At 68.3% G+C, this 56016-nt stretch carries 50 protein-coding genes (1 of these 50 only partly in view); 21 read left to right on the top strand and 29 right to left on the bottom strand.

The window, feature by feature from the left end; genetic code table 11:
* Positions 1-192: 192 nt before the first annotated feature.
* Both MXC99_RS06655 and MXC99_RS06660 read right to left on the bottom strand, forming a co-directional pair.
* Positions 193-438 carry a helix-turn-helix transcriptional regulator gene (locus tag MXC99_RS06655; protein WP_004083497.1) on the bottom strand — a complete coding sequence of 82 codons (246 nt, stop codon included), beginning with the start codon at positions 436-438 and terminating at the stop codon, positions 193-195.
* A 233-nt stretch (positions 439-671) separates the two neighbouring features.
* On the bottom strand, positions 672-1904 hold the full coding sequence (locus MXC99_RS06660) for a tyrosine-type recombinase/integrase (protein ID WP_247724707.1): 1233 nt from the start codon (positions 1902-1904) through the stop codon (positions 672-674).
* 410 nt (positions 1905-2314) lie between these two features.
* Here MXC99_RS06660 and MXC99_RS06665 point away from each other — a divergent pair, with 410 nt between their 5' ends.
* The gene (locus tag MXC99_RS06665) at positions 2315-2974 is read left to right on the top strand and encodes a pseudouridine synthase (protein ID WP_247724708.1); all 660 of its coding nucleotides are present in this window, start codon (positions 2315-2317) and stop codon (positions 2972-2974) included.
* On the opposite strand, the gene MXC99_RS06670 is transcribed toward MXC99_RS06665, so the two are convergent.
* Both MXC99_RS06670 and MXC99_RS06675 read right to left on the bottom strand, forming a co-directional pair.
* A complete protein-coding gene (locus MXC99_RS06670; RefSeq protein ID WP_247724709.1) occupies positions 2923-4575 on the bottom strand; it encodes an indolepyruvate oxidoreductase subunit beta family protein in 1653 nt (550 codons plus the stop codon). The genes MXC99_RS06665 and MXC99_RS06670 overlap by 52 nt on opposite strands.
* A gap of 4 nt (positions 4576-4579) precedes the next feature.
* On the bottom strand, positions 4580-6751 hold the full coding sequence (locus MXC99_RS06675; RefSeq protein ID WP_247724710.1) for an indolepyruvate ferredoxin oxidoreductase subunit alpha: 2172 nt from the start codon (positions 6749-6751) through the stop codon (positions 4580-4582).
* 119 nt (positions 6752-6870) lie between these two features.
* On the opposite strand from MXC99_RS06675, the gene MXC99_RS06680 reads away from it, so the two are divergent.
* A complete protein-coding gene (locus MXC99_RS06680; RefSeq protein WP_247724711.1) occupies positions 6871-7782 on the top strand; it encodes a LysR family transcriptional regulator in 912 nt (303 codons plus the stop codon).
* A 26-nt stretch (positions 7783-7808) separates the two neighbouring features.
* Here MXC99_RS06680 and MXC99_RS06685 read toward each other — a convergent pair whose 3' ends face one another.
* From MXC99_RS06685 to MXC99_RS06695, 3 genes are all read right to left on the bottom strand, one after another.
* Positions 7809-9110, bottom strand: coding sequence for a TRAP transporter large permease (locus MXC99_RS06685; RefSeq protein ID WP_247724712.1), 1302 nt, complete (start codon positions 9108-9110; stop codon positions 7809-7811).
* On the bottom strand, positions 9100-9588 hold the full coding sequence (locus tag MXC99_RS06690) for a TRAP transporter small permease (RefSeq protein WP_247724713.1): 489 nt from the start codon (positions 9586-9588) through the stop codon (positions 9100-9102). Before MXC99_RS06690 ends, MXC99_RS06685 begins: the two co-directional genes overlap by 11 nt.
* Positions 9589-9721: 133 nt before the next feature.
* Complete coding sequence (locus tag MXC99_RS06695; RefSeq protein ID WP_247724714.1) at positions 9722-10804, bottom strand: TRAP transporter substrate-binding protein; 1083 nt, start codon at positions 10802-10804, stop codon at positions 9722-9724.
* A gap of 126 nt (positions 10805-10930) precedes the next feature.
* Between MXC99_RS06695 and MXC99_RS06700 the strand changes: the two genes are divergently transcribed.
* Positions 10931-11830: a LysR family transcriptional regulator gene (locus tag MXC99_RS06700; RefSeq protein ID WP_247724715.1), complete on the top strand. Its 900-nt coding sequence runs from the start codon at positions 10931-10933 to the stop codon at positions 11828-11830.
* A 133-nt stretch (positions 11831-11963) separates the two neighbouring features.
* Complete coding sequence (locus tag MXC99_RS06705; RefSeq protein ID WP_247724716.1) at positions 11964-12266, top strand: MTH1187 family thiamine-binding protein; 303 nt, start codon at positions 11964-11966, stop codon at positions 12264-12266.
* Positions 12267-12329: 63 nt separating this feature from the next.
* Here MXC99_RS06705 and MXC99_RS06710 read toward each other — a convergent pair whose 3' ends face one another.
* Positions 12330-13766 (bottom strand): class I adenylate-forming enzyme family protein, encoded by a 1437-nt coding sequence (locus MXC99_RS06710; protein ID WP_247724717.1) that lies wholly within the window; start codon positions 13764-13766, stop codon positions 12330-12332.
* Positions 13767-13974: 208 nt separating this feature from the next.
* Between MXC99_RS06710 and MXC99_RS06715 the strand changes: the two genes are divergently transcribed.
* Entirely contained in the window at positions 13975-14946 is a 972-nt protein-coding gene (locus tag MXC99_RS06715) for a LysR family transcriptional regulator (RefSeq protein WP_247724718.1), read from the top strand.
* Positions 14947-14982: 36 nt separating this feature from the next.
* Here MXC99_RS06715 and paaY read toward each other — a convergent pair whose 3' ends face one another.
* Together paaY and paaN are read right to left on the bottom strand one after the other, a co-directional pair.
* The gene (gene paaY, locus MXC99_RS06720; protein ID WP_247724719.1) at positions 14983-15591 is read right to left on the bottom strand and encodes a phenylacetic acid degradation protein PaaY; all 609 of its coding nucleotides are present in this window, start codon (positions 15589-15591) and stop codon (positions 14983-14985) included.
* Positions 15592-15626: 35 nt separating this feature from the next.
* Positions 15627-17291, bottom strand: a complete 1665-nt coding sequence (paaN, locus tag MXC99_RS06725) for a phenylacetic acid degradation protein PaaN (RefSeq protein ID WP_247724720.1) — start codon at positions 17289-17291, stop codon at positions 15627-15629.
* Between the two features lie 214 nt (positions 17292-17505).
* Here paaN and paaG point away from each other — a divergent pair, with 214 nt between their 5' ends.
* The 10 genes from paaG (at position 17506) to pcaF (ending at position 26122) form a co-directional block, all read left to right on the top strand.
* A complete protein-coding gene (gene paaG, locus MXC99_RS06730) occupies positions 17506-18306 on the top strand; it encodes a 2-(1,2-epoxy-1,2-dihydrophenyl)acetyl-CoA isomerase PaaG (protein WP_425597196.1) in 801 nt (266 codons plus the stop codon).
* 105 nt (positions 18307-18411) lie between these two features.
* Positions 18412-18903 (top strand): hydroxyphenylacetyl-CoA thioesterase PaaI, encoded by a 492-nt coding sequence (paaI, locus tag MXC99_RS06735; RefSeq protein ID WP_247724721.1) that lies wholly within the window; start codon positions 18412-18414, stop codon positions 18901-18903.
* Positions 18904-18926: 23 nt separating this feature from the next.
* A complete protein-coding gene (gene paaK, locus MXC99_RS06740; protein ID WP_247724760.1) occupies positions 18927-20249 on the top strand; it encodes a phenylacetate--CoA ligase PaaK in 1323 nt (440 codons plus the stop codon).
* A 69-nt stretch (positions 20250-20318) separates the two neighbouring features.
* Entirely contained in the window at positions 20319-21311 is a 993-nt protein-coding gene (paaA, locus tag MXC99_RS06745; protein WP_247724722.1) for a 1,2-phenylacetyl-CoA epoxidase subunit PaaA, read from the top strand.
* A 69-nt stretch (positions 21312-21380) separates the two neighbouring features.
* On the top strand, positions 21381-21668 hold the full coding sequence (gene paaB / locus MXC99_RS06750) for a 1,2-phenylacetyl-CoA epoxidase subunit PaaB (protein WP_075148366.1): 288 nt from the start codon (positions 21381-21383) through the stop codon (positions 21666-21668).
* Between the two features lie 78 nt (positions 21669-21746).
* Positions 21747-22499: a 1,2-phenylacetyl-CoA epoxidase subunit PaaC gene (gene paaC, locus MXC99_RS06755; RefSeq protein ID WP_247724723.1), complete on the top strand. Its 753-nt coding sequence runs from the start codon at positions 21747-21749 to the stop codon at positions 22497-22499.
* A 39-nt stretch (positions 22500-22538) separates the two neighbouring features.
* Positions 22539-23030, top strand: coding sequence for a 1,2-phenylacetyl-CoA epoxidase subunit PaaD (gene paaD / locus MXC99_RS06760; protein WP_247724724.1), 492 nt, complete (start codon positions 22539-22541; stop codon positions 23028-23030).
* Between the two features lie 36 nt (positions 23031-23066).
* Entirely contained in the window at positions 23067-24134 is a 1068-nt protein-coding gene (gene paaE, locus MXC99_RS06765) for a 1,2-phenylacetyl-CoA epoxidase subunit PaaE (protein ID WP_247724725.1), read from the top strand.
* A gap of 89 nt (positions 24135-24223) precedes the next feature.
* Positions 24224-24862: a TetR/AcrR family transcriptional regulator gene (locus tag MXC99_RS06770; protein WP_247724726.1), complete on the top strand. Its 639-nt coding sequence runs from the start codon at positions 24224-24226 to the stop codon at positions 24860-24862.
* A gap of 57 nt (positions 24863-24919) precedes the next feature.
* A complete protein-coding gene (gene pcaF / locus MXC99_RS06775) occupies positions 24920-26122 on the top strand; it encodes a 3-oxoadipyl-CoA thiolase (RefSeq protein WP_247724727.1) in 1203 nt (400 codons plus the stop codon).
* A 181-nt stretch (positions 26123-26303) separates the two neighbouring features.
* On the opposite strand, the gene MXC99_RS06780 is transcribed toward pcaF, so the two are convergent.
* Positions 26304-26477, bottom strand: coding sequence for a hypothetical protein (locus tag MXC99_RS06780; RefSeq protein WP_247724728.1), 174 nt, complete (start codon positions 26475-26477; stop codon positions 26304-26306).
* On the opposite strand from MXC99_RS06780, the gene MXC99_RS06785 reads away from it, so the two are divergent.
* Positions 26464-26946: a MerR family transcriptional regulator gene (locus tag MXC99_RS06785; protein WP_282100137.1), complete on the top strand. Its 483-nt coding sequence runs from the start codon at positions 26464-26466 to the stop codon at positions 26944-26946. The two genes, MXC99_RS06780 and MXC99_RS06785, sit on opposite strands and share 14 nt — an antisense overlap.
* A 42-nt stretch (positions 26947-26988) precedes the next feature.
* Here the strand turns inward: MXC99_RS06785 and MXC99_RS06790 are convergent, their stop codons facing one another.
* The 7 genes from MXC99_RS06790 to rsxA are packed head-to-tail and all read right to left on the bottom strand — an operon-like array spanning position 26989 to position 32354.
* A complete protein-coding gene (locus MXC99_RS06790) occupies positions 26989-27291 on the bottom strand; it encodes an RnfH family protein (RefSeq protein ID WP_247724729.1) in 303 nt (100 codons plus the stop codon).
* 26 nt (positions 27292-27317) lie between these two features.
* Positions 27318-27998 (bottom strand): electron transport complex subunit E, encoded by a 681-nt coding sequence (locus tag MXC99_RS06795; RefSeq protein ID WP_247724730.1) that lies wholly within the window; start codon positions 27996-27998, stop codon positions 27318-27320.
* Positions 27991-28677, bottom strand: a complete 687-nt coding sequence (gene rsxG / locus MXC99_RS06800; protein WP_247724731.1) for an electron transport complex subunit RsxG — start codon at positions 28675-28677, stop codon at positions 27991-27993. Before rsxG ends, MXC99_RS06795 begins: the two co-directional genes overlap by 8 nt.
* Entirely contained in the window at positions 28677-29756 is a 1080-nt protein-coding gene (locus tag MXC99_RS06805; protein ID WP_247724732.1) for an RnfABCDGE type electron transport complex subunit D, read from the bottom strand. The genes rsxG and MXC99_RS06805 overlap by 1 nt, the downstream gene beginning before the upstream one ends.
* Positions 29753-31189 carry an electron transport complex subunit RsxC gene (gene rsxC, locus MXC99_RS06810; RefSeq protein ID WP_247724733.1) on the bottom strand — a complete coding sequence of 479 codons (1437 nt, stop codon included), beginning with the start codon at positions 31187-31189 and terminating at the stop codon, positions 29753-29755. The genes MXC99_RS06805 and rsxC overlap by 4 nt, the downstream gene beginning before the upstream one ends.
* A gap of 11 nt (positions 31190-31200) precedes the next feature.
* The gene (locus MXC99_RS06815) at positions 31201-31734 is read right to left on the bottom strand and encodes an RnfABCDGE type electron transport complex subunit B (protein ID WP_247724734.1); all 534 of its coding nucleotides are present in this window, start codon (positions 31732-31734) and stop codon (positions 31201-31203) included.
* A 38-nt stretch (positions 31735-31772) separates the two neighbouring features.
* Positions 31773-32354 carry an electron transport complex subunit RsxA gene (rsxA, locus tag MXC99_RS06820; protein WP_247724735.1) on the bottom strand — a complete coding sequence of 194 codons (582 nt, stop codon included), beginning with the start codon at positions 32352-32354 and terminating at the stop codon, positions 31773-31775.
* Between the two features lie 209 nt (positions 32355-32563).
* Here rsxA and MXC99_RS06825 point away from each other — a divergent pair, with 209 nt between their 5' ends.
* Positions 32564-33166 (top strand): NifU family protein, encoded by a 603-nt coding sequence (locus MXC99_RS06825; RefSeq protein WP_247724736.1) that lies wholly within the window; start codon positions 32564-32566, stop codon positions 33164-33166.
* Positions 33167-33483: 317 nt separating this feature from the next.
* Here MXC99_RS06825 and MXC99_RS06830 read toward each other — a convergent pair whose 3' ends face one another.
* The 5 genes from MXC99_RS06830 to torR all read right to left on the bottom strand — a co-directional run bounded on the left by MXC99_RS06830 (position 33484) and on the right by torR (position 44311).
* Positions 33484-34527, bottom strand: a complete 1044-nt coding sequence (locus MXC99_RS06830; protein WP_247724737.1) for a U32 family peptidase — start codon at positions 34525-34527, stop codon at positions 33484-33486.
* Complete coding sequence (locus MXC99_RS06835; RefSeq protein ID WP_247724738.1) at positions 34524-35546, bottom strand: hypothetical protein; 1023 nt, start codon at positions 35544-35546, stop codon at positions 34524-34526. The genes MXC99_RS06830 and MXC99_RS06835 overlap by 4 nt, the downstream gene beginning before the upstream one ends.
* Position 35547: 1 nt before the next feature.
* On the bottom strand, positions 35548-36984 hold the full coding sequence (locus tag MXC99_RS06840; protein WP_247724739.1) for an aldehyde dehydrogenase family protein: 1437 nt from the start codon (positions 36982-36984) through the stop codon (positions 35548-35550).
* 194 nt (positions 36985-37178) lie between these two features.
* The gene (locus MXC99_RS06845) at positions 37179-43562 is read right to left on the bottom strand and encodes an AAA family ATPase (RefSeq protein ID WP_247724740.1); all 6384 of its coding nucleotides are present in this window, start codon (positions 43560-43562) and stop codon (positions 37179-37181) included.
* A gap of 20 nt (positions 43563-43582) precedes the next feature.
* The gene (torR, locus tag MXC99_RS06850; protein ID WP_247724741.1) at positions 43583-44311 is read right to left on the bottom strand and encodes a two-component system response regulator TorR; all 729 of its coding nucleotides are present in this window, start codon (positions 44309-44311) and stop codon (positions 43583-43585) included.
* Positions 44312-44593: 282 nt separating this feature from the next.
* On the opposite strand from torR, the gene peaA reads away from it, so the two are divergent.
* Genes peaA through peaD form a run of 4 tightly spaced genes read left to right on the top strand, consistent with a single transcriptional unit; the run spans position 44594 to position 49119 of the window.
* Positions 44594-46186: a quinohemoprotein amine dehydrogenase subunit alpha gene (gene peaA / locus MXC99_RS06855; RefSeq protein WP_247724742.1), complete on the top strand. Its 1593-nt coding sequence runs from the start codon at positions 44594-44596 to the stop codon at positions 46184-46186.
* 19 nt (positions 46187-46205) lie between these two features.
* The gene (gene peaB / locus MXC99_RS06860) at positions 46206-47648 is read left to right on the top strand and encodes a quinohemoprotein amine dehydrogenase maturation protein (protein WP_247724743.1); all 1443 of its coding nucleotides are present in this window, start codon (positions 46206-46208) and stop codon (positions 47646-47648) included.
* Positions 47645-47968 carry a quinohemoprotein amine dehydrogenase subunit gamma gene (qhpC, locus tag MXC99_RS06865; RefSeq protein ID WP_247724744.1) on the top strand — a complete coding sequence of 108 codons (324 nt, stop codon included), beginning with the start codon at positions 47645-47647 and terminating at the stop codon, positions 47966-47968. Before peaB ends, qhpC begins: the two co-directional genes overlap by 4 nt.
* 14 nt (positions 47969-47982) lie before the next feature.
* A complete protein-coding gene (gene peaD / locus MXC99_RS06870) occupies positions 47983-49119 on the top strand; it encodes a quinohemoprotein amine dehydrogenase subunit beta (RefSeq protein WP_247724745.1) in 1137 nt (378 codons plus the stop codon).
* Positions 49120-49238: 119 nt separating this feature from the next.
* On the opposite strand, the gene MXC99_RS06875 is transcribed toward peaD, so the two are convergent.
* The 6 genes from MXC99_RS06875 to padH form a co-directional block, all read right to left on the bottom strand.
* Complete coding sequence (locus MXC99_RS06875) at positions 49239-49775, bottom strand: MarR family winged helix-turn-helix transcriptional regulator (RefSeq protein WP_247724746.1); 537 nt, start codon at positions 49773-49775, stop codon at positions 49239-49241.
* Between the two features lie 221 nt (positions 49776-49996).
* Positions 49997-50404, bottom strand: coding sequence for a thioesterase family protein (locus MXC99_RS06880; RefSeq protein WP_247724747.1), 408 nt, complete (start codon positions 50402-50404; stop codon positions 49997-49999).
* A 54-nt stretch (positions 50405-50458) separates the two neighbouring features.
* Positions 50459-52555, bottom strand: a complete 2097-nt coding sequence (locus tag MXC99_RS06885) for a CoA-binding protein (RefSeq protein WP_247724748.1) — start codon at positions 52553-52555, stop codon at positions 50459-50461.
* A 46-nt stretch (positions 52556-52601) separates the two neighbouring features.
* On the bottom strand, positions 52602-53936 hold the full coding sequence (paaK, locus tag MXC99_RS06890) for a phenylacetate--CoA ligase PaaK (RefSeq protein WP_247724749.1): 1335 nt from the start codon (positions 53934-53936) through the stop codon (positions 52602-52604).
* A complete protein-coding gene (gene padI / locus MXC99_RS06895; protein ID WP_247724750.1) occupies positions 53929-55281 on the bottom strand; it encodes an NADH-dependent phenylglyoxylate dehydrogenase subunit beta in 1353 nt (450 codons plus the stop codon). The genes paaK (MXC99_RS06890) and padI overlap by 8 nt, the downstream gene beginning before the upstream one ends.
* A gap of 10 nt (positions 55282-55291) precedes the next feature.
* On the bottom strand, positions 55292-56016 hold the 3' portion of the coding sequence (gene padH / locus MXC99_RS06900; protein WP_247724751.1) for an NADH-dependent phenylglyoxylate dehydrogenase subunit epsilon. The gene runs 532 nt beyond the window's last position; only the last 725 of its 1257 coding nucleotides appear in the window; the start codon falls outside the window, past its right edge — the gene reads right to left on this strand; it ends in the stop codon at positions 55292-55294.

The raw sequence follows: 56016 nt of genomic DNA on the forward strand, positions 1-56016 counted from the left end.
GCTGCTCGATACGACGCGACGACTCCAGTGTCTTTCATGAACCGCCGTATGCGGAACCGCACGTACGGTGGTGTGAGAGGGCGACGGGGGTGACCCCGTCCCCTACTCGATATGGAGTTATGCAGGGCTTATCGGCGGGTGTGCGGGGTCGGCAAGTTGCGCGGCTGCATTGGGTTTTCGTCGCCATGACCGTCAAACTGCTTGTTTGGCGTTCGGCGCGTAGGCGCTGGTACTGGTGAAGGTGCGTGAAGCCAACCAAGCCTTGATCTCGTCGATGTGATACCGAATCGGGTCTTGTTTGGCTGGCCCCATCTTGATGAAGTTGGGGCCTTTGCCCTTACCCCGCCAGATTTCGAGGGTGTTGGGCTTGATGCCGAGCAGTGCGGCAGCTTCTTCGTTCGTCAGCAGATCGTCGCTGAGTGCGGAAAGCGTGGTCATGGGTGGCGTCCTCAGACAATCCACGGCCCGCAAACAAAAAGGGCAGGCGCGGTGGAATCTGCCACCTGTTTCCAGATGACTGATACCCGCTCCTGCCCATGCAGCGCGTCTTCTCCAGTCCGACCCCTTGCGGGGTGTCGCATCACGCTCGGACTGGAGAGCGAGTTAGTTGAAGCAACTATAGGGCAACTTTACGCGGCAAGCAAGCGTAAGTTGTTGATATAAAAGGTTGTTTAACTTTCTGAACGGTCGTTTATGGCCGCTGCCTGCTGCTCGATCCAGTCGGATATGCGCTGCGTTTCGGGCTTGAGATATTGCAGGTGACTCGTCTCAAGGTAGTGGCGCGCGGTTACGCCCTTAGGCACATGGTTCGTCAGCAATTCGACCTTGTGCAAGTCGATGCCGCAATTGGCAATGCCGATGGTCGTGAAGGTGCGGCGCAGGTCGTGCGGCGTGATCTTCGTGCCTGCTGCCTCGCTGACTTTCTTCATGGTGTCGCGCGGATCTTTGATATGCCCAGCCTTGCCCCAGGACGAGAACACGAACGGGCTACCCTTGACGCGCTGGCGCGTGGTCAGCAACTGCACCGCCTGCGTAGATAACGGCAGCCATACGGGGTTGCTGTTCTTCGGGTCGGGTATGTGAAGCCAGCCTTCCTCAAGGTTGACCCTGTCCCACGTCAGTTCGCTGCATTCGCCAATCCGCAGGCCTGTGAGCATGAGCAGCATCACGAGGTCGATACTTGCCAGCGTGTCTCGGTTGTAGGCTTGGTCGCGGGCATGGGTGAGGAATGACCACACCGCGCCGACCTTGCTATCAGGCACGCGGCTGGTGCGGGGCTTGAGCGGCACCCACTTCTTATAGAGAACATCGACGGGGTTATCCGTCAGCACTGGCGACCCGTCCGGCTCGCGGTATTCGCGGATGGCATAGTTGAACAGGGCGCGAAGCACCGCCATTGACTGGTTCGCCTGCGCGGGGGCTGGCCCATCGCCGCGCGTGCCTTTGTTCTTGATGTCGTTGAAGCGCTTCGTGACCATCTCGCGGTTGATGTCCCTGAGCGGCTTCTTGAGCCATGCCTCAAAGGTTGTGGTCACATGGCGTTCAATCTCGGCCTTGCTGCTGTCCTTCAAGGGGCGGTCGCGCTTGTAGGCGTCGGCCACGTCGCGGAGGGTCACGCGCTGGGCTGCTTCCTTCTTGGCGACGGCTCGGGGGTCGATGCCCATGCGCATGCTGCGCAGGTGCTCGCGGGCAACATCACGGGCTTGATCGACGGTGAAGACCCCATGCGGGCCGATGCTGATACGGGGCGAACTGCCGTTGACGCGCCCCTGCACGATGTAGGTGATCTTGCCGGTAGGAGTGACCCGGAGGCCGAACCCCTTGAGCGAGTCGTCCCAGTGGAACGCCTCCTTGTCAGCGGGCGCGGTGATCTTGTCGATGTAGTTCTTCGTCAGCTTAGGCATATAGCGCCTCGCTGACTGGTGCGGTTGTGGTTACTATCGTCACGTTGGCTTCCTTCGTACTTAAGGGAGTTGACCACGCGGTCGGGACTGTTGGCGCAGTCGCCGGCCGCATCTTTTCAGGCGCTCATAAGCAGTTCGTAAGCGCCACAGGTAAAGTTACGACAAGTTCCGCAAAACAAAAAGCGAATGCAACCCATTGACCTGTAAAGGTACGCAAGGCTTACAATAGCTACTCACAGTGGCGTAAAGCGGTTGACCGGGAAACTTGAAAACCGGCGATGGGCGACCATCCGTGGGTTCGAATCCCACCTCTTCCGCCAGCTTTTCGACCGCCGGGCCGGGCCGCGACGGCTGCCGCGGAATCCAGTTGCGCCGCACTTCGCTCCGATGCCTCTTCCTGCGAACCCTGCATGCCCCGTCTGCTGCTTCTGAACAAACCTTACGGCGTGCTGTGCCAGTTCACTGCCGAGTCCGGCCGGGCGAGCTTGAAAGATCATGTACCGCTGCCCGGAGTCTATGCTGCCGGCCGCCTCGACGCCGACAGCGAAGGCCTGCTGCTGCTGACCGACGATGGCGCCTTGCAGCACCGTATTGCCGACCCCCGCCACAAGCTCCCCAAGACGTATCTCGTCCAGGTCGAGGGCGAGCCCGACGCCGCGGCGCTGGCGCGCCTGCGCGCCGGGCTCGATCTCGGCGATTTCCGTTCCCGTCCCTGCGAAGCGCGCCGGGTGGCGGAGCCGGACTGGCTGTGGCCGCGCGATCCGCCGGTGCGCTTTCGCAAGACCGTACCCACCGCCTGGCTGGAGATCGTGCTGCGCGAAGGCAGGAACCGCCAGGTGCGGCGGATGACGGCGGCGGTCGGCTATCCGACCTTGCGTCTGCTCCGGGTTGCGGTCGGGCCGTTCCGGCTCGATGGCCTGGCGCCGGGGCAGTGGCGCGAGGCTGATCCGGCGCTGCTGCCGGCAATGCCCGCGGCGGCGCCCGTCCGGAGCGGGGGGCGCGGCGCGGGCAGGCGGATTCAGGCGCCGCCCCGGCCGAGTTCGCTGCGGCGCACGAAGCGCAGCGGCTGAGCCTTGGGCGGCCGGGCCGGCAGGCCGCGGTCGCGCAACACACGATCGAACTCGCGTCCTTCCTCGTCAGCCAGGGCCGCTTCGCGCGCGCCGCGGACGAGGGCCAGGCGCTCGTCTGCGGCCATGTCGGCGGGCAGGTGGTCGAGGATGTGGAGCAGGTTTTCCTTGCCGCGTTCGTTGGTTGAACCATAACCCTTGATCAGGCGGGCGCACAGGGTCAGTTCGTTGGCCAGCGCCCAGTCCTGGGTCGCGGCGTGCTCGATCGCTTCGATCCAGCGCTCGATCATGGCCTGCTCGTGGGCGAAACGGGCGCCACGGCGGCGCAGGCCGCGCAGCGCCGCCAGCGTGCGCAGGGCGAGGAAACCGCGCAGGCTGGTGGCGTCGAGCTTGAGGGCGAACTCCAGCGCGGGCTTGCCCGCCGCCCGCCGGCGGGCCTCGAACCGCTTCAGCCAGCGTGCCAGCGCCGGTGGCAGCAGGCCGGCGATCTCGGCGATGCCGGGCTTGAGGAAATCGACGATGCGCAGCAGGTCGTCGGGCCGGGCGCCGGTTTCGCGGCGCACGCGCTCGAAGCGGCGGGCACTGCACTTGAGCTCGGCGACGCGCACGACGTCGTCGAACGCCATCCACAGCGCCAGGTAACGGGCGAATTCGCGGGTCAGGGCGAAGCCGTGGCGGGCATCCGGGTCGGCACGGCATTCGGCGGCGTGAATGCGGCGGATGCGCTCGAGGTAGAGGCGGCCGTAGGCTTTGTCCTGGAAGTGTTCGACGCGTGCCAGCCCCGGGACGAGCATGTCCTGTACCGCGTCCGGAAAACCGGCGATTGCGGCGGGGGCGGCGGTCGGCTGAACGGCGCCCGCCGGAGCTGCGGACCTGCCTTCGGGCGTCCCCGCAGTCCCGGTCGCCGGTTCGGGAGCGCTCGCCTGCCAGGCGAGGGCGAAACCGCGCAGGCTGGCTTCGACGCCTTTGCCCGAGGCACGGATCACCTCTTCCCAGTCCGTACGGGCGAACGGCAGCAGGCCGGTACCGCCGATGGCGCCGAACATCGCCGCGCTCGGCACGGTGCCGGCGCTGCGGGCGGTGGCGGCGATGTCGAACACGACGCAGCTGCGGCTGAAACGGCGGATGAAGTCGATCAACTGGGCGCTGTCGAGGCGGCCATCCCCCAGGCTGATGCGCTCGGTGGTGGTCAGGCTGCGTGAGGACGAGGCCACGACTAGGGTGCGCTCGGCGCTGATCATGCCTGAATGGACGTGGCGGGCGGCCTCGAGCAGTTCGGAGGCGATGAAGAGGTCGATCCGCCCCGGCGTCGGGGCGAGTCCGAGCACCGGATGCGGGGTGCCGGCGGGGAGGGGCTCGGGGTGGATTTCGACGTAGTAAGTGGTGGCGCCGGTGCGCTGGGCGACGCCGGGAATCGACGTGCTCTGTGCCGGGTAGCCGCAGCGGGTGGCCAGTTCCACCAGCCACTCGGCGAGCACGCCGCCGCCTTCGCCGCCGAGGGCGGCGATGAGGATGGTGAACGGGCGGCGGACGCTCGGGGCGACGGATGCGGCGGAGACGGAGATGGCGGGGGCGACGGAGGTGAAGGTGGCGGGGAGGGTCATGGTTTCATTCTCCGGCGGGTTGCAGCATGCGGATCACGGCCTGGCGCAGGCGGTGGAGGAAACGTTCGGCCGGGCCCGGGTTCTGCACCACTTCGCCGCGGTAAAAGGAAGGGCACAGGGTGGCGGCGTGGGCGTTTTCGCCGCACAGGCCGCAGCCGACGCAGCCGTCGATCACCGTCGCCACCGGATCGGGCTTGAGCGGGTCGGGGCTGTCCTTGAGGGTGAGGGTCGGACAGCCCGACAGCCGGATGCAGGAATGGTCGCCCGAGCACACGTCCTCATCCACGCCGTACTTGACCCGCTCGACGCGCTCCCCGCGCTTGAGCCGACCGGCGACCCAGGGCTTGCTGCGGCGCTGGCGCTCGAGCTGGCATTCGCCTTCGGCGATGATGACCTTGAGGCCGGCGAACGGCGTGGTGAACGCTTCTTCCAGGGTCTTGCGCATCGTATCGACGCGGTAGCTGTCGACCGTGCGCAGCCAGCGCACGCCGATGCCGCGCAGGGTCTTCTCGATGGTGACGTTGCGATCGACCAGGCTTTGCTGCTTGTTCGGTGCGGCGGCCTTGACCTCTTCGTCGGGGGAGGAAATGATTTCCTGGGTGCCGGTGGCCGAGGTATAGCCGTTCTTGAGGATCACCAGCACGGCGTCGTCGCCGTTGTACAGCGCCGACTCCACCCCGGTGAGCAGGCCGTTGTGCCAGAAGCCGCCGTCGCCCATGATCGCCAGGGTGCGTCCTTCGATCATCGGCGACACGCCGGCGCGGCTCGCCAGGCTCATGCCGAAGCCGAGGATGGTGTGACCGAGGCTGAACGGCTCGAAGGTGGCGAAGGAATGACAGCCGATGTCGGCGGCGATGTGCACCTTGCCGACGCGCTGCTGGGCGAGCTTCACCGCGGCGAACACCGGGCGCTCCGGGCAGCCGGTGCAAAAGCCCGGCGGGCGCGCCGGCAGGGGGCGTCCGAGCCCGCTCTCGAGGGCGGCGGCGACCGCGCCGCGGCGCGCGTCCAGTTCGCCCAGCCAGTGCAGGCCGGGACCGAGGTCGAGGTCGGGGGCGCGCCGGGTGAGGAACGGGGCGAGGCCGCGGGCGATCGCTTCCACCGAATATTCGCCCGCCATCGGCAGCACGTCCTTGCCGTGCACCGCGGTGGCGAGGCCGTGGCGGTGGAGGGTGAGGGCGACGTCCTGCTCGATGAACTCCGGCTGGCCCTCCTCGACCACCAGCACCGCCTGCTTGCCGCGGCAGAAACCGGCGATCTGCTCGGGGACCAGCGGGTAGGTGACGTTCAGGTTCAGGATCGGCAGGGTGGAGGCGCCGAATGCGTCGGCGAGGCCGAACTGCTGCAGGGCGCCGATCAGGGCGTTGTACAGCCCGCCCTGCACGATGATGCCGATGTCCTCGCGGGAACCGGCGAAGAGTTCGTTGAGGCCGCGTTCGAGGATGTGGCGGCGGGCCGCCGGCAGGCGTTCGGCGGTCTTGATCTTTTCGTGCTCGAAGATCGAGGGGGCGTGGGTGAGGCGGCTGTAGTCGAAGGCCGCGGGGTCGCTCATCAGCGCGCGGCGCGATACCGCGGGGGCGATGTTGTCCTTGCACACGAAGCTGCCCCGCACATGGCAGGCGCGGATGCGCAGCTGGACGAAGGCTGCGGTGTTCGACGCTTCGGACAGGGCGAAGCCTTCTTCGACCATGCGCACCATCAGTTCGAGATCGGGACGGGGATCGATCAGCAGCAGCGAGGATTTCATCGCGAACGCGTAGGTGCGCTCCTGGACCACGCTGGCGCCTTCACCGTAGTCATCGCCGATGATGATCAGCGCGCCGCCGCGCACCCCGGGCGAGGCCAGGTTGGAGAGCGCATCGGCGGCGACGTTGGTGCCGACCACCGACTTCCAGGTCACCGCGCCGCGCAGCGGGTAGTGGATCGAGGCGCCCAGCATCGCCGCCGCCGAAGCCTCGTTGGAGCAGGCCTCGACATGGACGCCGAGCTCGGCGAGGTGGTCCTCGGCCTGCACCAGCACGTCGAGCAGATGAGACACCGGTGCGCCCTGGTAGCCGCCGACGTAGGCGACGCCGGACTGGAGCAGGGCCTTGGTGATTGCCAGAATGCCTTCGCCGTGGAAGGTGCTTCCCGCCCCCTGCCTGAGTTGTTCGAGTTCCTTGCTGAATGACACTTCCATGGCGGAGCTCCGTGTGCAAGAGGAGTGGGGGCTGATTTAGACTCACTATAGGTCAGCTGTTTTTATCTATCCATTAGATGAGCTTCATTTTGGATATGCAGCGGATGCATAATCAAGGGATGGATCTCAATCTTCTCCAGGTGTTCGATGCCGTGTACCGCGAGCGCAGCGTCAGCCGTGCCGCGACCCGGCTCGGGCTGTCGCAGCCGGCGATCAGCCATGCCTTGCGGCGCTTGCGCCTGGAGCTGAAGGATCCGCTGTTCGTTCGTGCCCCGGGCGGGGTGATGCCGACGGCGATGGCCGAGCAGCTGGGGCGGACGGTGGCGGGGGCGCTCCATGCGCTCGATGCGGCGATCCACCAGATCCACCACTTCGAGCCGGCATCGTCTTCGCGCACGTTCCGCTTGTACATGACCGATATCGGCGAGCTGGTGTTCCTGCCCGCGTTGATGGAAGCGCTCCAGCAGCGCGCTCCGGGGGTGAAGATCGAAGTCGAGCAGATGGCGCTGGAGGCGATCCTGCCGGGGCTCGAAAGCGGCGCGCTGGACCTTGCGGTCGGCTACCTGCCGCCGCTGGCCGAGGTTTCCCAGCACCGCCTGCTGCATGAACGCTACGTGATTGTGTTGCGCCGCGATCATCCGCTCGCGGCCGTCGGCGGCGGGCTCGACCCCGCAGCCCTCGATTACGTGCTCGTACGCCCGCATGCCGAAGCCCGCCGGGCCCTGCAGCAGCAGCGCCTGGAATCGCGCGTGCGGCTGGTGATTCCGCATTTCCTGGTGCTCCCCGGGGTGCTCGCGCGCACCGATCTGGCGGCGCTCGTGCCTTCGCGCATGGCGCGTCTTTTTGTCGAGCGCGGCGAGCTTGTCGCACTCGACTCGCCACTGGCGACCGCGGCCTTCGACGTCCGCCTGTACTGGTACTGGCGCGCCGAGCACGACCCCGGGCACCGCTGGCTGCGGGAGCTGCTGATCGCGCTGTTCAGCGAGGGCGGAGCAGGGGATGCGCCGCGCGCGCCCGACGGCGCGCGCTGACGCCGCCGGGCGGAGGGCCGATCAGCTTACTTGAGGGTTCCCGGCAGCCACAGGGACAGGATCGGGAAGGCGCACAGCAGCACCAGGCGCACGACGTCCACCGCGAGGAAGGCGGCGACGCCACGGTAGATCTTGGTCAGGGCGATGTCTCCGGCGATCGAGTTGATCACGAAGACGTTGATCCCGACCGGCGGCGTGATCATGCCGAAGCTCACCGCCATCACCGTGATCACGCCGAACCACACCGGGTCGAAGCCGAGCTGCATCATCGCCGGGAACACGATCGGCACCGTGAGCAGGATCATCGCCAGCTCGTCCATCACCGCGCCGAGGATGAAGTAGCCGATCAGGATCAGGGCGAGCACGCCGTAGGGGCCGACCGGCAGATGGACCAGGGTTTCGACCGCCTTCTGGGTGAACTGGGTCACGGTCAGGAAATAGCCGAACAGGTAGGCGCCCACGACGATCAGCATGATCGCCGAGGAAATGCGCAGCGCATCGATCAGGGCCTGCTTGATCTGCGGCCAGCGCAGCTTGCCGCGCACCATCCCGATCGCCAGGGTGCCGGCGGCGCCCACGCCGGCGCCCTCCTGCACGGTGAACCAGCCGCCATAGATGCCGCCGAGCACCACCGAGAACAGCACGATCACCGGCCACAGGCCGCCCATGCAGCGCAGGCGCTCGCTCCAGGGGTGCGTTTCGCCGACCGGAAGGTGGTCGGGATTGCGCCAGCCCAGGTACTGCACGAGCAGGATGTAGAACAGCACCCCGAGCAGGCCGGGGACGACGCCGGCGGCGAACAGGTGGGTGATGTCGGTGTCGGTCATGATCCCGTACAGGACGAAGATCACCGAAGGTGGAATCATGATCCCGAGGGTGCCGCCCGCGGCGATGAGGCCGGCGGAAAAGCCCGGCGCATAACCGGCGCGGCGCATTTCCGGCAGCGCGACCTGGCTCATCGTCGCCGCGGTCGCCACCGACGAGCCGTTGATCGCGGCAAAGCCGCCGCAGGCGGCGATCGACGCGTAGGCGAGACCGCCGCGGCGATGGCCGAACCAGATCCGCCCCGCGGTGAAGAGTTCCTGGCTGAGCCCCGAGTGGGAGGCGAAGGCCCCCATCAGGATGAACATCGGGATCACCGACAGGTTGTAGTCGGTCAGCACCGACAGCGGGACGCTGGCGAACAGGTTCAGCGCCGGGTAGGTCCCGGTGAGCAGACCGAAGCCGAGCACGCCGACGACGCCCATGGCGACGCCGATCGGCACGCGCAGCACCATCAGGACGAACATCGCCGCGAAGCCGGCGAGGGCGACCAGGTCACGATCCATAATGATTCTCCGTTTTCATCGTTTCCAGGTGGCGTGCCCACAGCACGGCGAGGCGGTGCAATGCGAGCAGCGCGGTCGCGGTGGCGCCGAGCGCGGCGACCGGATAGAACCAGATCAGCGGCAGGCGCAGATCGGAGGTGGCCTGGGTACCGGTGCTGCCGACCTTGACCCACACCATCCATGCCAGTGGTACGAAGAAGGCCACGCACAGCGCGGTGACCGCGATTTCGAGGCGGCGGCGGCCGACCGCGCCGAGGTGCTCCCACAGGATGTCGACACTGATGTGGCTGCCGCGGTGGGTGGCGAGGGCGATCCCCCAGAACATGGCGATGGCCAACAGCAGGCGCGAGCCGTCGAACCAGTCGGGAATAGTCGCGGCGAACAGTTCGCGCGCGAGGACGTTGGTGGCCGTCAGCAGCGCGATCAGCAGCAGGAAGACGGCGGCCAGGGTCTCGGTAAGGGCAAGGATCTGCTTCATGCCGATGCAGGCTCCGGAAAAGGACAGGGACCGCACGAAGCGGCGAACCCCGGTCCGGGGACCGGGGGGCAAGTGGACCCGGGGAAAAGGCCGGAGCCGTGGGCGCGGGACCCGGAGGTCCCGCGGTGCGGCCTTACAGGCCGGCGTTCCGGCTGGCGATTTCCTTCTTCAGGGCGTCGAGAACGCTGGCGCCATTGCCGCCGGGCAGGCTCTTCGCCCACACGTCGTAGACGGGCTGGACCGCCTGCTTCCACTTGGCCAGCTGCGCATCGGTGAGCGGGACCAGCTTCTGGTCGCCCATCGCGGCGAGCTTGTCGCGCCCGCTGTCCTCTTCGTCGCCCCAGGCGGTGCCGACGCGGCCGGCCCATTCGTTGTTGCAGTGGTCGTCGATGACCTTGCGCTGGCTGCCGGACAGGTTGTCGTACCAGCGCTTGTTCATCACCCACACGAAGTTGGCGGCATAGAGGCGCATGTCGGTGTGGTGGTTGGCGGCGCGGTGGACGTTGAAGGTGATCAGCGAATTCCACGGGAAGGTGATGGCATCGGCGACGCCCTTGTCGAGCGCGTCCCTCGCTTCGGGGGCGGACACCTGGACGTTGGTCGCACCCAGCGCGGTCATCGTCTGGGCGACGGTGCCGTTGGCCGGACGCACTTTCATGCCCTTGAGCTGGTCGGGGTCGGTGATCGGCTGCTTGGAGTGCAGCGTGCCGACGTGCATGTGCGAGAAACAGAACTTGACATCGCCCATTTCCTTGTCGGCATAGGCGCGGTACCAGGCATCGACCGCGGCCGAGCCGGCGCCCGGTGTGCTGAAGAGGAAGGGCAGCTCGCTCGCGGCGTAGATCGGGAAGCGGCCGGCCTGGTAGCCCGGGCTGACCCAGGCCATGTCGGCGATGCCGTCGCGGGTCATGTCGTAGTGATCGGCGGCCTTGCCCAGCTGCTGCGCCGGATACAGCGTCACCTTGATCGAGCCGCCGGACGCTTCCTCGACCGACTTGGCCCAGGGCTCGAAACCGGTGCGCGCCAGCGCGTGCTGGGGCGGCAGCCAGTTGGCGAAACGCAGTTCGACCGGCTTGTCCGCCGCGGCGGAAGGCAGTGCCGGAATGAGCAGGGCGGGCAGCATGACGGCTCTGGCCAGCGTGGTGCGGAAGTTTTTCATCGGTCGTGTCTCCTCATCGTTGAACTTGTCGTGGTGCTCGAGGTGCGGCGTCGGCATGGGCGTGGGCGGGCCGGTTCCACCCGGTCGACGTCGAGCGCGAAAGCCACAGGGGGGCAAGGCTACTCTTGGAGTAATATCGAAACAATATATGCTGTGTATGTTACATATAGATGCATTAGATAAATGAATGTCTTCGACCTCAACCTCGTCCGGAGTTTCGTCGCCATCTATGAAACCCAGAGTGTGACCGCGGCGGCGCAGCGCCTGTCGCTGTCGCAGCCGACCGTCAGTTACGCTCTGGGACGCATGCGCGAGGCGCTTGCCGACCCGTTGTTCGTGCGCGAGCAGCGGGTGCTGAGGCCGACCCCTCGCGCCCACGGGCTGTACCCGCGCTTTGTCGATGCGCTGGCGAGCGTCGATGCGGCGCTCGAAGAGCCGCACCGCTTCGATCCGGCGACCACGAGCCGCAGCTTCAGTCTGGCGATGTCGGATATCGGCAGCATGTCCTTCCTGCCGCCGCTGGAAGTCCGGCTGCGTCCGCTGGCTCCCGGGTTGCGTCTCGAAATCCAGCAGGTTCCGGTCGACGAGATCATCAACGGCCTGGCCGCCGGCAAGATCGATGCCGCGCTCGGCCATCTGCCCACGCTGCGCGGGCGGGGCCGCAGTTCGCTGCTGTTTCGCGAGCGCTACGTCTGCCTGGTCGGCCGCCGTCACGCGCAAAGGATCGGCGCGATGAGCGTCGAGCACTTCCTGGCCTCCCGTCATGTCGCGGTGTCATCGACTTTTTCCGGGCACAGGCTGGCCGAAGACGTGCTTGCCGAGTTGGGTGTTGTGCGCCAGATCGCGATCGACCTGCCGTACTTCACCGCACTGCCGCAACTGATCGCCCAGGGGGAGTTGGTGGTGATGCTGCCTTCACGGGTAGCGGCGACGTTCTGCGCCCAGGGTGAGGTCGTCATGCTCGAGGCGCCGTTCAAGCTGCCCGAGTTCGAAGTGCGCCTGTACTGGCACCCCCGGCACGAAGCCAATCCCGCCCTGCAGTGGTTGCTGGCGCAGATCCAGAGCGCACTGAGCGGGCTTTGAGCCGGGAATGGGGGCGGGGGCAGGGCATTACGCGGGGGCGTGCGCCTGAGGTAGCATGCGGCGGACGCGGGGCGGCGTCCCCCGCTGCGGATTCAAGAACCGTTTCAATAACCATCTTTCCGGAGCCGGTCCGATGAAAGTGATCGTCGATCTGTGTGTCGTTCCCCTCGGAGTGGGGTTGTCCGTGTCGAGCTATGTCGCCGCGTGCGAGCGCGTGATCGCCGAGGCCGGGCTCAAGTCCCAGCTCCACGCCTACGGGACCAATATCGAAGGCGAGTGGGATGCGGTGATGGCGGCGGTCAAGCGCTGCCACGAAGTGGTGCATGAAATGGGCGCGCCGCGCATCACCAGCACGATCCGGCTCGGCACCCGCACCGACCGTGAGCAGAGCATGGAAGACAAGATCGCCAGCGTCGAGCGCGCGCTCGCTCGCTGAACGGGGCGCCCTGCCTGCGGCCGCCCCGTTTGCCGGACCCCCTTCCGCCGGGGCGGCGCGAGGTCAGTTCGGCAGGCCCTTGGCCAACTCGCCGCGCCTGAGCTTGCCGGTGTCGGTGCGCGGAAAATCCTCCACCAGATGCACCGACTCCGGACGCTGGTAAGGCGGCAAGGCCTCGATCGCCTCGCGGGCGGTGCGCAGGAGCTCGTTTTCGGGCGTGCTGCCGGGCACGGCGAACAGATGCAGGCGGATCACGTCCGCGTCGTCGGCCTGGGATGGAACGACGCAGAGTTCGTTGACCTGCGACTTCAGGCGCTCGTGCAGCGCGTTCTCCACCGCGAGCACGTCCACCCAGCGCCCGAACACCTTCACCAGCTGATCGGTACGGCCGGCGAACTGCCACCCTTCGCTACTTTCCGCCGGGCGGAAGACGTCGCCGGGGGAGAACGCACCGTTGCCGAAGCGTGCCGTATCGTGGGTCACTTCACGCGAATAGCCGAGCGCGATCGCCGGGTGGGAGAACCACAGGCGCAGGCGGCTGCCCTCGTTGCCCGGGATGTCTTCCTCGACCACGTCGGTCAGCGGGCTCGCGCACAGTGCCGGCATCGCCTGGGTGCGGTAGAGCATCAGCGACAGGGTTTCGGTCGTGCCGTAGCCGTTGACCAGCTCGACTCCGGTATGCGCGGCCCATTCCTCGGCGAGCGCCGGCGGACAGGCTTCGCCTGCGGATACCGCGGCACGCAGCGCGGGAAAGGCGGTGCCGGCATCGAGCAGGCGCCGGTACAGCGTCGGCACGCTGAAGAAGATGCTCGGGCGGTGCTTCTCCACCGTGGCCGCAACCTGCTGCGGGTCGGGCCAGGCCGGATCGAGGATCACCGTCGCCCCCAGGCGCAGGCCGGCGAAAAAGGAGTTCGCCAGCGGGTAGGCGAAGAACAGCTTGGAGCTCGAATAGAAGCGGTCTTCGGCGCCGGCGCCGAGGATGTCGCGGGCGAACACGTGGGCGTGCTTGACCGCACGCTGCGCATGGATCACGCCCTTCGGCTTGCCGGTGGTGCCCGAGGAGTAGAGCAGGAACGCCGGTGCGTCCTCGTCCATGTCGACCGCGGCGGGAGCGTGCGTCGCCGCCGCGGTGCGCTGGCGCCACGCCGTCAGTCCGATCGCGCGCGCGTCGCCCAGGTCGGCGGCACGTGCATCATCGAGCAGCAGCGCGACCGCGCCGGCGTCGTCCACCAGTTCGCGCAACTGTGTGTCGCTGGTGCGGGGATTGACCGAGATCGGTTGCGCGCCGGCCCAGATCAGGCCGAGAAAGGCGCCCGCCCAGTCGATGCCGTCGGCCAGCGAAATGACGCAGCGCTGACCGGGAACGATGCCCGCGTCGATCCACGCAGCGGCATTGCGGATGCACAGCGCACGCAGTGCGGCGTAATCGAGCCGGGTGTCGCCTTCAATCAGCGCGATCGCATCGGCGCGGCCGGCACATAGCAGTTCGGCGGCGTTCATCGGGCGCTCCGGCGACGGTCGGTCGGACTCGGCTGCGAACAGCGGGGAGTACAAGGGGGGTGCAAAGACATGTCGGCTTCTCCTCCGTAGTGGCCCGGAATTGGGCTGTTATTCGTTTTTTTGTTCCGGGCATTAAAAAACGCGGAGGTCTGGGGCACAATAGCAATCAGCCGATTACTCTTATCTCGATTCTTGATAACCGTTCGCTGTGCGTGACTTCGATCTGAACCTTCTGCGCGTGCTGCTCGCCGTCCATGACGCCGGCAGCGTCAGTGCTGCAGCGCTTGCCCTCGGCGTCAGTCAGCCCACGGTGAGCACGGCGCTCGGCCGCCTGCGGCGGATCTTCGGCGAGCCGCTGTTCATCAAGACCGCGGTCGGCATGACGCCGACCGCGCGCGCCCAGGCGCTGGCGGCACGCTCACGCGAAGTGCTGGCCAAGGTCGATACCGAGATCCTCGCCGGCGACCGCTTCGATGCGCAGCAGGTGGTGGGCGAGTTCACCTTCGCGATGTCGGACGTGGGCGAAATGGTGTTCCTGCCCCGCATTCTCGACAGCCTGCGCCATCTGGCGCCGCAGGCGACGCTGCGTTCGGTCGCGGTGACGCCGAGCGAGTTGTCGCGGGCGATGGCGGCGGGCGAGATCGATCTGGCGATCGGCTACTTTCCCGATCTCGACGCTGCCGGCTATTACCGCCAGAAACTGTTCGATCACCGTTTCGTCTGCCTGCTGCGGGCCGATCATCCGTTGCGCGACGAGCGCATCAGCCTGCAGCAGTTCCTCGAACTCGGCCATGCGGTGGTGCGCGCCGAAGGGCGCAGCCAGGAAGTCTTCGAAAAATATCTCGAGCGCCAGCGCATCGAGCGCCGGATCGTGCTGAGCACGCCGCATTTCATGAGCCTGCCGGTGATCGTCGGCAAGTCCGACCTGATCGTGACCGTGCCGCACGCGATCGGCCATTATTTTTCGTCGATCGGCGCCAACATCCGCATGGTCGAGCCGCCGCTGCCGATCCCGTGCATCGAGCTCTACCAGCACTGGCATCGCAGCTACCACCACGATGCGCGCAATCGCTGGCTGCGCGGGCTGGTGGCGCAGCTGTTCTCGGAGGACCGCGACGAGTGGCCTTATCCTTTCGAGCGGGGGCTACCCGCGGCGGCGCGGGCCGGGTCCGAGGCGTGAACGGAAAAGGGCGCCGCAGCGCCCTTCGCAACGGACTCAGCCGGCGCGCCGGCGCGCTTCGCTGAGCGGCACGATGTCGGGCATCTCGAAGCGGCGGCGTTCGGGGTCGGCTTCGCGCAGCGGCTCGCACGGTTTCAGGGTGGCGAGGCTGCGCGCGGCGAGCGCGTGGTAGCACTCGGTGCCGACGATCTTCCACGCGCGCTCCTGGTCGGTCAGCGGGCGCAGGACCTTGGCCGGTACGCCCGCCACCAGCATGCCGGGCGGCACTTTCATCTCGGCCTTCACGAAGGCGCAGGCGGCGACGATGCTGCCTTCGCCGATTTCGGCGTAATCCATCACCACCGCATTCATGCCGATCAGGGCGTTGCGCCCGACGCGGCAGGCGTGGAGCACCGCGGCGTGGCCGATGTGGCCGTTCTGCTCGACCACGGTATCGATTTCGGGAAAACCGTGCAGGACGCAGGCGTCCTGCACGTTGCTTCCTTCTTCCAGTACGATGCGGCCGAAGTCGCCGCGCAGCGAGGTTTGTGGGGCGACGTAACAACCCGGCCCGACGAAGACGTCGCCGATCAGCACCGCATCCGGATGAACGAAGGCGGTGGGGTGGATGACGGGACGGACGCCGTCGATTTCGTAGCAGGGCATGGGTCGTTTACCTCCGGGGGCGTTTTCAGGCGGGTTCAGTCGACATGGTAACGTCGTTGCACGACGCGGAACCGGTTGGCGACGAAGGCCGCGTCGGCGTAGCTCGCATTGGCGGCCGGGTTCATGCCGACACCATGATAGTCGGAGAACGCCGCGGACTGGTTCACGAACACCCCACCGGCGAGGTTCAGCGACAGCGCCACGCCGGCGCGCAGCGTCGCTTCGGTCATGGTCTCGATCACCGCGCTGCGGGTGGAGTACAGCCCCACCGTCAGCGCGCCGCGCTCGCGCACGATGCGCTCGGACAGCTGCAGCGCGGCGCCGGTGTCGGCCGCGCGCACGACGAAGCTGATCGGGCCGAAGCGTTCCTCCATATAGGCGGCCTCGTCGGCGGCATCGCAGGCGACGATCACCGGCGTGCGCACCTGCGCCTGGGGGAACTCGGCATGGGTGAGTGCCTTCGAGGCCAGCACCACCTGGCCGAAGCCGTGGGCTTCCTCAATGCGGGCGAGGGTGGCGGGCGACTGGATCGCGCCCAGCACCGCGGTGGCGACGCTCTCGTCGGAGAGGAAGCGGGCGACGGCGGCACCGAGGTCGGCAGCGACTTCATCGAAGCGCTTGCGGCCCTGATCGGTGTCGATACCGCCGGCGGGAACGATGATCGCCTGGGTCGTCGTGCACATCTGGCCGGCGTACAGCGACAGGGTGAACGCGAGGTTCTTCAGCATGCCCTTGTAGTTGTCGGTGGACTCGATGACGACGTTGTTGACGCCGGCCAGTTCGGCATACACCTGGGCCTGGCGGGCATGGTCGAGCAGCCAGTTGCCGAACGCGGTGCTGCCGGTGAAGTCGATCGACTTCACCGCCCGGTGGGTGGCGAGGTGGCGGGTGGCGGCGGGGTCGTCGACCACGGCGAGCGTCACCAGGTTCGGATCCAGGCCTTGTTCGGCGAGCACTTCGCGGGCGATGGCGACGCTGATCGCCGCCGGCAGGATGGCGTTTTCATGAGGTTTGACGATCACCGGATTGCCCGTGGCGAGGGCGGCGAACAGGCCCGGATAGGTGTTCCAGGTGGGGAAGGTGCCGCAGCCGATCACCAGCGCGACGCCGCGGCCGACGATCTCGAAGTGTTTGCGCAGGCGCAGCGGCGGGTTCTTGCCCTGGGGTTTTTCCCACACCGCCTCGGCGGGGACGCGGCTCATCTCGTCCCACGCGGTGGCGACCGCTTCGAGGCCGCGATCTTGGGCGTGCGCGCCGCCGGCCTGGAAGGCCATCATCCAGCCCTGGCCGGTGGTCATCATCACCGCGTGGGCGATCTCGAAGCTGCGCCGGTTCAGGCGCTGGAGGATTTCCAGGCAGATCCCGACCCGCCCTTCGGCACCGACCTTCCGCCAACCGGGCATCGCCGCTTCGGCGGCGCCGATCAGGGCGTCGGGCGCGCAGACCGGGTAGCGTACGTCGAGGGCGACGCCGTAGGGCGAGCGCTCGGTCGCGGCCCAGCCGGCCTGGCCCGGCTGGTCGAGGACGAAATCGCGGCCGAGGTGGCTTTCGAAGGCGCGCTTGCCGGCTTCGGCGGCGTCCTCGCCGTAGCTTCTGGGGCTGGGGGATTCGGCGTAGGGGGTCCAGTAGCCGCGCGCGCGCAGGGCGGAGAGGGCGGCGTCGAGGGTGGGCTTGTGCGCTTCGAAAAGAGGGTGGCTCATGGTCGTCTCCTGGGGGTGGTCGGCCGGCACGCGCGGTGGACTGCTACGGGCTACACAAAATGTTTGCGCCGGCAAGGTCTCGGGGTAAAAAAATGCTTGTCTTTTGATGTAGCTCAAGACTACTATTGATTGACCGATCGGTCAAATTTATAAACGAGCTGGATGGCATCATTGCACCCCGGCCCCGCAGAATGGAGAGATAGGGAACATGGACGTGGCGATGGAGACGATTCTTTTCGAAGTCGAGGACGGGGTCGCAACCCTCACGCTGAACCGCCCGGAGCGGCTCAACAGCTTCAACGACCGCATGCACGACGAGCTGCGCCAAGCGCTGGCGCGGGTGCGTGCAGGGCGGGCCGACGGCAGCGTCCGCGTGCTCGTGCTCACCGGCGCCGGGCGCGGCTTCTGCGCCGGCCAGGACCTGTCCGACCGCAACGTCGCGCCCGGCGGCGAGGCGGTCGACCTCGGGGCGTCGGTGGAAAAGAACTACAAGCCGCTGGTGCTGGCGCTGCGCGCGCTCGAGCTGCCGGTGATCGCCGCCGTCAACGGCGTCGCCGCAGGGGCGGGGGCGAACATCGCGCTGGCCTGCGACCTGGTGTTCGCCGCGCGCTCGGCGAGCTTCATCCAGGCGTTCAGCAAGCTCGGGCTGATTCCCGACACCGGCGGCACCTGGATCCTGCCGCGCCTGCTGGGGCCGGCGCGCGCCCTGGGCCTGGCCCTGCTCGGCGAACGCCTGAGCGCGGAGCAGGCCGAGCAGTGGGGGCTGATCTGGAAGACGGTGGACGATGCGGCGTTGATGAGCACGGTGGGCGCGGTTGCGCGCCAGCTCGCGCAGGGGCCGACCTTCGGCTACGCGCAGACGAAGAAGGCGATCTGGGAGAGCTCGCTGCGCGGCCTCGAAGCCCAGCTCGACGTCGAGCGCGACCTGATGTCGGCCTGCGGGCGTTCGGAAGACTACCGCGAGGGGGTGGCCGCATTCATGGACAAGCGTGCGCCGCAGTTCAAGGGCCGCTGAACGGCCGCTTCCGCGGCTCCTGGCCGACGGGAACATGGAAGCCGATGGTCGGCGGATGTGCACATTCGGCGGGTTGCGTACCCGCATTGCAATGAAGAGGATGGGATGAACAAGACGAGCCCTACAGCGCAAGCACAGGATGCCCAGGCCGTGGCCGAACAGGTTGGCCGGTCGATGTATGCGCGCGACCACGCTTCGCGCGGACTGGGAATTGAAATCGCGGCCATCGGCCCGGGCTATGCGCGCCTCACCATGACGGTCGAGGAGCGCATGCTCAACGGCCTGGGCGCGTGTCACGGCGCCTTCATCACCGCGGTGGCCGATTCCGCCTTCGCCTATGCCTGCAACGCCTGCAACGAGCAGACCGTGGCTTCGGGCATCAGCCTGGACTTCCTGCGCCCGGGGCGGCTGGGCGACGTGCTCACCGCGGAAGCGCACGAAGTGCAGGCTTCCGGGCGCACCGGGTTGTACGACATCCGCGTCACCAACCAGGCCGGTGAACTGGTCGCGCTGTTGCGCGGCAAGTCGTACCGGAAGAAGGGGCGGCCGGTGATCGTGGCGGGCGAGGGCGGCACGCACCTATCGAATATCGATTGATCAAGCACACCAAGGAGGAGACCATGCCGATCAACCGCTACGCGCCCGCGCAGCTCGAGCCGATCGAGACGGCCAGCGCCGACGAGCTGCGCGCCTTGCAGCTCGAACGGCTGCAATGGAGCGTGCGCCACGCGTACGACAACGTGCCGCACTATCGCCAGGCCTTCGATGCCAAGGGCGTGCATCCGGACGACCTGCGCACGCTCGAGGACCTGGCGAAGTTCCCGTTCACCACCAAGCACGACCTGCGCGACAACTACCCGTTCGGGATGTTCGCGGTGCCGCTCGAGCGGGTCGCCCGCATCCATGCTTCATCCGGCACCACCGGCAAGCCGACGGTGGTCGGGTACACGCTGAAGGACATCGATACCTGGGCCACGGTGGTGGCGCGCTCGATCCGCGCCTCGGGCGGACGCCCCGGCGACATGGTGCACGTGTCCTATGGCTACGGGCTGTTTACCGGCGGCCTGGGGGCGCACTACGGCGCGGAGAAGCTCGGCTGCACCGTGGTGCCGATGTCGGGCGGGCAGACCGAGAAGCAGATCCAGGTGATTCAGGACTTCAAGCCGAAGATCATCATGGTGACGCCGTCCTACATGCTGACGATCCTCGACGAGATGGAGGCGCAGGGCATCGATCCGAAGAGCACTTCGCTGAAGGTCGGCATCTTCGGTGCCGAGCCGTGGACGCCGGCGATGCGCGAGGCGATGGAGGCGCGTTCGGGCATGGATGCGGTCGACATCTACGGTCTGTCCGAAGTGATGGGACCGGGGGTGGCCAACGAGTGCGTCGAGACCAAGGACGGCCCGACCATCTGGGAGGATCACTTCTACCCCGAGATCATCGACCCGGTGAGCGGCGAGGTGCTGCCCGACGGCGCCGAGGGCGAGCTGGTGTTCACGTCGCTCTCCAAGGAGGCGATGCCGGTGATCCGCTACCGCACGCGGGATCTCACCCGCCTGCTGCCGCCCACGGCGCGCAGCATGCGGCGGATGGCCAAGATCACCGGGCGCAGCGACGACATGCTGATCATCCGCGGGGTCAACGTGTTCCCGACCCAGATCGAGGAGCTGATCTGCAAGATGCCCAAGCTGGCGCCGCACTACCTGCTCGAGGTGGACAAGAACGGTCACATGGACACCCTCACGGTCAGGGTCGAAGTGAATCCGGAAGCCCAGGTCGGGCGCCACCCCGAGCACAAGGAAGCGCTCGCCAAGGAGCTGACCCACCTGATCAAGAGCCTGATCGGGGTGTCGTGCACGGTCGTCGTCGGCGAGCCGTTCAGCATCGAGCGGGTCACCATCGGCAAGGCCCGGCGCGTCATCGACCGCCGCCCCAGAAGCTGAACCCGCGACAACCGATACCTACAACGCGGCGGGCCTCAGGCGCCGCCGCCCCCCAACGAGGAGCGAAGCATGTATACCCAGTCCCTCAGTATTCCCGACCGCGACGCGGCCCCGCGCATCGCCGAAAACCCCGACTACGTCGCCCAGTTCAACGCCAGGATCGATGCCGGCGGCTTCATCGAACCCAAGGACTGGATGCCGGACGCCTACCGCCGGACGCTGGTCCGGCAGATCAGCCAGCACGCCCACTCCGAGATCGTCGGCATGCTCCCCGAAGGCAACTGGATCACCCGCGCGCCCAGCCTCAAGCGCAAGGCGATCCTGCTCGCCAAGGTGCAGGACGAGGGCGGCCACGGCCTCTACCTGTATGCCGCGGCCGAAACGCTCGGCGTATCGCGCGATGAGCTCTACGAAGCGCTGCTCTCGGGCAAGGCCAAGTACAGCTCGATCTTCAACTACCCGACGCTGACCTGGGCCGACATCGGCGTAGTCGGCTGGCTGGTCGATGGCGCCGCGATCATGAACCAGATCCCGCTGTGCAAGTGCAGCTACGGCCCTTATGCGCGCGCCATGATCCGCGTGTGCAAGGAAGAATCCTTCCACCAGCGCCAGGGCTTCGACCTGTTGCTGACGATGATGAAAGGCACGGCCGAGCAGCGCGAGATGGTGCAGGACGCGGTGAATCGCTGGTGGTGGCCGTCGATCATGATGTTCGGCCCCCACGATCAGGACAGCGTGCACACCGAGACCGCACGCTGGGGCATCAAGCGCATCTCCAACGACGATCTGCGGCAGAAGTTTGTCGATGCGACGGTGAAGCAGGCCGAAGTGCTCGGCGTCACCCTGCCCGATCCCGCGCTGAAGTGGAATGCCGAGCGCGGCCATCACGACTTCGGCGCCATCGACTGGGACGAATTCTGGAACGTGGTCGGCGGCCACGGTCCGTGCAACGTCGATCGCCTGGCCGAGCGCAGGCGGGCCTGGGAGGAGGGCGCCTGGGTGCGCGAGGCCGCCCTCGCCTACGCCGAGAAACAGGCCGAACGCGAGCGCCAGGCCGCCTGAGCGGCGCCGTCTTCACCGATCCCGACCACCAGAGGCGGCAGGCAAGGCCGCCCGTAGAGGAGCATTGACATGGAACGCAAGGAATGGCCGCTGTGGGAAGTCTTCATCCGCAGCCGTAACGGACTCGATCACAAGCATTGCGGCAGCGTGCATGCGCCGGACGCGAGAATGGCGCTGCAGGTGGCGCGCGATGTGTATACCCGGCGCCTCGAAGGCGTGTCGATCTGGGTCGTCAAGGCGTCCGACATCGTCGCCTCCGACCCCGATGCCAAGCCCGAGCTGTTCGACCCGGCCGAGGACAAGATCTACCGCCACCCGACCTTCTACAAGCTGCCCGACGAAGTCAACCACATGTGAGCAGGGCCGCCGGGAAGCAGCGCCCCGCTCCCGGCCGCACATTTTTGCCCCGACTTCGCAGAGACAAGGATTCCCCCCATGAGCCAACAACATCTCGAATACGTGCTGCGCCTCGGCGACAACGCACTGATCCTCGGCCAGCGCCTGTCCGAATGGTGCGGTCGTGCGCCGGTGATCGAGGAAGACCTCGCCCTCGCCAACATGGCGCTCGACCTCATCGGCCAGGCCCGCCTGCTGCTGACCCATGCCGGCAAGCTCGAAGGCCAGGGCCGCGACGAAGATCAGCTCGCCTTCCTGCGCGTCGAGCGCGACTACCGCAACGTCACCCTGGCCGAGCTGCCGAACCACGATTTCGGCCGCACCACGGTGCGCAACTTCCTCTTCAGCGCGTTCCAGGTGCTGCTGTGGGAGCGTCTCGCGCGCTCGACCGACACCGAACTGGCGGCGATCGCGGCGAAGAGCCTGAAGGAGGCGCGCTACCACCTCAATCACGCGGCCGAGTGGGTGATCCGCCTCGGCGACGGCACGGCCGAATCGCAGCGCCGTACCCAGGCCGCGCTCGACCACCTGTGGCCGTACACTGCCGAGCTGTTTTCGGCCGATGCCGCCGACGATGCCGTTGCCGCCGCCGGCATCGGCCCGGCCTGGCGCGAGCTCGAAGCCGGGTGGCGGGCGAGCGTGCGGCCGGTGCTGGAGGAGGCCACGCTGACGGTGCCGGCGGACACGCCGTTCCGCAGCCAGGGCCGGCTCGGCCGCCACTCCGAGCACATGGGGCACTTGCTGGCGACGCTGCAGTACATGCAGCGTACCTATCCGGGCGCGCAGTGGTGAGCGGGCGATGCTGAGAACGGACATCGCGGGAGGACGGACATGCTGACCGAAGCCCGGGCCTGGGCGGCGCTCGACGCCGTGCCCGACCCCGAAGTGCCGGTGGTGTCGGTGGTGGAGCTGGGCATCGTGCGCGAACTGCACTGCCGCCCCGAGGGCGTCACCGTGGTGGTGACGCCGACCTACTCCGGCTGCCCGGCGACCGAAGTGATCGGCGACACCATCCGTGCGGCCTTGCATGCTGCCGGTGCGGGCGAAGTCGATCTGCAGACCCGGCTTGATCCGGCGTGGACCAGCGACTGGATCGGCGAGGCCGCGCGCGAGAAGCTGCGCGCCTACGGCATCGTCCCGCCCAGCGGCAAGGCTGCCGTGGGCGGGGCGCAGCCGATCCGCTTCGTCAAGCGCCGCCTCACCTGCCCGCGCTGCGGTTCGGATGACACCGAGCGCCTGTCCGAGTTCGGCTCCACCGCGTGCAAGTCGACCTGGCGCTGCAAGGCCTGCCTCGAACCTTTCGAATATTTCAAGCCGATCTGATCCGCCCGCAGGGCAGACGGACAACGGAGACCAAGCATGACCCCCAAATTCCATCCGCTGAAAGTGGCCGAAGTGCGACGCGAGACTCCGGACGCGGTCAGCCTGCGTTTCGAGCTCCCGGTCGAGCTGGCCGAAGACTACCGCTTCACCCAGGGCCAGCACCTGACCGTCAAGGCCAGCGTCGAGGGCGAGTCGCTGCGCCGTTCCTATTCGATCTGCAGCGCGGTCGATGAGGGTGAACTGCGCGTGGCGATCAAGAAAGTCGCTGGCGGGCGCTTTTCGAACTGGGCCAACGCCCGCCTGCAGGCCGGCGATGTGCTCGAAGTGATGACGCCCAAGGGGCGCTTCTACACCGAGCTCGACCCGGACAGTGAAAAGCACTATGTCGCCTTCGCCGCCGGGGCCGGGATCACTCCGATCATCTCGATGATCAAGACCACGCTGAAAGCCGAACCGAAGAGCCGGTTCACGCTGATCTACGGCAACCGTCGCCAGAGCAGCGTGATCTTTTCCGAGGCGCTGGAAGACCTCAAGGACCGCTATCTGACCCGGTTCACGCTGTACCACGTGTTTTCGCGTGAAGAGCAGGAAGTGCCGCTGTTCAACGGCCGCCTCGACCGCGCCCGGGTCGCGGCTTTCGTCGATACCCTGGTGCCGGCCGAGACCATCGACGCTGCCTTCATCTGCGGTCCCGGCGGCATGATCGACGAAGTCCGCGATGGCCTGCTCGCCTGCGGCGTGCCTGCCGAGCGCATCCACTTCGAACGCTTCGGTGTGCCCGACTCGGCGCCCGCGCACCACGTCGAACCGGGCGATGCGCCCAAGGCCATGATCACCGTGATTGCCGACGGCCTGCGCCGCAATGTAGAGTTCCGCGCCGAAGATCCGTCGATCCTGGATGTCGCCCTGCGCGCCGGGATGGATCTGCCGTACTCGTGCAAGGGCGGGGTGTGCTGCACCTGCCGGGCCAAGGTGCTCGAAGGCAAAGTGCGCATGGACAAGAATTTCACCCTCGAGCAGCCCGATGTGGACGCCGGTTACGTACTGACCTGCCAAGCCCACCCGCTGACCGAAAAAGTCGTCATCAGCTTCGACGAGCGCTGAGTCCGCCCGCGCCGCGCGCGCCGCGGCGCCGTTTTCAACCGATCGCAGCCCGTCCGCGGGCCGCAGCTTTCAGGAGTCGAACCCGAACAATGGCTAGAGGCAAAGCCGCCACCTTTGAACTGCAGCGCGGTGCGATCCAGGAGGCCGCCGCCGACCTGATCGCCGCAAAAGGCTTCCACAACACGTCGATGGCCGAGATCGCGCGCACCTGCGGCGTCTCGAAGCCGCTGCTCTACCATTACTATCGCGACAAGGAACACATCCTGTTCGATATCGCCGACTTCCATGTGGATCGCCTGCTGAAGCTCGTCGAGGACGTGCTGGCCGAAACCGATGTCCCTCGCCTGCGCCTCGAACGCATGATCTGCCGCTTCCTCGACGTCTACGTCAGCGGCCGTAGCTTCCATGTCGTGCTGGTACAGGACGTGAAATTCCTTCATGCGGTGCAGCGCGAGCAGATTTTCAACAAGGAAAGACTCATCGTCGATGCATTTGCCGATACCATCGAGGGAATCGAGCCCGGGCTGCGCGGCCGGCGCCTGGACAAGGCCGTGACCATGGTGCTGTTCGGCATGATCAACTGGACGTTCAGCTGGTTGCGCGCCGAAGGCGAGCTGTCTTCGGTCGAGATCGGACCGCTGGTGACGCGGATTTTCCTGCACGGCGTCACCGGCCTCGCCCAGGAGGCGCCCGGGACGGTTCACAGCTCCCCGGCCGCGGTCGTGTGACGTGGCCGCAGCGGAGCCCGACTCTTACCCAAGCGAAGTACTCAGGAGGACGTTTGAATGACGGAAGTTTTCATCTGCGACGGCATCCGCACGCCGATTGGCCGCTATGCCGGCGCGCTGTCGTCGGTACGCACCGACGATCTCGCCGCGCTGCCGATCCGGGCGCTGCTCGAACGTAACGCGGGGCTCGACCCGGCGGCGATCGATGACGTCTACTATGGCTGCGCCAACCAGGCCGGCGAAGACAATCGTAACGTCGCGCGCATGGCGGCGCTGCTGGCCGGGCTGCCGACTTCGGTTCCCGGCGCGACGCTGAACCGGCTGTGCGGTTCGGGCATGGACGCGGTGGGCACCGCTGCGCGCGCGATCCGCGCCGGAGAGGCCGACCTGATGATCGCCGGCGGCGTGGAGAGCATGAGCCGGGCGCCGTTCGTCATCGCCAAGGCCGACACCGCGTTCTCGCGCAGCGCCAAGATCGAGGACACCACCATCGGCTGGCGTTTCGTCAACCCGCGAATGAAAGCGCAGTACGGCATCGACTCGATGCCCGAAACTGCCGAGAACGTCGCCCAGCAGTACGGTATCGCGCGTGCCGATCAGGACGCGTTCGCCCTGCGCAGCCAGGCCCGCTATGCGGCGGCGCGTGCGCGCGGCTTCTTCGACGGCGAACTGCTGACGGTCGAGATTCCGCAGCGCAAGGGCGAGCCGCTGCGCGTGAGCGCCGACGAGCACCCGCGCGAGACCACGCTCGAGGCGCTGGGCCGCCTGAAAGGCGTCGTCCGCCCCGACGGTACGGTGACGGCCGGCAACGCCTCCGGCGTCAATGACGGCTCGGTGGCCCTGCTGCTGGCCAACGAAGCCGCGGCCAAGCGTCACGGCCTCACGCCGCGCGCGCGCGTGGTGGCGATGGCGACTGCCGGCCTCGAGCCGCGGATCATGGGCATGGGGCCGGCACCGGCGACCCGCAAAGTGCTCGAGCGTACCGGGCTGTCGCTCGCGGCGATGGATGTCATCGAGCTCAACGAAGCTTTTGCCGCGCAAGGGCTGGGCGTGATGCGCGACCTTGGGCTGGCGGACGACGCCGCGCATGTGAACCCGAACGGCGGCGCGATCGCGCTCGGCCATCCGCTCGGCGCTTCGGGCGCCCGCCTCGTCCTCACCGCGATGCGCCAGCTCGAAGCCAGCGGCGGCCGCTACGGCTTGTGCACGATGTGCATCGGCGTCGGCCAGGGCATCGCGCTGATCATCGAGCGCGTCTGAGCTTCTGCCCGCGCTGCCGGGCAAGACGGGGCTTTCACTTCGCCCGCCGGTTCTGCCGGCGGGCGAAGTCGTTTACCGCGAGAAGACGCCGCGGTTCCGGCACGGTCGGTTTCACCGGATCTCGGGAGAGGGGCGCGTGGCCGTCCGGATTGGACCGGGTCGATACGGTTTTTGTTGACGTTTACGTCAGCGTCAATATCATTCTGTCTGTGTGACGGCCGTATGCCGTCCGCCCGCTTTCCGTCGTGGCGCTGGCCGGCATGAAGGGGCGGAGGATGCGGCGCCGCTGAAGATCGCGGCGGCGCACGATATCGGCCGTCACGGCCAGTGCGGAGAGAATGATGATGACCAGCACGACCCAGGGCGTTGTGCGTCCGAGGGAGTCGGCGCGAGCCACGACCTACACGATTTCGGACCTTGCCGATGAATTCAACATCACCACGCGGGCGATCCGGTATTACGAAGACCAGGGCTTGATCATGCCTGCGCGGCGCGGCAGCCGGCGCATCTACAGCCGTCGCGACCGCGCCCGGCTGAGCCTGATCCTGCGTGGGAAGCGCCTCGGATTCTCGCTCAACGAAACCCGCCAGCTGTTCGAACTTTATGACAACGGTCCCGGCGAGGATGCCCATACGGCCCATTTCATGGGGCTGCTCGCCGAGCGCCGGGCGCTGCTCGAGCAGCAGATGCGGGACATCCGCGCGATCCTGCGCGAAATCGACATCGCCGAGGCCGACGCACTGCGGGTCAAGGCGGCCAGACAGAGCGAGGGCGCGCCCTCTTCGGCACCCCCTCCGTCTCCCTCCCCGGCTCCGGCGCGCTGAGGCTGGAGGCGGCGCGCAGCGCGCGCCGAGCCCCCCGCCTGCTCAGCTTTCCTCGGAGGAAGGCGTGGAGGCGGTCTTGGCGGCGCTTTTCTTGCGCGTGGGAACGGTTTTCGGGTCGACGATGATGGGCATGTAGATCTCGACGCGGTCGCCTTCCTTGAGCGCGGTCTCGAGAGGGTGGATCTTGCCGAACACCCCGACCTTGTTGCGTGCGAGGTCGATGCACGGGTAGCGCCCGAGAATGCCGGAACGCTCGATCGCCTCTGCGATCGTGCATCCTTCGGCCACCTCCAGGCGCAGCCACGCCGGACGTTCAGGATGGGCATAGCTGACACTGATCTTCATGGGTCGCTCCTTCTGATGTTGAACGCTCAGGACGCCGCAGCCGCGGCCGAGGCGGCGAGTCTGCTGGCGCGCTGGCGAGCACGCAGGGTGATGCGCTGGCGCCAGGCCACCAGGAAGCCGAGGACGAGGAAGCCGCCCGGCGGGAGAATCATCAACAGCATCCCTCGGTAGGATTCGGCAACCTTCATTTCCAGGAAAGCGAAGCTTTCTCCGAGCAGCATCGACGCGTCGGCGAACAGGGTGCCCTGGCCGATCACTTCCCGGATCCCGCCCAGCGCCATGAGCGCGAGCGTGAAACCGACTCCCATCGCCAGGCCGTCGAGGCCTGCTTTCAGAGGGGAATTCTTGGAGGCAAAAGCTTCGGCGCGGCCGATGATCGCGCAGTTCACCACGATCAGTGGAATGAACAGGCCGAGCACCTTGTGCAGTTCGTGCAGCCAGGCGTTCATGCTCATGTCGACGAGGGTGACGATCGAAGAGATCAGCAGCACGTAGATCGGAATCCGCACTTCCTTGACTATGAAATGGCGTAGCAGCGATACGGCGATGCCGGAGCTGATCAATACGGCGGTCGTGGCCAGGCCCATTCCGAGGCCGTTGGTGGCGCTGACGCTGACCGCCATGGTCGGGCACATGCCCAGCATCTGCACGAGGACGACGTTGTTGTCCCAGATGCCGTCGCGGGTGATCCGGCGCAGTTCACTCATGCTTGTCTTCCTTGCGATGGCCGTCCGCCGGCTCCGCGGTCGCCCGTTCTGCCGCAGTGACGGTGGCGAGTAGGCGGCTGCGGTGTGCGGCGAAGAATTCCAGGGATGCTTTCACGGCTCCGACGACGGCGCGGGGGGTGATCGTCGCACCGGCGAACTGGTCGAAATCGCCCCCGTCCTTGCGCACCGCCCATTGCTGCGGAGCCGCCGGGTCGAACCAGCGGCCTTCGAAGCTGCGGATCCAGTTCGACTTGCGGATGTCGATCTTGTCGCCCAGCCCGGGGGTTTCGCTATGCGACAGGATGCGCACGCCGACGATGCGCCCTTCGCTGGAAACGCCGACGATCAGCGAAATCGGGCCGCCGTAGCCGGCCTCGGTGGTCCAGTTGTATGCGACCGCGGTCACTTCGGCGCCGCGGAGGGCGCGATAGATGGTGGTGGACGTACCGTCGGGGCGCTCGAGCTGGATCGTGTTGGCGAGCAGATCGTTGTCGTGCAGCTCAGGCGGCAGCGCCTGTACCAGCGATGTGCGCAGGTCTTCCGCCTCGCGCAACGCGATTTCGCTGCGGGTGAGGCTGTGCCCGTATGCGAGCAGCGCGCTGCAGATGAGCGCGTATGCGCCGAGCAGGGGGCCGGGACGGCGCACCTTTGGGGCGGCCGGGCTTGCGGTGGTCGTCATCAGGAGTTCTCCGTGCGCTTGGCGGGCAGGGGGAGCGGGGCGCCGGAGCGCTTACGGCCATAGCGGCGCGGACGGACGAGGTAGTCGATCAACGGAGTGGCCGCATTCATCAGCAGCACGGCGAATGCCACGCCTTCCGGGTAGCCGCCCCAGGTGCGGATGATGAAGATGAGGATGCCGATGCCGGCCCCGAAGATCAGCCGGCCGCTGGCGGTGACTGGAGAACCGACCGGATCGGTGGCGATGAAGAAAGCGGACAGGATTGCACTGCCGGCGAGCAGGTGGAGTAACGGGGGGGCGTAGCGCGCGGGTTCGACGAGGTGGAATACGGTGGCGAGCAGGCCCAGCGTCAACAGCATGGCGAGCGGGATCTGCCACGGGATGATGCGCTTGAAGATCAGCCAGAGGCCACCGAGCAGCAGCAGCAGGGCCGACGTCTCGCCCATGCTGCCGGCGACCGTCCCGATCGCAAGCGCGCCCAGGGCGCCGGCGTCGGCGGCGAAGGTGCCGCCGGTGCGCAGCGGAGCGAGCGCAGTGGCTGCGCTCACCGCATCGGCTACGGGCTGGGTGCCGAAAGTGATCGCCAGGCCTTCAAGAAAGCCGGGGGCGGTGGCCGACAGCCAGGGTTGGGGCGCGATCCAGCTCGTCATCTCGAGCGGGAAGGACACCAGCAGGGCGACGCGGGCGAGCATCGCCGGGTTCAACACGTTCTGGCCGAGGCCGCCATACACCTGCTTGCCGATGGTGATCGCGAACGCCCCACCGAGTACCGCGATCCACCACGGCGCCCAGGGCGGCAGACAGAGGGCGAGGATGAAGCCGGTCAGCACGGCGGAGCCATCGCCCAGTGCGGATGCTGCCGGCCGCCGGACGATCGCCAGGCAGGCGGCTTCGGCCGCCAGGCAGGACGCGATCGACAGCACGAGCAGATTCATCGCCGGCCAGCCGAACAGGTACAGGCCGAAGGCCGTCGCCGGAAGCAGGGCGAAGATCACCGCACGCATCGTCTGCGGGATGTTGCCCCGGCTATGGACGTGCGGCGCTCCCAGCGGACGGGAGCTTGTGGGCTGCGAATTCATTGCTCGGTCTCGGAAGTGACGGATTTGCGCGCGGCCGCCTTCGCCGCGGCCTGGGCGGCGAGGCGCTGCTGGCGGGCTTCGGCGAGCTTGCGGGTTTCCTCGGCCTTGCGCTGAGCCTCGCGGCGGTTGGTGATCTCGCCTTTGGCGAAGTTGAACAAATGGGCGAGCGGGATGTGGGCCGGACAGACGTAGGAGCAGCAGCCACAGGACAGGCAATCGCTCATCCCCAGGTCGGCGGCGTCGTCGATGCGCCCGGCGCGGATGCGGGCGGCCAGATCGAGCGGCACCAGCCCGACCGGACAGACGTCCACGCAGCGCCCGCAGTGCAGGCAGGCGCGCTGCGAGGCCTCGTGCGCCTCGGCCGCGGTGAGCGCGATGATGCCGCTGGTGCCCTTGACCACCGGAACGTCGAGCGCGGGGAGGATCTGGCCCATCATCGGGCCGCCCATCAGGATGCGGGTCGGTTGTTCGACGAAGCCGCCGCAGAAATCGATCAGGTCGGACACCGGAGTGCCCATCGGCACGACGATGTTGCGTGGCTGGCGGATTGCACCGCCGCCGACGGTGACTACTCGCGACACCAGCGGCTTGGCGAAGCGCAGCGCGCGGCAGACGGCCAGCGCGGTACCGACGTTATGCACGCTGACGCCGATTTCGGCCGACAGCCGGCCTGCCGGAATCTCGAGGCCGGTGACGGTGCGCACCAGCTGCTTTTCCGAGCCCATCGGATAGCGCGAAGGCACGCGCAGCACCTTGATCTCGGGATGAGGGGCCGCGGCGGCGCTCATCGCTGCGAGCGCCTCGGGCTTGTTGTCCTCGATCGCGATGCAGGTGAGCCGGGCGCCCAGCCCCCGTGCGATCAGGCGCACGCCCTCGATGACGAAGCCCGCGCCTTCGCGCATCAGACGGTCGTCGCAGCTCAGGTAAGGCTCGCACTCGCCGCCGTTGATGATCAGCGTGTCGATGTTATGGCGGCTGCCGGCGTCGAGCTTGACTGCGGCGGGGAAGGCCGCGCCGCCCAGTCCGACGATGCCCGCGTCGCGCACCCGAACGGCGATTTCGGCCGGCGACAGGGAGAACGGGTCGGCCACCGGGTCGGTGTCGATCCAGCGCTCCTCGCCGTCGGGCTCGAGAGTGATCGTCTGCACCGGCAGGCCGGACGGATGGGGGGCCGCGTGATCGCCGATCGCCACCACCATGCCCGAAGTCGGAGCATGGACCGGCGCCGACACCGAGCCCTGATGGCGAGCGAGACGCTGGCCCTTGAGCACGCGGTCGCCCACGTTCACTTCGGGTGCGGCGGGCTCGCCGATGTGCTGCTGCAGCGGGATGAACAACTGTTTGGGCAGCGGCAGGCGCGCGATCGGGTGACAGGCGGTGGGGTCCTTGTTGCCCTCCGGGTGGACCCCGCCGCGGAAACGGAAGATTTTCATCTACGGCACCCTTACACGCCGGTGAGTTCAGGTTTGTGCCAGCGCCAGTTGCCCAGCGTCACCGGAATGCCTTCGATGTCGATGCCCTCGGTCGGGCAGACTTCGGCGCAGGCGCCGCAGCCGATGCAGGCCTCGGTGAGGACCACGTGCAGTTGCTTGGTCGCACCGAGGATGGCGTCGGTCGGGCAGGCCTTGATGCAGCGCGAGCAGCCGATGCAACTGGTCGAGCGCACCCGCGCCAGCACCGGGCCGCGGTCTTCGACGCTGCCCGCGTCGAGGCCGACGCCGAGGATTTCGGCGAGCTTTTCCGCCACCGCGCGCCCGCCCGGCGGGCACAGGGTGACCGGCGCTTCGCCGGCGGCGAGTGCGGCGGCGGCCTGGCCGCAGCCGGCGAAGCCGCACTGTCCGCACTGCGAGCCGGGCAGTGTTTCGGCGATACGTTCGACGATCGGGTCGGCTTCGCTGCCGAGCCAGCGCCCTGCGGTGCCCAGCAGCCAGCCCAGTACCATGCCGATGGCGGCGACGACAAGAACGGACGTGATCATGATCGTGGTCCTCCTGAAAGAATGAAGCGAATCCGGACTCAGCGGGTGGGCAGGCCGGCGAAGCCCATGAAGGCGAGCGACAGCAGGCCGGCGGTGATGAGGGCGATGGGGGCGCCGACGAACGCGGCTGGAACGTTGGCCAGGGCGATGCGCTCGCGCACTCCGGCGAAGAGCAGGATGGCCAGGGTGAAACCGATGCCCGTGCCCGTGCCGTGCAGCAGGCTCTGCACGAAGCTGTTGCCCTGTTGCGCGTTGAGCAGGGCGATGCCGAGCACCGCGCAGTTGGTGGTGATCAGCGGCAGGTAGATGCCCAGGGTGTGGTGCAGCACCGGGCTCGCCTTCTGGATCGCCATTTCGGTGAATTGCACGACTGCGGCGATGACCAGGATGTAGGTCATGATGCGCAGGTACATCATGTCGAGCGGACCCAGCAGCGCGTGCTCGACCGCCCAGGTCGCGCCCGAGGTCAGGGTGAGCACGAACGTCGTCGCCAGCCCCATGCCGAGTGCGGTATCGAGCTTGTTGGAGACTCCCAGGAATGGGCACAGGCCGAGAAAGCGAACAAGGATCACGTTGTTCACCAGGGCGGTGCCGAGCAGGAGCAGCAGATATTCCTTCATGGGTTGTGGCTCTCGATGAACGGGTTGATCATCAACCTATGACCTTTATGATAATTGACGTTGACGTAAACGACAACTAATATTCGCTTCACGGCCTGTCCTTTTTCCCGTCTTTCCAGCCGGGAAACCGGCCTTCAGGCGCCAGGGTTCGACCGACTCACTGCCGGCGCCCGAACCAAGCACATGACCCAAACCGGAGGAGTCCCGTCATGCCGAACGTTACTGCCGTCGTTCCCACGCCCAACCCGCTGGCGAACAAGTTCATGATCGATGCGCCCATGTTCAGCGGCGCGCCTCGCCATTTCGCCTCTCCGAAGCACGCGATGGGCGACGCGCTGGGCGAGAGCCTGCTCGGCGTTCCCGGCGTCACCGAAGCCTACTGCACCGCGGAATTCATCACCGTGACCCGTCACCATGCGACCGACTGGGACATGATCGAGTCGCGGGTGATCGAGTGCATCGAGACCTACAAGCCGAAGCGCGTGATCGGCATCGCCCGCGAAGACGGCGCCCCGGCCGCCGCTGCCGCGCCTGCAGCTGCGCCGGCGGCGGAAGAGGCGCCGATCGAGGTCGAAACCGACGACCCCGAGATGCTGATGCGGGTCAACATGATCCTCGACGAGAACATCCGCCCGTTCCTCGACAAGGACGGCGGCGGCATCGACGTCCTGCGCCTGCAGGATTTCACCCTGACGGTGCGCTACAAGGGCGCCTGCGGCGGCTGTCCTTCGGCCGTGACCGGGACGTTGTTCGCGATCAGCAACCTGCTGCAGAACTACGTCGATGACCGCCTCCAGGTGGTGCTCGACTAGAAGTTTGCGGGGGGCGCGGCGGGTTGGGCTCCCCATCGCCGTGCTCGTTCGAACCATTGCCTGCCTTTTCGATAGGCCCGCCCCGCGCCACGGATAGCGCGGGGCTTGTGCTCCGCCGCCGGCGAGCAATCGGTCGCCCCGACTCCTGGTATCCGTCTTCATGCTCATCTCCGGGAACTGTCCGCCTTCACGCGGTGATGAACAAAGTATCGGGGCTGCTTTTTTTGAAGTCAAACTATTGGAAGTCAAACATTGACGAATATCAATAGCTGCGGCTTCGCCATCGTGCGATGCGCGGTGCTGCACCGACGCTTCCCTCAGGGACGGGAGGGCGGGGAGCAGGGCGGCGCGTGCGCCGCCTCGGTGACGACTTCGGGGTAGTAGCACATGTAGCCGGTGCGGCAGTGCTCGTGGGAAGGGCGCAGGCCGCGCGCCAGCGCGGCGACCTCGTGGGCGGGCCGGCCGGCGAGCTGGGCGTCGACGATGGTGCGCACCATCCGCACGCTGGCCAGCTTGCGCGGCAGCGGGCCTTCGCGCCCGGCGATCTTCACGGCGTGGATGCCGCCGCCGGCCAGCCGGGGCACCGCGCACAGGCCGCAGGGGCCGTAGGGCAGGCCTTCGGCGGTGGTCGTGAAACCGCAGGAAAAGCGGTACCACAGCCAGCGCCGGTAAGCCTGGTCGTTTTCGGTCAGGCGTTCCTGCAGGCTCGCCGACAGCGGCCGGCCGTCGCGGTGGCGGTGGCGGTAGCGGTAGTGGTCGAGGCAGATCGGGCCACCGAGCGGTGCCGGCAGATGCAAGGTATTGCAGCTGCCTTCCTCGTACACGCAGCCGTCGTTGAGGATGAAGGCCTCGACTTCGAGCTCGGGCAGGGCGGAGGCGATTGCGGCGGCCTCGTCCAGGGTCACGTCGCGCGGCAGGATCAGCCGGCGCACGCCGAATTCACGGTACAGGCGGGCGGCGTGGACGTTGCGGCAGGTGGCGACCGAGCTCAGATGGACCCGCATTCCGGGCAGGGCTTTGCCGAGCGTGAAGATCAGGCCGATGTCGCTCGCGATCAGGGCGTCGCCGCCCATGGCCTGGTAGCTGCGCGCAATCTCGAGCGCGAACTCGATCTGCGCGGCCGAGTAGTGCTGGGCGTTGAGCACCAGCGACAGCGTCGCGCCACTGGCATGGGCGAGGCCGAGAGCGTGTTCGAGCTCGGCCAGCGAGCCGAGGTTGCCGCCCGGGCGGCGGTTGGCGCTTGTGCCGCCGAAACGTTCGGCCCATTCGCGCGGCGTCACCCCGCAATACAGCTCGCTGGCGCCGGCCTGGGCGAGCGGAGCGATCTCGTCGGGGTGGCGGATCGGGGCGACGATCTTCATACCGCTTCTCCGGGAACGATCAGGCGCGCGATCCTGCCCGCGGCCGCGGCGCGGCTGGCGGTGGCGAGGGTGGCGGGCGAATGCCGGCAGAGCACGGTGTTGCCGACATGCACCGTGCGCCAGGCGTCGTCCGCCGCCTCGCGCACGGTGTCCGCACGCAGGCCGAGGCATTCGTGATGACAGAACGGCCGCGGCGAAAAGCGTTCCGGCCCGCTGCGGGCGAGGCCGGCGGTGCGGCACATCCGCCCCTTGGCGACGAAGGCGAAAGGCAGGTGCACGTCGAGCGGTAGCGGGGCGCCGGAAAACGTCTCGTCGCGGGCGAACAGCGGCAGGTCCATTTCAAGCCGGGCGATGCCCAGCCGCTGCAGCACGGCGCGCAGTGCGGGGGAGTCGAGGTCGTGGCCGGCGGGCGGGGCATAGCGCGGATCGCCCAGGCGAGGGTCTTTCAGCATCCGGCACAGGATCCTGCCCGCGACCGGAATCAGCTGCGGGAAGCGTTCCTGCAGCAGGAGGGCGACGCCCCAGTCGCTGACCACGACTTCGGCGCCGGCCGGCAGCAAGGTCAGAAGCTCGGCCAGCGCATCGATCACTTGCGGTGAGGCGACCGGCGTCAGCAGGGAAACGCCGAGGCCGTGTTCGCGGGCCTCGGCCAGGTTCAGGGTGAGCTGTGCCGGGGTCGGCAGCAGGCGCTCGCAGAATTCGCTGCCGACGTGCAGGCGTGTCGGCTTGCACGCGGCGAGCCAGCGGGCGAGCGCTTCGTCGGCCAGCGCCCGGTGCCAGAACGCGGCGCGCTCGCCCCGGCTGGCGAACAGGGGCTGCAGGCTGCGCGGGCGCACCATCGCCACCGCCACGTCCACCGTGCCGGTGGCCGGGAGAGGGGTCAGGGCCGGCGCACCGTCCGCTGCGCTGCGGTTTGTTTCGCCCGCCGCCCGGTGTGCGCCGCCCGCTCTGTCCCGCCCCGCCGCTGGGCGGGACGGGTAGCGCAGCAGGGGCTGTGCACTACGGGGGGCTGCGGCCATTTCAGGGCGCGGGGCGATTGATGTTGAACAGCTGCGGGCGGGTGTATTCGAGCAGCCCCTCGAGACCGAACTCGACGCCGAAGCCCGACATCTTGCAGCCGCCGAAGGGACAGTGCGGCAGCACTTCGGCGTGGCCGTTGATCCACACCGTGCCGCATTCGAGGCGGGCGGCGACGGCGCGCGCCTGTTCGATGTCGGACGACCACACCGAGCCGCCGAGGCCGTTGTCGCTGGCGTTGGCGCGCAGCACCGCCTCGTCCACGGTGGCGTAACGGATGACCGGCAGGACCGGGCCGAACTGTTCCTCGTCGACCAGGCGGGTGCCGTCGGTGATGTCGGCGACGATGGTCGGCGGGTAGAAATAGCCCTTCCCCGGCAGCGGCTCGCCGCCGCACAGGATGCGGGCGCCGGCGGCGCGGGCGTCGTCGACCAGCTCGCATACCAGCTCGAACTGGTCGCGGTTCTGGATCGGGCCGAAGCTCACGCCTTCTTCCAGGCCGTTGCCGACCTTCTGCCGCACGGCGATCGCCGTCAGGCGTGTGCACATCTGCTCGTACTGGGACTCATGGACGTAGAGGCGCTTGAGCGCGGCGCAGGTCTGGCCCATGTTGAGGAAGGCGCTCTGGAACACGCCTTCGGCGACGGCGTCGATGTCGGCCCCCGGCAGCACGATGCCGGCGTCGTTGCCGCCGAGCTCCAGGGTGAGGCGCTTCAGGGTGCCGGCGGCGTTGCGCATGATGTCCTGCCCGGTCGGGGTCGAGCCGGTGAACACGATCTTGCGGATGCCGGCGTGACCGGACATGTCGCGCCCGAGCGCACCGCCGCCGGCGACCACGTTGACCACCCCGGGAGGCGCGACTTCGGCGATCAGTTCGACCAGGCGCAAGGTGTTCAGCGGGGTCAGCTCGGAGGGCTTGATCACCACCGTGTTGCCCGCGCGCAGCGCAGGCATGATGTGCCATACCGCGATCATCAGCGGCCAGTTCCAGGGCGTGATCGAACCGACCACACCGAGCGGGCTGCGGTGCAACTCGATGCGCTTGGTCGGGCTGTCCTCGATGACTTCCACCGGCAGCTCGAGCGCTGCGGTGGCGCGCGTCCATGCCACCGCACCGCCCACTTCCATCTGCGCCAGCGCCAGCGGCTTGCCCTGCTCGCGGACGATGATCTCGGCCAGTTCGGGGGCGTTGTGCTCGATGCGGTCGGCGATCTTCAGCAGCAGCGCGCGGCGCTCTTCGCAGCTGCTGTGCTGCCACTGGGCGAAAGCGCGGTTGGCGGCGGCGACCGCGGCATCGAGCTGGGCGCTGGAGGCGCTCGGACACTCGGCGAAGGGCTCGCCAAGCGCAGGATCGATGACCGGCAGCGTGCCCCGCTCGCCCGCGACCGCGCGGCCGTCGATGACCAGGGTGGAAGTTCTTTTTGCGAGTGTCTCGTACATCGTCCGGGTCCCCTCTGGGTGAATGCAATGCCGCCATGCGCACTGCCTTGCAGTGTGACGGATGGCGCTAGCCTAGCCCTGCGGTGTAAACCGGCTTTTCGTGAAATGTGCCGATTTGTGCGCAGTTGTAGCGGGGCGATACAGCGCCCCGGTGCGCTGCGCGCAAGTGCTCCCGGCCTGCCGCAGCGGGCGCTTCAGGCGCACGCCGGAGCCGGGCCGCGGCGGCGGTCGATGGCGGCCAGGCTGGCTTCGAGCAACTCCGCGAGGGGGGCGCTTTCGGAACGCAGGTCGAGCTCGGCGGCGCTGCTCTCGAGCTCGCGGCAGCGTGCGGCGAGGGCGGCGAGGCCGAAGTTCGCGCCCGTGCCGGCGAGGCGGTGGGCGATGTCGCGCTGGGCCTCGGGGTCGGGGCTGCGGCCCAGTTCGGCGACAAGCTCCCGGCACTGCTGTTCGAGGAGCGCGAGCAGGCTGTCCATGCGTGCCTGTCCGAGCTGGCGGAAATGACCTTCGAGGACTTCGCCGGCGAGCAGCGCAGCGGCCGGCGGGAGAGAAGGCGGCAGGTTGGGGGGCGCATCGGCCGGGACTCCGGCGGCGGTGTCCATGCCCGGCGCCGGGGTGCCGGCGTACAGCGCATGCAGGAGCACTTCGTAGCGCAGCGGCTTGCCGAGCACGGCATCGATGCCGGCGTCGAGGTAGCGGCGGACCTCCTCGCCGGTGACCGAGGCGGTGAGGGCGACGATGCGCACTGCGGCCTTGCGCGGATCGGCGTGGGCGCGGATGCGGCGGGTGGTCTCGAGGCCGTCGAGCTCGGGCAGATGGATGTCCATCAGGATGACGTCGTAATCGTGGCCGTCGTGCAGCGCCAGCGCGCTGAAACCGTCTTCGGCGAGGCTCACCCGGTGGCCTTCGCTTTCGAGCAGGGCGCGGGCGACCTGGCGGTTGGTGTCCACGTCCTCGACCACCAGCACTTCCAGCGGCCGGCCTGGCGCCGGGGGGGGGAGGAGCGGCAGGGCTGCGGGCACGCTGCCGTGCGGGTAGCCGATCTCGAACCAGAACAGGCTGCCGTTGCCGGGGGAACTGTGTACGCCGATCTCGCCGCCGTGCAGTTCCACCAGGCGGCGGCAGATCGCCAGCCCCAGGCCGGTGCCGCCGAAGCGGCGGGTGATCGAGCTGTCGGCCTGGGAGAAGTGGCTGAAGATCCGTTCCTGCGCTTCGGCGGCGATGCCGATGCCGCTGTCTTCGACTTCGAAGCGCAGGCGGCTGTGTGCCGGCCCGTGCGCGGCCTCGTCGGTGGCCGCTACCGTGGCGGTGACCGAGATGAAGCCGCGGGCGGTGAACTTCACCGCGTTGCCGGCGAGGTTGAGCAGGATCTGGGTCAGCGCGCGGCGGTCGCCGATGACGCCCGCGGGGAGATCGCCGGCGACCGCCAGGCGCAGGCTCAGTCCCTTGTGCTGGGCCATCGAGGCCAGCATCGGGCGTAGCTCTTCGAACACCGCGGCAGGCGAGAACGGCGAGCTTTCGAGCGTCAGCTGGCCGGCCTCGATCTTGCTGAAGTCGAGGATGTCGTTGAGGATGCCGAGCAGGTTGTGCCCCGAGCGTTCGATCGCCCCGACCCATTCGCGCTGGTGGGCGTCGAGCGCAGAGCGCGCGAGCAACTGGGTCATGCCCAGGATGCCGTTCATCGGCGTGCGGATCTCGTGGCTCATGGTGGCGAGGAAGTCGCTCTTGGCCTCGTTCGCCGCTTCCGCCTTCTCGCGCGCCAGTTCCGCTCCTTCCTTGGCTTTGCGCGCGCTGATGTCGGTCAGCGAGCCTTCGTAGTAGCGCAGCCGCTGCTCGCCGTCGAACACGCGCCGGGCGGAGATCGAGACGTCGATCTCGCTGCCGTCGCGCCGGCGCCAGCGGGTCTCGAAACCGACCACTTGTTCGGCCATGTGGAGGCGGCCGAGAAAGCGGCGCTGCTCTTCGGCGAGGACGAAGCACTGGGTGCTGACGTCGGTGACGGTAGCGAGAAAGCTGTCGGCGCAGTCGTAGCCGAGCAACTGCACCAGGGCGGGATTGGCCGATACGAAACGGCCCTCGGGATCGACGCGGAAGATGCCTTCGATGGCGTTCTCGAACAGCGAGCGGTAAGCCTGCTCGGATTGCTGCAGGCCGAGGTAGAGCTTGGCGTTCTCGATCGAGATCGCCGCCTGGGCGGCGAGGATGCGCAGGGTTTCCAGGCGCCGGCGGTCGAAGATGTCGTGACTGTGGCGGTGTTCGAGGTAGAGCACCGCAGTGAGCTCGCCGTGGTACAGGATCGGCATGCACAGCAGCGAGCGTGGGCGGTGGGCGTGCACGTAGGTGTCATGGGCGAACATCGGCTGGCGGGAGGCGTCGCCCAGCACCACCGGCTCGCCGGTGCGCACGACATAGTTGATGACGCTCACCGGCACGCTCCGGGCGCTGTCCTCGAGGGGCAGTGCGCACATCAGCCGGGGCGCCTCCTCGAGTCCGGCGATCGCCTCCACGTACAGGCGCTGCTGGCGGCTCAGCACCAGCGCGCCGCGCTGTGCGCCGGCGCTGGCGAGGGCGAGCTGCATCAGGCGTTCGAGCAGGCGCTCGAGGACGATCTCGTCGGAAATCGTCTGCGAGGCCTTGATTACCGCGCTGATGTCGAATGCCTGGTTGCTCGCCGGATCTTCGTCGTCGGCATCGGCGGTCGTAGCGCCGGTGGCCGTCTTCACCCACAGCCCGTCCTGCTCGAGGGCGGCGCGCAGGTGGGCGAGCTTGCCGTGGGCGCCGAGCGCGGCGAAGCGGGTGGCGCTGTCCTCGAAATAGCCGCGGGCGGTGGTGCGGGCGCCGTTGTCGAGGTGGAAGCGTGCGGCCAGCTCGCAGGCGAGGGCGGCTTCGAGGGCGAAGCCGTGGCCTTCGGCGAGGGCGATGGCGCGGTCGTAGGCGGCCATCGCCGCCAGCGGGCGGCCCTTGATCCGCAGCCGTTCGGCGCGGATCAGGGCCAGGCGGTGCTCGTGGTTGGCCGGGCAGTGCCGCGCCCAGCGCACGGTCTGGGCGATGACCCGGTCCACGATGCGCAGCCCGTCGCGCCGTGCCCGGCCCGCGGGCGGTAGCGTGCGCAGCACGGCGAGCGCGTGCAGGCCGCGGAACCAGGCCGCGGTGAAGGTGCCGGCGACGTAGGGCAGGTGTTCCGCTCCCAGCGTGCAGTGCACGCGGGCCTGCGCGTAGTCGGCGAAGACGAAGCACAGCAGGGCCTTGTAGAAGTGATGCAGGCATGCCGCGGTGCGGTGGTTCTCGCGCAGGTGTTCGGCGAGCATGAGCTGTTCGCGGTAGTGCCCGCCGTCGAGCGCGGTGGGCTCGGCGCCGGGCGTGCGCAGCTTGGTTACCGCCTGCAGCGCCATGTAGCAGTATTGCAGCGACTGCTTCTGCCCGGTCTGCTCCAGCTGGGCGAGCTGGCGGGCGAGCTGCTGGGCCTGCGCCGCGCAGTCGCGCATCAGCGGAAAGGCGTACTGGATGTGGGCGGCGAGGCTGTAGGCGGCATATTCGAGGTCGCCGCAATCGAGCGCGCTGCGGTGGGCCTCCATCAGGCCGTCGAGGACGTCGGCCAGGGGCTCCTTGAAATGGCGGACATAGGTGTTGAACATCGCCAGGCTGCGGTGGCGGGTGGTGCGCGCCGGGCGCGCCGCCTCCAGCGCCATCGCCAGCTGCCCGGCGCGCCAGCCTTCGTCGACGGCGTCGAGCAGGCCGCACAGCACGCCGCCGAAGCTGGCGAGCGCGGGGGCGGTGGCGTCGGTGTGGCCGTGGCGCAGGGCGAGCTCGACCTGGCGTGCCATCACCAGCGGACGCAGCGCCGAACTGGAGAATTTGACGATGCCGAACATGCCGGCGAGGATCGACTGCGCGGTCAGCATCCGGGCCTCGCTGCTCACCGGCATCTTCAGCAGCCGCTCGGCGGTGCACCGGCGCAGCAGCAGGCGGGTGCCCAGCAGTTCGGCGGCGATGCGCAGCCGCCCCGGGGCCGCGGGCAGCTTGACGCCGAGCATCGCCAGTGCCTGGCGGGCTGTCTCCAGGCCGTCGGCGAAACGGTTGCGGGCGACGTGGGCCTGGATGCGGATCTCGTGACAGCGGACGGCATCGAGCGGGCCGCTGGCGTGGCGTTCGGCGTCGGCGAGCAAGGCGGCCATCAGCGCCGTGTCGCCGCGGCTGTGAGCGGCTTCGGCGGCGGCGAGGTGGAGCTCGAGGGCGAGCCGGTAGTGCGCCTGCCAGCGGTCGGCCGGCAGCGCATCGACACCGGTGCGCAGGTACTCGAGCGCCGATTCGAATGCCGCCGATTCGCGCGCGCGCTGCCCCGCGCACAGGTTCAGCGTGGCGAGCGCGACCTGCTCGTCGGGGTCGTCGATGAGCCCGCGGGCGAGGTTCAGGTGGCCGGCGATCTCGAACACGCGACGGTCGAGCTCGCCGGTGTCCAGGCTTTGCCGCAGCAGGCGCCCGACCTGCAGGTGGAGGGCGTCGCGCTCGTCGGCGGCGAGCAGCGAGTAGGCGGCCTGCTGGATGCGGTCGTGCACGAAGCGGTAGCGGGTGGTGCCGGCCTCGCGCTCTCCGCCCGGGCGATAGCTGTCGTCGAGGGCGACGATCAGGCCTTCGGCCTGGGCCGGTGACAGCATGGCGGTGATGCGCTCGGCCGCGCTCTGGTCGACGAGGGCCAGGGTGTGCACGTCGAAGGTGTTGCCGATGCAGGCCGCGAGCGGCAGCACGTGGCGGGTGGCGGCGGGCAGGCGGCGGATCTTGCCGATCATCAGCGCGGCCACGTCGGCGGCGATCTCGCGCGTGCGGATCGCGTCCTCGTCCCATTCCCAGCGCGGGCTGTGAAAGCGGATCAGGCCTTCGTCGTAGAGCGCGTCGAGGAACTGCTTGAGGAAAAAGGGGTTGCCCTGGGTCTTGTCGTGGCAGATCTCGGCCAGGGAGGCGCATTCACGCTCGCTGCAGCGCAGCGTATCGGCGATGAGGCGGCGCACCTGGGCGAGGTCGAGGGGCTGCAGCTGGTGTTCGACGAGTTCCAGCGGCGCACTGCGCAGGCGTTCGAGGGTGGCGGCGAAGGGGTGTTCGGGGCCGATTTCGTTATGGCGGTAGCTGCCGACGAGCAGCAGATGGGGCAGGCGCGGGGTGGCGGCGAGCGCCTCGATCAGGCGCAGCGAGGCGAGGTCGGCCCATTGCAGGTCGTCGAGGAAGAGGGCGAAGGGGCGGCCGGGTTCGATCAGGACGCCGAGCAGGCGCGAAAACAGCCGCAGCCGTCCCTGCTCGTCGAAGCTCGGGCGGGCGCGCTGGCGTTCGGCTTCGCCGACGATGAAGCCGAGCTCGGGGAGCAGGCGCAGCAGCGTCCCCAGGTAGCCGCCGAGCTGTTCGCGCAGGCGGGCGCGCAGCGCTTCGAGCTGTTCGCCGGATTCGGTCAGGCGCTGGCGGATGAGGCCGCGCAGGGCCTGCAGCAGGGCGGCGTGCGGGCGCTGGCGGCGGTACTGGTCGAATTTCCCGCTGCTGAACTGGCCGCCGCGGGCGAGCACGTTCTGGCGCAGCTCATGGACCAGGCTGGATTTGCCGACCCCGGTGTAGCCGCTGACGAGCACCAGGGACTGGCCGCCGGCCGTGCAGCGCTCGATCAGGCCGTCGAGCTCGGCGAGCAGGGGTTCGCGGCCGTACAGCTTCTGCGCTACCTGGAAGCGCGCGGAGACGTCGCGCGAGGCGAGTGCGAAACCGCCTGCGGTGATGCCGGTGCTGTGACGGTGGAGGCATTCGCGCAGATCGTGCACGATGCCGTGGGTCGACTGGTAGCGGTCGGCGGCGTCTTTGGCGAGCAGCTTCAGCACCAGCGCCGACACCGCTTCGGGCAGGGTGCGGTTGATCAGGTGGGGCGGGCGCGGGCGATGGGCGATATGGCAGTGCACCAGATCGAGCCCTTCGCGGCCGGCGAAAGGGTGCTGGCCGGTCAGCAGCTCGTACAGCGTGGTGCCGAGGCTGTAGTAGTCGGTGCGGTAGTCGATCGCGCGGTTGATGCGTCCGGTCTGTTCGGGCGCGATGTAGGGCAGGCGGTGGCTCGCCAGCTGGGGCGTATTCCAGCTCGCCTGCTCGCTGACGAAGCGGGTGGCGAGGCTGAAGTCGATCAGTTGCGGCCGGCCCGCGGCGGTGATCAGCACATGGTCGGGGTTGATCTGCTTGTGGATCACGCGCACTTCGTGGAGGCGGCCGATCAGCCCGCAGAGCTCGATCGTGATCGCCAGCCAGTCGTGCCATTCGTATTCGCCCGAGCGCATCAGCTGGCGCAGCGAGCGCGCCTCGTGGTCGGGGAAGAGGAGGGCGGGGCCGCGTTCGAGTTCGACGTGTTCGAGCGAGCTGACCACGCCGTCGAGCGCGAGCGTGGCGAGCAGGGTGTGTTCGTGGCACAGGCGGGCGAGCATGCCGGGCGGGCAGCGCGCGCGGTCGAGCTGCTTGACGATCAGCGCTTCGTCGCGGCCCGGCAGCAAGGCGCGGCTGATGGTGCTGAAGCGGCCCTGGTAGAGGCGCTTGAGCACCCGCAGCGTCGATGCCGGGGCGACCATGGTCTCGGCGGCCTGCGCGCTCAGCCGACTTCGCCGGCGAACAGGTAGCCTGCGCCGTGGGCGGTGAGGATCAGGCGGGGGTCGGCGGGGTTGTCGTCGAGCTTGCGCCGCAGGCGCCCGATCAGGACATCGACCGAGCGGTCGTTGGGCGTCCACTCGCGGTCGTGGATCGCGTCCATCAGCTGGTCGCGCGACAGCACCTGTCCGGCATGGGTGAGGAGGGCGAGGAGGAGCTTGAACTCGCCTTGCGGCAGGCGCTCGCTGCGGCCGTCGGGGGCGAGCAGCAGGCGCTTCTGGGGGTTCAGGGTCCAGCCTTCGAAGTGCCAGCAGCCCTGTTCCGGGTCCAGGCGTTCGGCGCGCCCGGCGCCGTCGATCCGCCACAGCAGGTTCTTCGCCCGCACCAGCAGCTCGCGCGGATTGAACGGCTTGGTGACGTAGTCGTCGGCGCCCAGTTCGAGGCCGACGATGCGGTCGATGTCATCGTCCTTGGCGGTGACGAGGATGATGCCTACGCGCGAGGCCGCCCGCAGCTCGCGGGTGAGGGTGAGGCCGTCCTTGCCGGGGAGCTTGATGTCGAGCAGCACCAGTGCGATGTGCTCGCGCTCGATGCGCTGGAGCAGATCCTCGGCCTGCCCGCTTTCGCTGACGCGATAGCCTTCCTGCTCGAAATAACCGACCAGGAGCGCGCGCGAGGCGGGGTCGTCCTCGACGACCATGATGTGCGCGCGGTGGTTCGTCTCCTTCGTCATCGATCCTCCTGGAAATGGGGCCGAAATCCTTTTTTGTCGGCTGCCATGATCGCCTGAAAACGCGGCTGTGGGCAATGCGTGCGGGGGCGGGGCGCGGACCCGGGCGGCGAAGCTTGCGAAGCCGTTACATCCCCGGACAACTTCGTACATCTGGCGTCAAGTTGATTTACAGCGGCGCGCTAATTTCTCATCCTGTGCCGGAACCCATGGCATAGCGACAAGACCGGTGCAAGGTGCGAAGCAGGCCGGCAAGGACCATTACACGAGCAAGGAGCGAGGGCCTTGAACAACGAAAACTCCATCCGTTCGATCGTCCGGACAGGCATTCTGGCGCTGGTCGGCGCATTCGGTGCGGCGCCGGCGCTCGCCGCGGCCGACGGCGAAGCGCTGCTGCGCACGACCTGCACGGCCTGCCATGCCGAGGCGGGCGGGACGATTTCCCGCATCAGCGGCCAGCGCAAGAGTCCCGAAGGCTGGCAGATGACGATTACCCGCATGCAGACCCTGCACGGCGTGCAGGTGACGCCCGAGGACAAGCGCGCCCTGATCAAGCACCTGGCCGATAGCCGCGGCCTGGCGCCGGCCGAGGCCGCGCCCTGGCGCTACCTGCTCGAGCATGACAACAACCGCGTCGAGCAAATCGGTGAAGCCTATGCACCGATGTGTGCGCGTTGCCACTCCGGCGCGCGCTTCGGCCTGCAGCGGCGCAGCGCGCAGGAGTGGGAGCTGCTCGTGCATGGCCACATGGGGCTGAACCCGACTCTCGAGCTGCATTCGATGGCGCGCGACCGGCCCTGGTTCAAGCTCGCTCTCGAGCAGATCGCCCCCGCCCTCGCCCGCGACTTCCCGCTCGAGTCGCAGGCCTGGCGCGACTGGCAGGCCGCGGTCAAACCCGCGCTCGGCGGCTCCTGGCGCATCGTCGGCCAGTTGCCGGGCAAAGGGGAGTTCGAAGGCCGGATGACGGCCACGCCGCTCGGCCAGGACCGCTTCGCGCTGCGCATCGACGGCCACCACGCCGACGGCCGCCCGCTCGGCGGCGAAGGCAGCGCAACCGTCTATACGGGGTACGAATGGCGCGCCAGCGTGAACATCGACGGGGTCGCGCTGCGCCAGGTGATGGCCGCCGACGCGCAGGGGCGGACGATGAGCGGACGCCTGCATCTGGCCGATTCGCGCCGGGTCGGCGCCACGCTGCGTGCGGTCAAGGAGGGCGCCGCGCCGCAGCTGGTCGCGGTAATGCCCGCGCACCTGCGCCAGGGCGAGACCGCGGTGCTGACCCTGGTGGGCAGCCGGCTCGACGGCGCGGTGAACCTGGGCCGGGGGGTGCGCGTGCTCGAAGTGCTGTCGCGCAGTGCCGACCGTGTCGTCGTGCGGGCCCGTGCGTCCGGTCCGGTGGGCGCGCGCGACCTCGCGGTCGGGCGTGCGCGCGGCCAGGGGATGCTTGCAGTGTATGACCGCATCGCCCGCATCGAGGTCGAGCCGGCGCAGGCCATCGCCCGCATCGGCGGACCGGGCGACAGCCAGCTGCCCAAGGTCGGGGTAGCCTACCGCGCGCTGGGCTACGCTGCCGGTGCCGACGGCATCGCCGGTACCGCGGACGACCTGCCCCTGGGCACGGTGCCGGTGCGCTGGTCGACCGCCCCCCTCGACGAGGCCGCGGCGCACGAGCGCGACCACGAGTTCGCCGGCACCATCGATGCCAACGGCTTGTTCACGCCGGCCGATGCGGGGCCGAACCCGGCGCGCGCGCGCTCGGCCAACAACGTCGGCCGCCTTGCCGTGCTCGCCACCGCGGGCGAAGGCGAGCACGCGGTGCAGGGGCGCGGCAGCCTCAACGTCGCGGTGCCCGATTTTGTCGAGCGTGCGCTCGATTGAGCGTGGCGGGAGCGAGGACATGAGCACGCTGCACCTGGTCGCCCCCAACCTGCACCGCCTCGACAGCGGCGGCCGGCAGATGCTGTTCCACGTGCCGAGCAGCGCGCTGTTCGAACTCGACGCCCCCGCGCGCGACGTGCTGGCGCTGTTCGACGCGCATGCCACGCTCGATGCCGAGGCGATCGAGGCTCGCCTGGCGCAGCGCCATGGCGTGGACGCCGTGCGCGAGACGGTGGCCGAACTGTGCCGCCTCGCCGTGCTTGCCGCGGATCAAGCGGCCCCGGGCAGCGGGGCGGTGCTCCCGGACCCGCCGCCCGCCTTCCCGCTCAACACGGTGGTGCTCAACGTCAATACCGGCTGCAACCTGAGCTGCACCTACTGCTACAAGGAAGACCTGAGCGCCCCGGCGCGGGGCCTGCGGATGTCGTTCGAGACCGCGGCGAAAGCGATCGAGATGCTGCTCGCCGAGTCGCCCGCGCAGCCGCGCTACACGATCGTGTTCTTCGGCGGTGAGCCGCTGTCGAACATGCCCCTGATCCGCGCCGTGGTGGCCCACGCCCAGCGCCGCTTCGCCGAGCACGGCGCGGCGGTGGATTTCACCCTGACCACCAACGCGACCCTGCTCGACAAGGGGCTGATCGACTGGCTCGATGCGAACCGGGTCGGCATCACGGTGTCGATGGACGGCCCGCCCGCGGTGCACGACCGCAACCGGCGCAGCTTCGGCGGCCAGGGTACCTACGACGTGGTGCGGCGCAAGGTCGACCTGCTGCTGGCGCATTACCGGTCGCGCCCGGTGGGCTGCCGGGTGACGCTGACGCGCGGCGTCACCGAGGTCGAGCAGATCTTCGACCATCTGTACCGGGAAGTGGGGTTCCACGAAGTCGGCTTCGGCCCGGTCACTTCCGGCGAGCTCCAGGCCTTCAACCTCGACGCCGAAGAACTCGCTGCGGTGTTCACCGGCCTCAAGGCGCTCGGCCGCCGCTACCTGGATGCCGCACTGGGCGGACGCAGCCTGGGCTTTGGCAACATGCACCAGCTGCTCACCGATCTGCACGAAGGCAACCGCAAGAGCCTGCCCTGCGGGGCGGGCATCGCCCTGCTCGCGGTCGACGGCAAGGGCGGGCTCAACCTGTGCCACCGCTTCACCGGTTCGAGCCTGCCGACCTTCGGCGATGTCGACGCCGGCATCGACCGCCCCCGGCTCGCGGCGTTCATCGCCCGCCGCCTCGAGCGCAGTGGCACCGGGTGCGAGCGCTGCCGCATCCGCAATATCTGTTCCGGTGGCTGCTACCACGAGAGCTACGCGAAATACGGCGATGCCGCGGTGCCGTCCTATCACTATTGCGAACTGCTGCGCGACTGGGTCGACTTCGGCATCGAAGTCTATGCCCGGATCGTCACCGAAAATCCCGGCTTCTTCGCCGAACATGTTTCTCCGAGAAGGAGTGTACGCGCATGAAACACCTCAAGTCCCTGAACAAGAAGGCTCGCCTCCTGGCGCAGGCCGAGCAGCCCGAGGCGGTGGAGGAAGTCGTCGCGATGCAGACCGTGGTCGGCTGCACCGCGACCACCGATCCCGGCTGGGAAATCGACGCCTTCGGCGGCGGCGGTTCGCTGTGCCAGCCGATGGAAGCCGACCTCTACGGTTGTGCGGATTCGTGCTGGTGGCCGGCGCAGGTGCCGGACACGATGAGCCACTATCCCGACTGGGGCGAGGGCAAGGATGGCGCGAGCCGCGACTGGCGCAAGCTCGACGGCATTTTCGAAGACAAGGAATGAGAGAGGCGCCCGCGATGACCATCCCCCTGCGCTTGAAAACCCTGGGCCTGAGCGGCCTGCTCGGGGCGGCCGCCCTGCTCGCCGGCTGTGCCGGGCCGCTGCGCCAGGCCGCACCCTATGATCCCGACCCGGAATACCTGCTCACGGTGACCCGGCCCGGCGTGCTCCAGGTGATCGACATGAAGACCGACACCCTCGCGCGCAGCTGCCCGGTGCCCGGCAAGTTCGGTTCGGGGGCGCTGGTGCCGGCGCCCGACGGGCGCCACGCCTTCGTCCTCAACAATCTGTCCGAGGACGTCTACGGTTTCGAGCTGGAGACCTGCAAGCTGGTCTTTTCGGCCAGGCAGTCGAGCGGCGACGTGCGGGTGAAGACCTTCCAGTCGATCGCGGTGAGCGCCGACGGCAGCGAGCTGTACACCGTGCAGAACCCGGTCCGCCGCCATCTCGACCGCTTCGAGGTGCTGCCGCCGCGGCTGGCGGTATACCGCATCGCCGACGGGCTCGAGGCGCAGCCGCTGCGGACCTTCCCGGTGAACCGGCGGATCACCAAGATCGCCGCCACCGCGACCGGCGAAGTCATCCTCGGCGGCGCCGACATCGAGGCCATCGACACCCGCACCGGTGCGGTGCGCACGGTCTCGGCGCTGGCGAGCTGGGACCGCGGGCCGCTGTGGTCGCAGCCGGACGCGTTCGCGATGCATTCCCAGGGCGAACACCGCAACGAGTACCTGATGCCCTACACCGCGGCGAAGTTCACCAGTCCGGCACAGGACATGGCCACGGCGCAGTGGTGGTGGGGCATGAGCCGCGTCGACCTGGCCACGGGCAAGGCCGAGACGCGGGAAATCTTCCCCTTCGAATTCATCGTGTTCACCATGGTGGCCGATCCGCGCGACCCGAACATCCTGTACGGCGCGTTCAACACCGTGTCCAAGCACGACATTTCTGCGCGCAAGACGCTGAAGGTGGTCGATCTCGACCAGACCTACTACAGCATCCAGATTTCGCGCGACGGCTCCCGGCTGTACATCGGCGGCGCCGGCAACGTGATCAGCGTGCACGACAGCGATTCGCTGCAGAAGACCGGTTCGATCCGGCTGCCGGGAGACATGTCGACCGCGGATGTGCGGGTGGCTTACGCGCGTCGCTGAACGGCGATCCGCGGGTGCAGCATCACGGCGGCCGTGGAGGCCGCCGTTTTTGTGTGCGCCGCCCGGTGCATGTCAGCCCTGCGGTCCGTGCCCGGGGCGGCGCCGGGGAAGAGATCGGCTCAGGGCGCGGTCGGCAGCGGCAGCTCGTCGTTTTGCTGCAGTCCGGCGACCACGCGCCCGAGGAGGGCGCGCAACTGGGCCTGCTCGTCCGCGCTGAGACGGCTGACGAGGCGCCGTTCGTGATCGAGTACTTGCGGGGTCAGGGTGTGCAGCAGCTCGCGCCCGGCGGCGGTCAGGTGGAGGGCGTTGGCGCGGCGGTTGTCGGGCGCGCGGATGCGCTCGACCAGTTTGCGCGCCTCGAGCTTGTCGAGTACCGACACCACGCTCGAACGGTCGAGCTGGATCGCTTCGGCGAGCTGGGTCTGCTTCATCCCGGGGTTGGCATCGATCAGGACGAGAACCCCGAACAGGGTCGGGGTGATTTCGGGGGCGCCGACGTTGACGCAGAAGTCGCGGAAAATGGCGATCTGGGCCAGGCGCAGGCGATAACCGACGAGCTCGGGGAGCAGGCCGTAGGTGATGGTGTCGGCGCGAAGCGGCGCTTGGGGTTCGGAGTGGCTGCTGCCCATCGGTGGCTGAGGTCGTTTGCCGTTCATCGGGCGATTGTAGCAGCCGGGGCACGAATGACGACGGGGCAGGGTGGGGGAAGTGATCCGGTTCGCGCCTGCGCAGGCGGGCGGCGGGCAGGACGAGGCGCGGCGGCCGGTGGGGGCGGGGAGTCGGGGGCAACGAATCGGGGGCGGCGGAGGCGGCCCCGGAAACGGCGCGGGGCCGCCCGTCTCCGGGCGACCCCGCGCTGCATTGCGGTGGGCGCCGCTCAGGCCGCCTTGGCCTTGGCGAGCTTGCCGAGCAGGCGCTGCTGGGTCTTGTCGACGCCGACCACGAAGCGGTTGTGGCGGCCGCGGGCGACTTCCTCGAGGGCGTCGCGGGCGCTGAATTCGAAGACCACGGCCGGGCCGTTGACTTCGACCAGCTTGACCGTGATCTCGACCCACATGCCGATCAGGGTGGCGCCGACGTGGTCGAGCTCGACCCGGGTGCCGACCGAATCCTTGCCTTCGCCGATGTGGGCGAGGAGCAGGTCGCGGCAGCACACTTCGATGTCGTAGAGCAGGGCGGGGGTCGAATACACGCGGCATTCGTCGCCCATGAAGGCGATGGTGCGGGCGGTGTCGATGTCGTAGCGGCGGGTCAGGGTCAGACCGGGTTGAAGGGTTTCACTCATTTGCAGGGCTCCATCAGGTAGGTGGGTCGGTCGGATTCGGAAAATAGCGCCGGCTCAGCGCTCGCCGAAATGCTTGCGGATGCGCTCGGCGTCGAGGCGGGCCTCGACGTAGCGTACCAGCGCACGGGTGCCGCGGGCGACGTTGCGGAACACGCACACGCCGCGATCCATCATCGCGGCGGCCATCGCATCGTAGAGGCGGCCGCCATCGACGACGGCGACGATCGGCTTGGCGCAGCGCTCGACCAGCGGCGGCAGGATGTGCACGGTGCCCGCCGGGTCGCTGATGTCGTAGCCCGGGCGCAGCTTGCTCTGCTCGAGACCGCGCACCATCGGCGCGGTGGGGTCGAGGCCGACCACCACGGCGTCGATGTCGTCGTCGGCGATCATCGCTTCGGTGATGCGGACGTGGGCGTCGTCGTCGGCGCCCGGGTTCATGTCGAGCGGGTTGCGCACCTCGACCAGGGCAGCGAGCTTCTTCTCGACCAGGATCTCTTCGACACGGGCGACGGTGGCGGCGCCGAGCGTGCCCATCCGCATCGAGAAGGTTTCGCCGTCGATCGAGTCGGCCGCGCTCACCGCTTCGAAACCGGCGCCGCTGGCGGCGCCGAGGCGGTTGCCGCCGATCTTCTTGGCGTGGAGCGTGCCGGCCATGTAGAACAGGTCGTCGAAGGTCTCGACGTTGTCGGTGACGATCGCGCCGGCCTGCTGCAGCACCGAGGCGAACAGCACCGGGTCGCCCGCGATCGAGGCGGTGTGCCCCATCACGCCGCCCTGGCCGGCTTCGCTGCGGCCGGACTTGTACACCACCACCTGCTTGCCGCCGAGCACCGCGCGGCGCACCGCGCGGGCGAAGGCGAGGCCGTCGAGGTCCTTGAAGCCCTCGACGTAGATGCCGATGCTGCGCACGTCCTCGCGCTCGGCGAACCAGGACAGCAGGTCGCCGTGGGTGAGGTCGGTCTGGTTGCCCATCGCGATCATGTAGCGCGGGTCGAGCCAGGGGTTCTGGCTCAGCCGGGTGATCATGAAGGCGCCGCTCTGGCTCAGCATCACCGCGTCGCGCTGGGCGCGCTTTTGCGGCTTGGGCAGGCGCTCGAGGGGAATGAACCAGGAGTCGTAGGCGCCCGGGTGCGACACCACCCCCAGGCAGTTGGCGCCGAGGAACACCGGGCCGCCGTCGCCGCGGGCGTGGGCGGCGTTGATCTTCGCCGCCAGCGCGGCGGCCGGCTCGCGGCTCTTGGCGGTTTCGCCGAGGCCGCCGGGAATCAGCATCACCGCCTCGACGGTGTTGCTCTCGAGGATTTCGTCGACGAGCGGATAGACCGCGTCGGCGGCGACCGCGACGATCAGCAGGTCGAGCTTGCCCTCGATCGCGCCCACGCTCTCGATGCAGCCCACGCCGTCGATTTCGCCGCCGCCGGCGCGGATGATGCACAGGCGCTCGGGCGGGCAGCCGCTGCCGAGCAGGTTGCGCAGGATGATGCGGCCGAAGTTCATGCCGTTGGCCGACACCCCGATGATGCCGATGCGCTGGGGGTGGAGGAGGCGGTCGATCTTGTGGATCGGGCGCGCCACGCGCTGTACCGGCGCGGCGCCGACACTGGCGCGGGCGCTGACGACGCGGATCGACTCACCGTCGTAGGTGCAGTCCAGGCGTAGCTCCTGGAGCACGGCGCCGGCCTGCGGGGCGTCCGGGCGCGCGTCGCGGGTGATTGCGAGCACGGCGTCGAAGCAGGCGGCGAGCGCGGCGTCGGGCAGCGGCCGGCCCGCGCGTGCGGCGAGAAGGGCGATGCGCCGATACGCCAGGGTGTGGCGGAAGCGCTCGAGGAAGTCGGCGCCGTCGGTGAGCTCGACCGCGGCGTGGACCGCGGCGCGGTCACGGGCGAAATCGGCCGGATCGAGCTCGGCGTCGAGGCCGCCGAGGCCGGCGCTGAGGACGAGCCCGAACTCGCGCGTGGTGTGGGCGCGCAGCGCGAACTCGATCGCGCCGGCGGGGACCGCGGGGGCGCGCTCGAGCCCGGTCAGCGCCAGCAGGGCGGCGGTCCGGGCGTCGTCGAGGGTCTCGCCCCCGTCACGCAATGCGCTTTGCAGGATCCCGGCCGCTTCGGCGGTGACGGTTTCCGGTGCGGAATTCCCGGTGGCCTGGGTCATCGTGTGTCTCCTCTGGTGTGTAGGCTTGCGGCGGGGCGGGAGCGGCTCAGAGGCCGGCTTCCTGCAGGTTGCGGCGGTCGATCACGCGCTTGGCCTTGCCCACCTGGGTGCGCTCGATGCTGTCGGTGTCGAGGATTTCGATTTCGGCGGTGACTCCGACCAGGCTCTTGATCGCGTGGCGGACGTCGGCGGCGAGCTGCAGGCGGTCGGCGCGGCCGATGCTCTCGGAGATGTCGGGACGCAACTCGGCGCGCACGGTGAGGCGGTCGAGGTGGGCGTCGCGGCTGAGCACGAGCTGGTAGTGGCCGCACAGCTTGTCATTGCGCAGGAGGATCTCCTCGATCTGGGTCGGGAACACGTTGACCCCGCGGATGATCAGCATGTCGTCGCTGCGCCCGGTGATCTTGTCCATCCGCCGCATGCTTCGTGCGGTGCCCGGCAGCAGGCGGGTGAGGTCGCGCGTGCGGTAGCGGATCACCGGCATCGCTTCCTTGGTCAGCGAGGTGAACACGAGCTCGCCGAGTTCGCCCTCGGGCAGCACTTCGCCGCTCACCGGGTCGATGATCTCGGGGTAGAAGTGGTCTTCCCAGATGTGCGGACCATCCTTGGTCTCGACGCATTCGCTGGCCACGCCCGGCCCCATCACTTCGGACAGGCCGTAGACGTCGACGGCGTCGATGCCGAGCCGGGTCTCGATCTCGTGGCGCATCTCGTTGGTCCACGGTTCGGCGCCGAACAGGCCCATGCGCAGCGAGGTGCTCGAGGGGTCGAGCCCGCGGCGCTCCATCTCGTCGGCCAGGGTCAGCATGTAGGACGGCGTCGCCAGGATGATGGTGGGGCCGAACTCCTGGATCAGCTGGATCTGCTTGTCGGTGTTGCCGCCGCCCATCGGGATCACCGTCGCGCCGAGGGCCTCGCCGCCGTAGTGCGCGCCCAGGCCGCCGGTAAACAGGCCGTAGCCGTAGGAGTTGAGGATGATGTCGTCGCGGCTGCCGCCGGCCGCGCGCAGCGAGCGCGCCATCACGCCGGCCCAGGTCTGGATGTCGTTACGGGTGTAGCCGACCACGGTGGGGCGGCCGGTGGTGCCGGACGAGGCGTGGACGCGCACGATGTCGGCCATCGGCACCGCGAACAGGCCGTAGGGGTAATTGTCGCGCAGGTCCTGCTTGCTGGTGAACGGAAACTTCGCCAGGTCGGCGAGCTCGCGCAGGTCCGACGGATGCACGCCGGCGGCGTCGAACGCGTTGCGGTAGTGGGGGACGTTGTCGTAGGCGTGCTGCAGCGACCAGCGCATGCGCTCGAGTTGCAGCTTGGCCAGGGTGGCGCGATCGGCGAACTCGATCGGCTCGTGGGTTGCAGTGTTCGAAGTGGTATCAGCCATGTTCTTTCTCCGCGATCTTCTGTACGAAGCGCAAGTTCTCCTCGACCTTGTTCTGGATGTGTTCGATCTGTTCCGGGCTCAGGTGGCGGAAACGCCCCATCGCTTTCAGGTAATCGACGACCGGCAGCGGGCTGTCGACCGGGCGCGAGAAGCTCAGCCCGGTTTCGGGGGTGTATTCCCACAACGTGACGAAATTCGATTCCACCGCCTTGCGCGCGACCTCGATGTTCATTGCACTCTGGAAGCGCCAGCCGGTGGTGCAGGGCGAATACACGTGGAGGTAGGCGAAGCCGTGCTCGGAGGCCTCGAGCGCCTTGTCGAGCTTGGCGTAGAGGTCCTCCATGTAGGCGGTGGACGCGGTTGCGACGTAGGCGCAACGGTGGTTGACCATGATCAGCGGCAGGTTCTTGGCGTCCTGGGTCTTGCCCCGGGTGTGGGCGCCGACCGGCGTGGTCGAGGTCCACGCACCGTAGGGGGTGCAGCTCGAGCGCTGCATGCCGGTGTTCATGTAGCCCTCGTTGTCGACCACCATGAACAGGATGCGCTCGCCGCGTTCGGCCGCGCCCGACAGCGACTGGAAGCCGACGTCGGAGGCGCCGCCGTCGCCGGCGATCGCCATCGCGGTTACCTTGCGCCCGACCCGTTCATACTGGCGCTTGACCCCGGCGAGCATCGCCGCGGTGTTGGTCAGCAGCGGGTGGAACACCGGAACCTTGGTGCCGGTGGTGCCGTTGAAGCCGACCGAGCCCATCCCCGGGACGCAACCCGGCGGGGTGGCGAGCACGGTGTCGGGACCGACCCGGCGCAGGGTGTGGCGCATCAGCAGCTCGGTGTTGCAGCCCTGGCAACCGGCCAGGCCGGGGGCGAAGAGGTCTTCCCAGCCGCCGACTTCGTTGTAGATGCGGGCGGTGGTGACGTGGCGCAGGGCGCCGGTCGGGCAGGCCGGCACGCAGGCGGGCTTGCCGTCGCAGGTGTCGCACTTGCTGACGCGGCCGGTGTATTCATCGAGGGCGATGCCGGCGTAGCTGCAGCCGATCGTGCACAGCAGGCAATCGACGCACTTCGAGGCATCCCAGTCGATGACGCCGGTGGCGCCGTTCTTGCCGAGCGCGCCGGCCGGACAGACGGTGACGCACTTGGGGTCGCCGCACTGGCGGCACAGCGCGAGCTCGAACGCGCTCTTGGCGGCGGCGCCGGTTGCGGCGGCGGCCTTGGGCATGATCTGGATCAGCGAGCGGCGGATGTCGTCGGATTCGAACTTGGCGCCCGCGCAGGCTTTCATGCATTCGCCGCAACCGTCGCATTTGGATGCGTCGAAGGCGATGGTGGAATAGGCTTGTCCCATGGTGTGCTCCTCAGCGCCAGAGGTTCGACATCAGCGCGCGGCCGGTGGCGAGCGGCTCGGCCATGAACCGGTCGCGGACCGGCCCGAGATCGGTCTTGCGCAGGATCAGCTGCGCCATCACGCCGGCATCGAAGAATTCGTTGACGCCGAAAATGCCGGTCAGGCGGTTGTCGCGGTCGAACACCACGCGCAGGTAACGGCCGCTGTCCTGGTCGAAGCGCACCCGGGCGTCGCCGCCTTCGGGTACCTGGCTGTTGCCGACCGAGATCGCATGGCGGCCGAAGAAGTGGTAGGTGTTCAGCGCCAGCCCGCCCTGGTAGGGCTTGGCGCCCGGATCGCCCGCCATTCCCATGCCGGCGATGCGGCCCTGGATGCTGGCGTCGGGGAGGATCGCGTTCATGATCGGTGCGTCGCTGAAAAAGCCGCGGGCCTGGGCGCAGTCGCCGGCGGCCCAGACGTCGTCGACGTTGGTGCGCATGGCGTCGTCGACCAGGATGCCGCGCTCGGTGGCGACGCCGCTGCCGTCGAGGTAATCGAGCTGGGGGCGCACGCCGACCGCGACCAGCAGCAGGTCGGCATCGACGCTGTCGCCGCCTTCGAGCTGCAGGCGCACGCCGGTGTCGGTCTTCTGCACCCCGACCACGCGGCTGTTGGTGCGGATCGTGGCGCCGTTGTCGAGGAAGGCTTCCTCGATCAGGGCGGCGGCGGTGTCGTCGAAGTAGCCCGAGGTCAGCT

The sequence above is a fragment of the Thauera aromatica genome (assembly GCF_023093595.1).
Classification (GTDB): Bacteria; Pseudomonadota; Gammaproteobacteria; order Burkholderiales; family Rhodocyclaceae; genus Thauera; species Thauera aromatica_A.

Excerpts from the sequence above, each read along its gene's own strand:
- MXC99_RS06840 (WP_247724739.1), bottom strand. The coding sequence starts at position 36,984 with ATGTACGAGACACTCGCAAAAAGAACTTCCACCCTGGTCATCGACGGC.
- MXC99_RS06815 (WP_247724734.1), bottom strand. The coding sequence starts at position 31,734 with ATGATCACGTCCGTTCTTGTCGTCGCCGCCATCGGCATGGTACTGGGC.
- peaB (WP_247724743.1), top strand. The coding sequence starts at position 46,206 with ATGAGCACGCTGCACCTGGTCGCCCCCAACCTGCACCGCCTCGACAGC.
- paaY (WP_247724719.1), bottom strand. The coding sequence starts at position 15,591 with ATGCCCTGCTACGAAATCGACGGCGTCCGTCCCGTCATCCACCCCACC.
- MXC99_RS06805 (WP_247724732.1), bottom strand. The coding sequence starts at position 29,756 with ATGAATTCGCAGCCCACAAGCTCCCGTCCGCTGGGAGCGCCGCACGTC.
- paaA (WP_247724722.1), top strand. The coding sequence starts at position 20,319 with ATGTATACCCAGTCCCTCAGTATTCCCGACCGCGACGCGGCCCCGCGC.
- MXC99_RS06885 (WP_247724748.1), bottom strand. The coding sequence starts at position 52,555 with ATGACCCAGGCCACCGGGAATTCCGCACCGGAAACCGTCACCGCCGAA.
- MXC99_RS06670 (WP_247724709.1), bottom strand. The coding sequence starts at position 4,575 with ATGACCCTCCCCGCCACCTTCACCTCCGTCGCCCCCGCCATCTCCGTC.
- MXC99_RS06875 (WP_247724746.1), bottom strand. The coding sequence starts at position 49,775 with ATGAACGGCAAACGACCTCAGCCACCGATGGGCAGCAGCCACTCCGAA.
- peaD (WP_247724745.1), top strand. The coding sequence starts at position 47,983 with ATGACCATCCCCCTGCGCTTGAAAACCCTGGGCCTGAGCGGCCTGCTC.
- MXC99_RS06845 (WP_247724740.1), bottom strand. The coding sequence starts at position 43,562 with ATGGTCGCCCCGGCATCGACGCTGCGGGTGCTCAAGCGCCTCTACCAG.
- paaD (WP_247724724.1), top strand. The coding sequence starts at position 22,539 with ATGCTGACCGAAGCCCGGGCCTGGGCGGCGCTCGACGCCGTGCCCGAC.
- paaE (WP_247724725.1), top strand. The coding sequence starts at position 23,067 with ATGACCCCCAAATTCCATCCGCTGAAAGTGGCCGAAGTGCGACGCGAG.
- paaK (WP_247724749.1), bottom strand. The coding sequence starts at position 53,936 with ATGGCTGATACCACTTCGAACACTGCAACCCACGAGCCGATCGAGTTC.
- MXC99_RS06700 (WP_247724715.1), top strand. The coding sequence starts at position 10,931 with ATGAATGTCTTCGACCTCAACCTCGTCCGGAGTTTCGTCGCCATCTAT.
- paaK (WP_247724760.1), top strand. The coding sequence starts at position 18,927 with ATGCCGATCAACCGCTACGCGCCCGCGCAGCTCGAGCCGATCGAGACG.
- rsxG (WP_247724731.1), bottom strand. The coding sequence starts at position 28,677 with ATGACGACCACCGCAAGCCCGGCCGCCCCAAAGGTGCGCCGTCCCGGC.
- MXC99_RS06835 (WP_247724738.1), bottom strand. The coding sequence starts at position 35,546 with ATGGCCGCAGCCCCCCGTAGTGCACAGCCCCTGCTGCGCTACCCGTCC.
- MXC99_RS06685 (WP_247724712.1), bottom strand. The coding sequence starts at position 9,110 with ATGGATCGTGACCTGGTCGCCCTCGCCGGCTTCGCGGCGATGTTCGTC.
- paaN (WP_247724720.1), bottom strand. The coding sequence starts at position 17,291 with ATGAGCCACCCTCTTTTCGAAGCGCACAAGCCCACCCTCGACGCCGCC.
- MXC99_RS06790 (WP_247724729.1), bottom strand. The coding sequence starts at position 27,291 with ATGAAGATCAGTGTCAGCTATGCCCATCCTGAACGTCCGGCGTGGCTG.
- MXC99_RS06675 (WP_247724710.1), bottom strand. The coding sequence starts at position 6,751 with ATGGAAGTGTCATTCAGCAAGGAACTCGAACAACTCAGGCAGGGGGCG.
- MXC99_RS06770 (WP_247724726.1), top strand. The coding sequence starts at position 24,224 with ATGGCTAGAGGCAAAGCCGCCACCTTTGAACTGCAGCGCGGTGCGATC.
- MXC99_RS06655 (WP_004083497.1), bottom strand. The coding sequence starts at position 438 with ATGACCACGCTTTCCGCACTCAGCGACGATCTGCTGACGAACGAAGAA.
- MXC99_RS06710 (WP_247724717.1), bottom strand. The coding sequence starts at position 13,766 with ATGAACGCCGCCGAACTGCTATGTGCCGGCCGCGCCGATGCGATCGCG.
- qhpC (WP_247724744.1), top strand. The coding sequence starts at position 47,645 with ATGAAACACCTCAAGTCCCTGAACAAGAAGGCTCGCCTCCTGGCGCAG.
- MXC99_RS06705 (WP_247724716.1), top strand. The coding sequence starts at position 11,964 with ATGAAAGTGATCGTCGATCTGTGTGTCGTTCCCCTCGGAGTGGGGTTG.
- MXC99_RS06680 (WP_247724711.1), top strand. The coding sequence starts at position 6,871 with ATGGATCTCAATCTTCTCCAGGTGTTCGATGCCGTGTACCGCGAGCGC.
- paaI (WP_247724721.1), top strand. The coding sequence starts at position 18,412 with ATGAACAAGACGAGCCCTACAGCGCAAGCACAGGATGCCCAGGCCGTG.
- MXC99_RS06785 (WP_282100137.1), top strand. The coding sequence starts at position 26,464 with ATGATGACCAGCACGACCCAGGGCGTTGTGCGTCCGAGGGAGTCGGCG.
- MXC99_RS06695 (WP_247724714.1), bottom strand. The coding sequence starts at position 10,804 with ATGCCGACGCCGCACCTCGAGCACCACGACAAGTTCAACGATGAGGAG.
- MXC99_RS06665 (WP_247724708.1), top strand. The coding sequence starts at position 2,315 with ATGCCCCGTCTGCTGCTTCTGAACAAACCTTACGGCGTGCTGTGCCAG.
- MXC99_RS06795 (WP_247724730.1), bottom strand. The coding sequence starts at position 27,998 with ATGAGTGAACTGCGCCGGATCACCCGCGACGGCATCTGGGACAACAAC.
- padI (WP_247724750.1), bottom strand. The coding sequence starts at position 55,281 with ATGGGACAAGCCTATTCCACCATCGCCTTCGACGCATCCAAATGCGAC.
- paaB (WP_075148366.1), top strand. The coding sequence starts at position 21,381 with ATGGAACGCAAGGAATGGCCGCTGTGGGAAGTCTTCATCCGCAGCCGT.
- MXC99_RS06690 (WP_247724713.1), bottom strand. The coding sequence starts at position 9,588 with ATGAAGCAGATCCTTGCCCTTACCGAGACCCTGGCCGCCGTCTTCCTG.
- paaC (WP_247724723.1), top strand. The coding sequence starts at position 21,747 with ATGAGCCAACAACATCTCGAATACGTGCTGCGCCTCGGCGACAACGCA.
- MXC99_RS06825 (WP_247724736.1), top strand. The coding sequence starts at position 32,564 with ATGCCGAACGTTACTGCCGTCGTTCCCACGCCCAACCCGCTGGCGAAC.
- torR (WP_247724741.1), bottom strand. The coding sequence starts at position 44,311 with ATGACGAAGGAGACGAACCACCGCGCGCACATCATGGTCGTCGAGGAC.
- MXC99_RS06660 (WP_247724707.1), bottom strand. The coding sequence starts at position 1,904 with ATGCCTAAGCTGACGAAGAACTACATCGACAAGATCACCGCGCCCGCT.
- rsxC (WP_247724733.1), bottom strand. The coding sequence starts at position 31,189 with ATGAAAATCTTCCGTTTCCGCGGCGGGGTCCACCCGGAGGGCAACAAG.
- MXC99_RS06830 (WP_247724737.1), bottom strand. The coding sequence starts at position 34,527 with ATGAAGATCGTCGCCCCGATCCGCCACCCCGACGAGATCGCTCCGCTC.
- rsxA (WP_247724735.1), bottom strand. The coding sequence starts at position 32,354 with ATGAAGGAATATCTGCTGCTCCTGCTCGGCACCGCCCTGGTGAACAAC.
- pcaF (WP_247724727.1), top strand. The coding sequence starts at position 24,920 with ATGACGGAAGTTTTCATCTGCGACGGCATCCGCACGCCGATTGGCCGC.
- MXC99_RS06880 (WP_247724747.1), bottom strand. The coding sequence starts at position 50,404 with ATGAGTGAAACCCTTCAACCCGGTCTGACCCTGACCCGCCGCTACGAC.